The sequence below is a fragment of the Micromonospora sp. DT46 genome (assembly GCF_049841735.1).
Classification (GTDB): domain Bacteria; phylum Actinomycetota; class Actinomycetes; order Mycobacteriales; family Micromonosporaceae; genus Micromonospora; species Micromonospora reichwaldensis.
In genome coordinates this window covers 230687-286055 of sequence record NZ_JBNCKW010000003.1, presented here as the reverse complement: position 1 = coordinate 286055, position 55369 = coordinate 230687, and the positions used below count along the sequence as shown (strand labels likewise).

The 55369-nt window shown below is 72.8% G+C and carries 56 protein-coding genes and 1 pseudogene (2 of these 57 cut by a window edge); 21 read left to right on the top strand and 36 right to left on the bottom strand.

Features of this window, described 5'->3' with window-relative positions; genetic code table 11:
• Together ACLQ20_RS09195 and ACLQ20_RS09190 are read right to left on the bottom strand one after the other, a co-directional pair.
• A protein-coding gene (locus ACLQ20_RS09195; RefSeq protein WP_425855013.1) for a helix-turn-helix domain-containing protein crosses the window boundary here: on the bottom strand, positions 1-474 show its beginning. Its footprint begins 669 nt before the window's first position; the window shows 474 of its 1143 coding nt (coding positions 1-474); the start codon lies at positions 472-474; the stop codon falls past the left edge of the window.
• Positions 461-628 carry a hypothetical protein gene (locus ACLQ20_RS09190; RefSeq protein ID WP_425855011.1) on the bottom strand — a complete coding sequence of 56 codons (168 nt, stop codon included), beginning with the start codon at positions 626-628 and terminating at the stop codon, positions 461-463. The genes ACLQ20_RS09195 and ACLQ20_RS09190 overlap by 14 nt, the downstream gene beginning before the upstream one ends.
• 230 nt (positions 629-858) lie before the next feature.
• Here ACLQ20_RS09190 and ACLQ20_RS09185 point away from each other — a divergent pair, with 230 nt between their 5' ends.
• From ACLQ20_RS09185 to ACLQ20_RS09170, 4 genes are all read left to right on the top strand, one after another.
• A complete protein-coding gene (locus ACLQ20_RS09185) occupies positions 859-1002 on the top strand; it encodes a hypothetical protein (RefSeq protein ID WP_425855010.1) in 144 nt (47 codons plus the stop codon).
• A 46-nt stretch (positions 1003-1048) separates the two neighbouring features.
• Positions 1049-2218, top strand: a complete 1170-nt coding sequence (locus ACLQ20_RS09180; RefSeq protein WP_425855008.1) for a hypothetical protein — start codon at positions 1049-1051, stop codon at positions 2216-2218.
• 40 nt (positions 2219-2258) lie between these two features.
• Positions 2259-2744, top strand: coding sequence for an NUDIX domain-containing protein (locus tag ACLQ20_RS09175; protein WP_425855007.1), 486 nt, complete (start codon positions 2259-2261; stop codon positions 2742-2744).
• 385 nt (positions 2745-3129) lie between these two features.
• The gene (locus ACLQ20_RS09170; protein WP_425855005.1) at positions 3130-3546 is read left to right on the top strand and encodes a hypothetical protein; all 417 of its coding nucleotides are present in this window, start codon (positions 3130-3132) and stop codon (positions 3544-3546) included.
• A 286-nt stretch (positions 3547-3832) separates the two neighbouring features.
• On the opposite strand, the gene ACLQ20_RS09165 is transcribed toward ACLQ20_RS09170, so the two are convergent.
• The 4 genes from ACLQ20_RS09165 to ACLQ20_RS09150 form a co-directional block, all read right to left on the bottom strand.
• Positions 3833-4180, bottom strand: coding sequence for a hypothetical protein (locus ACLQ20_RS09165; RefSeq protein WP_425855004.1), 348 nt, complete (start codon positions 4178-4180; stop codon positions 3833-3835).
• Between the two features lie 45 nt (positions 4181-4225).
• A complete protein-coding gene (locus ACLQ20_RS09160; protein WP_425855002.1) occupies positions 4226-4435 on the bottom strand; it encodes a hypothetical protein in 210 nt (69 codons plus the stop codon).
• Between the two features lie 227 nt (positions 4436-4662).
• Entirely contained in the window at positions 4663-5874 is a 1212-nt protein-coding gene (locus tag ACLQ20_RS09155) for a pectate lyase (protein ID WP_425855000.1), read from the bottom strand.
• Positions 5871-6680 carry a hypothetical protein gene (locus ACLQ20_RS09150; protein ID WP_425854998.1) on the bottom strand — a complete coding sequence of 270 codons (810 nt, stop codon included), beginning with the start codon at positions 6678-6680 and terminating at the stop codon, positions 5871-5873. The genes ACLQ20_RS09155 and ACLQ20_RS09150 overlap by 4 nt, the downstream gene beginning before the upstream one ends.
• 37 nt (positions 6681-6717) lie before the next feature.
• On the opposite strand from ACLQ20_RS09150, the pseudogene ACLQ20_RS09145 reads away from it, so the two are divergent.
• Positions 6718-7327: pseudogene (locus ACLQ20_RS09145) on the top strand (transposase family protein).
• 49 nt (positions 7328-7376) lie between these two features.
• Here the strand turns inward: ACLQ20_RS09145 and ACLQ20_RS09140 are convergent.
• From ACLQ20_RS09140 to ACLQ20_RS09120, 5 genes are all read right to left on the bottom strand, one after another.
• Positions 7377-7730, bottom strand: coding sequence for a nuclear transport factor 2 family protein (locus ACLQ20_RS09140; RefSeq protein ID WP_121398058.1), 354 nt, complete (start codon positions 7728-7730; stop codon positions 7377-7379).
• A 369-nt stretch (positions 7731-8099) separates the two neighbouring features.
• On the bottom strand, positions 8100-8762 hold the full coding sequence (locus ACLQ20_RS09135; RefSeq protein ID WP_425854996.1) for an ElyC/SanA/YdcF family protein: 663 nt from the start codon (positions 8760-8762) through the stop codon (positions 8100-8102).
• Positions 8755-10812 carry a hypothetical protein gene (locus ACLQ20_RS09130; RefSeq protein ID WP_425854995.1) on the bottom strand — a complete coding sequence of 686 codons (2058 nt, stop codon included), beginning with the start codon at positions 10810-10812 and terminating at the stop codon, positions 8755-8757. The genes ACLQ20_RS09135 and ACLQ20_RS09130 overlap by 8 nt, the downstream gene beginning before the upstream one ends.
• Before the next feature lie 20 nt (positions 10813-10832).
• Positions 10833-11195, bottom strand: a complete 363-nt coding sequence (locus tag ACLQ20_RS09125) for a hypothetical protein (protein WP_425854993.1) — start codon at positions 11193-11195, stop codon at positions 10833-10835.
• 212 nt (positions 11196-11407) lie between these two features.
• A complete protein-coding gene (locus ACLQ20_RS09120) occupies positions 11408-11959 on the bottom strand; it encodes a YciI family protein (RefSeq protein ID WP_425854991.1) in 552 nt (183 codons plus the stop codon).
• Between the two features lie 101 nt (positions 11960-12060).
• Between ACLQ20_RS09120 and ACLQ20_RS09115 the strand changes: the two genes are divergently transcribed.
• Positions 12061-12936, top strand: a complete 876-nt coding sequence (locus ACLQ20_RS09115; protein ID WP_327028114.1) for an alpha/beta fold hydrolase — start codon at positions 12061-12063, stop codon at positions 12934-12936.
• A gap of 79 nt (positions 12937-13015) precedes the next feature.
• Here the strand turns inward: ACLQ20_RS09115 and treZ are convergent, their stop codons facing one another.
• Genes treZ through glgX form a run of 3 tightly spaced genes read right to left on the bottom strand, consistent with a single transcriptional unit; the run spans position 13016 to position 19186 of the window.
• Positions 13016-14749: a malto-oligosyltrehalose trehalohydrolase gene (gene treZ / locus ACLQ20_RS09110; RefSeq protein ID WP_311410231.1), complete on the bottom strand. Its 1734-nt coding sequence runs from the start codon at positions 14747-14749 to the stop codon at positions 13016-13018.
• A complete protein-coding gene (gene treY, locus ACLQ20_RS09105; RefSeq protein ID WP_425854988.1) occupies positions 14746-17067 on the bottom strand; it encodes a malto-oligosyltrehalose synthase in 2322 nt (773 codons plus the stop codon). The genes treZ and treY overlap by 4 nt, the downstream gene beginning before the upstream one ends.
• A 1-nt stretch (position 17068) precedes the next feature.
• On the bottom strand, positions 17069-19186 hold the full coding sequence (gene glgX, locus ACLQ20_RS09100) for a glycogen debranching protein GlgX (protein WP_327031212.1): 2118 nt from the start codon (positions 19184-19186) through the stop codon (positions 17069-17071).
• Between the two features lie 306 nt (positions 19187-19492).
• On the opposite strand from glgX, the gene ACLQ20_RS09095 reads away from it, so the two are divergent.
• The 4 genes from ACLQ20_RS09095 (at position 19493) to ACLQ20_RS09080 (ending at position 24909) form a co-directional block, all read left to right on the top strand.
• Complete coding sequence (locus ACLQ20_RS09095; RefSeq protein ID WP_327028111.1) at positions 19493-20158, top strand: response regulator transcription factor; 666 nt, start codon at positions 19493-19495, stop codon at positions 20156-20158.
• Between the two features lie 178 nt (positions 20159-20336).
• A complete protein-coding gene (locus tag ACLQ20_RS09090) occupies positions 20337-22430 on the top strand; it encodes a M14 family zinc carboxypeptidase (RefSeq protein WP_425854985.1) in 2094 nt (697 codons plus the stop codon).
• An 87-nt stretch (positions 22431-22517) separates the two neighbouring features.
• Positions 22518-23192 (top strand): fasciclin domain-containing protein, encoded by a 675-nt coding sequence (locus ACLQ20_RS09085; protein WP_425854983.1) that lies wholly within the window; start codon positions 22518-22520, stop codon positions 23190-23192.
• A 322-nt stretch (positions 23193-23514) separates the two neighbouring features.
• On the top strand, positions 23515-24909 hold the full coding sequence (locus ACLQ20_RS09080) for a glycosyltransferase family 4 protein (RefSeq protein ID WP_425854981.1): 1395 nt from the start codon (positions 23515-23517) through the stop codon (positions 24907-24909).
• Positions 24910-25057: 148 nt separating this feature from the next.
• Here the strand turns inward: ACLQ20_RS09080 and ACLQ20_RS09075 are convergent, their stop codons facing one another.
• The 4 genes from ACLQ20_RS09075 to ACLQ20_RS09060 all read right to left on the bottom strand — a co-directional run bounded on the left by ACLQ20_RS09075 (position 25058) and on the right by ACLQ20_RS09060 (position 30599).
• On the bottom strand, positions 25058-26341 hold the full coding sequence (locus ACLQ20_RS09075; protein WP_151457762.1) for a citrate synthase: 1284 nt from the start codon (positions 26339-26341) through the stop codon (positions 25058-25060).
• Positions 26342-26830: 489 nt separating this feature from the next.
• Positions 26831-28903, bottom strand: coding sequence for a sulfatase-like hydrolase/transferase (locus tag ACLQ20_RS09070; RefSeq protein ID WP_425855358.1), 2073 nt, complete (start codon positions 28901-28903; stop codon positions 26831-26833).
• Between the two features lie 112 nt (positions 28904-29015).
• Positions 29016-30440, bottom strand: coding sequence for a class I SAM-dependent methyltransferase (locus ACLQ20_RS09065; protein WP_425854978.1), 1425 nt, complete (start codon positions 30438-30440; stop codon positions 29016-29018).
• Positions 30441-30449: 9 nt separating this feature from the next.
• Positions 30450-30599, bottom strand: a complete 150-nt coding sequence (locus ACLQ20_RS09060; protein WP_165947858.1) for a hypothetical protein — start codon at positions 30597-30599, stop codon at positions 30450-30452.
• 189 nt (positions 30600-30788) lie between these two features.
• On the opposite strand from ACLQ20_RS09060, the gene ACLQ20_RS09055 reads away from it, so the two are divergent.
• Positions 30789-31184: a VOC family protein gene (locus ACLQ20_RS09055; protein WP_151456520.1), complete on the top strand. Its 396-nt coding sequence runs from the start codon at positions 30789-30791 to the stop codon at positions 31182-31184.
• A gap of 134 nt (positions 31185-31318) precedes the next feature.
• Here the strand turns inward: ACLQ20_RS09055 and ACLQ20_RS09050 are convergent, their stop codons facing one another.
• Positions 31319-32002 carry a helix-turn-helix transcriptional regulator gene (locus tag ACLQ20_RS09050; RefSeq protein WP_358122568.1) on the bottom strand — a complete coding sequence of 228 codons (684 nt, stop codon included), beginning with the start codon at positions 32000-32002 and terminating at the stop codon, positions 31319-31321.
• Between the two features lie 37 nt (positions 32003-32039).
• Here ACLQ20_RS09050 and ACLQ20_RS09045 point away from each other — a divergent pair, with 37 nt between their 5' ends.
• A complete protein-coding gene (locus ACLQ20_RS09045) occupies positions 32040-32894 on the top strand; it encodes an arginase family protein (protein WP_151456522.1) in 855 nt (284 codons plus the stop codon).
• Positions 32895-32998: 104 nt separating this feature from the next.
• Here the strand turns inward: ACLQ20_RS09045 and ACLQ20_RS09040 are convergent, their stop codons facing one another.
• From ACLQ20_RS09040 to ACLQ20_RS09030, 3 genes are all read right to left on the bottom strand, one after another.
• Positions 32999-34435: a sensor histidine kinase gene (locus ACLQ20_RS09040; RefSeq protein ID WP_225852400.1), complete on the bottom strand. Its 1437-nt coding sequence runs from the start codon at positions 34433-34435 to the stop codon at positions 32999-33001.
• A 28-nt stretch (positions 34436-34463) separates the two neighbouring features.
• Positions 34464-35210, bottom strand: coding sequence for a response regulator transcription factor (locus ACLQ20_RS09035; RefSeq protein WP_425854975.1), 747 nt, complete (start codon positions 35208-35210; stop codon positions 34464-34466).
• A 180-nt stretch (positions 35211-35390) separates the two neighbouring features.
• The gene (locus ACLQ20_RS09030) at positions 35391-35624 is read right to left on the bottom strand and encodes a hypothetical protein (protein WP_151456525.1); all 234 of its coding nucleotides are present in this window, start codon (positions 35622-35624) and stop codon (positions 35391-35393) included.
• Positions 35625-35796: 172 nt separating this feature from the next.
• Between ACLQ20_RS09030 and ACLQ20_RS09025 the strand changes: the two genes are divergently transcribed.
• From ACLQ20_RS09025 to ACLQ20_RS09015, 3 genes are all read left to right on the top strand, one after another.
• The gene (locus ACLQ20_RS09025; protein ID WP_358122573.1) at positions 35797-36750 is read left to right on the top strand and encodes a serine/threonine-protein kinase; all 954 of its coding nucleotides are present in this window, start codon (positions 35797-35799) and stop codon (positions 36748-36750) included.
• 137 nt (positions 36751-36887) lie between these two features.
• Positions 36888-37316 carry an OsmC family protein gene (locus tag ACLQ20_RS09020; RefSeq protein WP_089000686.1) on the top strand — a complete coding sequence of 143 codons (429 nt, stop codon included), beginning with the start codon at positions 36888-36890 and terminating at the stop codon, positions 37314-37316.
• Positions 37317-37681: 365 nt separating this feature from the next.
• Positions 37682-38530: a hypothetical protein gene (locus ACLQ20_RS09015; protein WP_327028103.1), complete on the top strand. Its 849-nt coding sequence runs from the start codon at positions 37682-37684 to the stop codon at positions 38528-38530.
• 40 nt (positions 38531-38570) lie between these two features.
• Here the strand turns inward: ACLQ20_RS09015 and ACLQ20_RS09010 are convergent, their stop codons facing one another.
• From ACLQ20_RS09010 to ACLQ20_RS08990, 5 genes are all read right to left on the bottom strand, one after another.
• Positions 38571-39119 carry an ATPase gene (locus tag ACLQ20_RS09010; protein ID WP_151454809.1) on the bottom strand — a complete coding sequence of 183 codons (549 nt, stop codon included), beginning with the start codon at positions 39117-39119 and terminating at the stop codon, positions 38571-38573.
• 160 nt (positions 39120-39279) lie between these two features.
• The gene (locus tag ACLQ20_RS09005) at positions 39280-39726 is read right to left on the bottom strand and encodes a response regulator (RefSeq protein WP_151454808.1); all 447 of its coding nucleotides are present in this window, start codon (positions 39724-39726) and stop codon (positions 39280-39282) included.
• 70 nt (positions 39727-39796) lie between these two features.
• The gene (locus ACLQ20_RS09000; protein ID WP_151454807.1) at positions 39797-40144 is read right to left on the bottom strand and encodes an STAS domain-containing protein; all 348 of its coding nucleotides are present in this window, start codon (positions 40142-40144) and stop codon (positions 39797-39799) included.
• 85 nt (positions 40145-40229) lie between these two features.
• Positions 40230-41282 (bottom strand): cobalamin B12-binding domain-containing protein, encoded by a 1053-nt coding sequence (locus tag ACLQ20_RS08995; RefSeq protein WP_151454806.1) that lies wholly within the window; start codon positions 41280-41282, stop codon positions 40230-40232.
• Positions 41279-43039 (bottom strand): PP2C family protein-serine/threonine phosphatase, encoded by a 1761-nt coding sequence (locus ACLQ20_RS08990; protein ID WP_151454805.1) that lies wholly within the window; start codon positions 43037-43039, stop codon positions 41279-41281. Before ACLQ20_RS08990 ends, ACLQ20_RS08995 begins: the two co-directional genes overlap by 4 nt.
• Positions 43040-43287: 248 nt before the next feature.
• Between ACLQ20_RS08990 and ACLQ20_RS08985 the strand changes: the two genes are divergently transcribed.
• The gene (locus tag ACLQ20_RS08985; RefSeq protein WP_425855356.1) at positions 43288-43629 is read left to right on the top strand and encodes an STAS domain-containing protein; all 342 of its coding nucleotides are present in this window, start codon (positions 43288-43290) and stop codon (positions 43627-43629) included.
• A 57-nt stretch (positions 43630-43686) separates the two neighbouring features.
• Positions 43687-44031: an STAS domain-containing protein gene (locus ACLQ20_RS08980; protein ID WP_151454804.1), complete on the top strand. Its 345-nt coding sequence runs from the start codon at positions 43687-43689 to the stop codon at positions 44029-44031.
• A gap of 74 nt (positions 44032-44105) precedes the next feature.
• Here the strand turns inward: ACLQ20_RS08980 and ACLQ20_RS08975 are convergent, their stop codons facing one another.
• The gene (locus tag ACLQ20_RS08975; protein WP_151454803.1) at positions 44106-44420 is read right to left on the bottom strand and encodes a hypothetical protein; all 315 of its coding nucleotides are present in this window, start codon (positions 44418-44420) and stop codon (positions 44106-44108) included.
• Between the two features lie 213 nt (positions 44421-44633).
• Here ACLQ20_RS08975 and ACLQ20_RS08970 point away from each other — a divergent pair, with 213 nt between their 5' ends.
• Positions 44634-45614 carry a DUF2267 domain-containing protein gene (locus ACLQ20_RS08970; RefSeq protein WP_425854970.1) on the top strand — a complete coding sequence of 327 codons (981 nt, stop codon included), beginning with the start codon at positions 44634-44636 and terminating at the stop codon, positions 45612-45614.
• Between the two features lie 62 nt (positions 45615-45676).
• On the top strand, positions 45677-46471 hold the full coding sequence (locus tag ACLQ20_RS08965) for a spermidine synthase (RefSeq protein ID WP_425854968.1): 795 nt from the start codon (positions 45677-45679) through the stop codon (positions 46469-46471).
• Between the two features lie 59 nt (positions 46472-46530).
• On the opposite strand, the gene ACLQ20_RS08960 is transcribed toward ACLQ20_RS08965, so the two are convergent.
• A complete protein-coding gene (locus tag ACLQ20_RS08960) occupies positions 46531-47832 on the bottom strand; it encodes an NAD(P)/FAD-dependent oxidoreductase (RefSeq protein WP_151454800.1) in 1302 nt (433 codons plus the stop codon).
• A gap of 51 nt (positions 47833-47883) precedes the next feature.
• Positions 47884-50037 (bottom strand): glycogen debranching N-terminal domain-containing protein, encoded by a 2154-nt coding sequence (locus ACLQ20_RS08955; protein ID WP_425854966.1) that lies wholly within the window; start codon positions 50035-50037, stop codon positions 47884-47886.
• Positions 50038-50269: 232 nt separating this feature from the next.
• On the opposite strand from ACLQ20_RS08955, the gene ACLQ20_RS08950 reads away from it, so the two are divergent.
• Together ACLQ20_RS08950 and ACLQ20_RS08945 are read left to right on the top strand one after the other, a co-directional pair.
• The gene (locus tag ACLQ20_RS08950) at positions 50270-51355 is read left to right on the top strand and encodes a hypothetical protein (RefSeq protein WP_425854964.1); all 1086 of its coding nucleotides are present in this window, start codon (positions 50270-50272) and stop codon (positions 51353-51355) included.
• A 170-nt stretch (positions 51356-51525) separates the two neighbouring features.
• Positions 51526-51687 carry a hypothetical protein gene (locus tag ACLQ20_RS08945; RefSeq protein ID WP_165947859.1) on the top strand — a complete coding sequence of 54 codons (162 nt, stop codon included), beginning with the start codon at positions 51526-51528 and terminating at the stop codon, positions 51685-51687.
• A gap of 39 nt (positions 51688-51726) precedes the next feature.
• Here ACLQ20_RS08945 and ACLQ20_RS08940 read toward each other — a convergent pair whose 3' ends face one another.
• From ACLQ20_RS08940 to ACLQ20_RS08915, 6 genes are all read right to left on the bottom strand, one after another.
• On the bottom strand, positions 51727-52260 hold the full coding sequence (locus ACLQ20_RS08940; protein ID WP_151454797.1) for a GNAT family N-acetyltransferase: 534 nt from the start codon (positions 52258-52260) through the stop codon (positions 51727-51729).
• A gap of 60 nt (positions 52261-52320) precedes the next feature.
• Entirely contained in the window at positions 52321-52713 is a 393-nt protein-coding gene (locus ACLQ20_RS08935) for a hypothetical protein (protein WP_425854962.1), read from the bottom strand.
• Between the two features lie 53 nt (positions 52714-52766).
• Positions 52767-53060 (bottom strand): DUF6510 family protein, encoded by a 294-nt coding sequence (locus ACLQ20_RS08930; protein ID WP_311410201.1) that lies wholly within the window; start codon positions 53058-53060, stop codon positions 52767-52769.
• Positions 53061-53080: 20 nt separating this feature from the next.
• Positions 53081-53815 (bottom strand): ferredoxin reductase, encoded by a 735-nt coding sequence (locus ACLQ20_RS08925; RefSeq protein WP_425854960.1) that lies wholly within the window; start codon positions 53813-53815, stop codon positions 53081-53083.
• Positions 53812-54402 carry a sulfite oxidase-like oxidoreductase gene (locus ACLQ20_RS08920; RefSeq protein ID WP_225852209.1) on the bottom strand — a complete coding sequence of 197 codons (591 nt, stop codon included), beginning with the start codon at positions 54400-54402 and terminating at the stop codon, positions 53812-53814. The genes ACLQ20_RS08925 and ACLQ20_RS08920 overlap by 4 nt, the downstream gene beginning before the upstream one ends.
• A 79-nt stretch (positions 54403-54481) precedes the next feature.
• Positions 54482-55369, bottom strand: partial view of a TerC/Alx family metal homeostasis membrane protein gene (locus tag ACLQ20_RS08915; protein ID WP_425854958.1) — the 3' portion only. 132 nt of this gene lie beyond the right edge of the window; only the last 888 of its 1020 coding nucleotides appear in the window; the start codon falls outside the window, past its right edge; its stop codon occupies positions 54482-54484.

Genomic DNA, 55369 nt, shown 5'->3' with positions numbered 1-55369 from the left:
GAGCACCGCCGAGGTGATCCGGTACGCCTGCACCAGCAGCACCGGCTCCTGCGCCCGCACGCCCTGCGCGGCGTGCAGCAGCCTCGGCAGCAGCCGCACCACCTGCGCGTAGTGCCCGTGCTGGTAGGTCAGCCAGGCGTGCGCGACGTGCCGGCCCGTCTCCGCCACGGACGTCGTCGCCCCGTGATCGTCGTAGCGGGCGAGGGCGGCCCGGATGCCGTCGACCCCGGCCACCGGGCTGCTTCCGGTCGGCGTCGGGCGGTGCTCGCCGAGCAGCACCATCGGGTCGACCCGCAACACCCGGGCGATCTCCTGGATCACCGGGTAGCGGTCCAACGGCCGTACGCCCCGCTCGGTCTTGTCCACCCAGCTCTTCGACCTGCCGAGCCGGTCGGCGAACATCTGCTGCGTCATCCGCCGTCGCGCCCGCCAGCGGGCGACGCGGCGACCGATCGGCTCGTCAGCGCTGGTCACGCCGCCACCGCCGGTCCGGCACCGCCCGGGTGGTCTCCTCCACCGGTACGCGCTCCGCCTCGGCCTGATCCAGGAGGCGTCGCTTGGCCGCCTTCCGCTCGGCGGCCTCGGCCTGCTCGCCCCGACTCGCTGACTCGTCGCCCTGCAATCCCATCTCCCTCGATCAAGAAGCGCGGCGATAGGTGGAAGCACCCTGTCACGCGCTCGCAGGTTCCTGAGGCCAGCGAAGTCGACTGTTGGGCGCCGGACCAGATGGCGAGCGATGCGCCTGGTTGCGTCACCCTCGGTGCGATGTTGCGCCGGGTTGCGTGGGGTACCACGGTGCCGCAGTAGCCACATAGGCTCGTCACCGTTGGTAGTCGCTCGATACCTGGAGGCTCATTCATGGCGCGGCCGGTCACGAATACGGCGTTCGAGGCTCTGCTTCGCGCCGCCGGCTATGGCAACGCCCACGCCGCCTTCGCGCGTCAGCTCAACCACGCGGGTCGCGTCCACGGCACCTGGCGCTACGACGCCGCCAGCGTGTGACTGGTGGCTCCGAGGGCGTCGCCCGGCCGAGCACGTCCAAGACGCCATGGCCAAGACGTTCGCCCGGAAGCTCGGCCGTTCCGTTGCCGCAGCAGAACTCGGCTTCACGGCCACAGATGTCGACACAAACGCCAGCTACCCTCCTTCTCCCAGTCACGCAGTCAACGCCGCCGAGCAACTCTGGGCGATGCTCGCCAAGCAACTCAACCCGCAGTCCAACGGGGCGTTCCAGAACGACGCGGCCCTGCAGGCTGCGCTCGCCTGGCGGTACGACCTCCCGGACGAAACGGTCACGCACAGCGGCCGGCAGTCGGTCACGACTGCTGACATCGATTCCCTGTATGCCCTCGCCGACCATTTCACGGAGCTCGATCGACGCCACGGGGGCGGTTCGCCGCGCACCCGGGCGATCATGATCGATTTACTGACGCGCCAGGTCTCCCCCATGCTGCGTGGCAACTACACGGACGCCACTGGGCGCAATCTCATGCGCCCAGTCGCAACGCTCTCCGGCCAGCTCGCCTTCATGTCCTACGACGCAGGCAACCACCCCGCCGCCCAAAGGCTTCTGACGGTCGCCCTACGGCTCGCCAAGGCTGCCGACGACCGCCTGTACGGTGCCCATTTGCTCGCCAACCTCGCCACTCAGGCCGTCTATCTCGGGCACGCTCAAGATGCTGCACGACTCGCCGAGGCCGCCATCGACGGAGCAGGCCGCGCCCCCGCCGCAGTCCGCGCCCGGCTGTACACGACCGCCGCCAGCGCATACGGCGGCTCGGGTGAACGGCGCGCACGTCAAAGCGCCCTGGCAAAGGCCGAGCGTGCGTTGGACAGGATGGACGCGGGCAGCTGCCCTCGGTGGGCTTCCTACTTCAGCGCGGCTCACTTCGCTGGCGCGGCGCTACGGTGTCTGAGCGACCTACGCCTATGTCGACAGGCCCTGCGACACGCGCCCAGCGCCGTCATGCTCGCCGATCAGAACGCCCGAACACGTGCCCTACACACCGCGCTCATTGCCACGATCCATGCTCGTGCCGGGGACATCGACGCCGCCTGCGACTGGGGGCGCGAGCTGGCGGGGTACGCGCCGGGCGTCCACTCCGCTCGCGTGGCCCACCGTGTCCGCGAACTCATCACCGCGCTCACCCCCCACAGAGCAATGCCCCAGGTCAACGGCCTCCTTGTGCATCTTCCGGCTGGTAGAACGCACAACTGACAGCGAGACAACACGGAGACACGGCGGCTAGCGTCGCAAGGTGACCTGGACGGATCCCGCCACCTGGTATGCCAACCTGCCCGCCTTCCATGCTGCCGCAGGAGCGCTTATCACTAACCCGGTAGGAAGAGTTCTACTCGTGAAACCCACGTACCGCGATCACTGGGCCTTCCCAGGCGGGTACGTCGAAAAGGACGAGTATCCGCATGAAGCATGCACCCGCGAGGTCCGCGAGGAACTGGGGCTGGCTGTCGATGCGGGTGATCTTCTCGTCGTGGACTGGGCGCCTGCCGCAGGGCAGCGGCCCCGCGCCCTGATCCACTTCACCTTCGACTGCGGAACGCTCGACGGCCTTGAGGGCATCGACCTGCCTGGGCAGGAACTCGAAAATGTCGCCTTCTTTCCGCTCCGGGAGGTTGAGCAACGGCTTCCAGTCAACGTTGTGCCCCGGGTCGATGCGGCGATACGAGCCCGAACCCAACATGTTCCGGTGTATCTCGCCGGAGGCACCGTCCCTCGACGTTGAAGCGCGATAACTGCTTGTGGAACTCGCACATCTCACGGTGCTCCGGTCGTTCAGGTCCGCCCAGGCCAGCGGGTACAAGGGGTCCACAGATCTTGCGGCTGCGGCTCCTTTGAGGTCATGACGGTCGTCCGCCGAACGCCCAAGAGTGGACCTCGATCTCGGCGTACCGGTCAGAGGTCGGCACGGCACGCCTCGCGATCATCGCAGCGGTGTAGCGGTCCATGTAGGACCGATGCTCGTCCGCCACAGGTACAACGACGGCAGTAGGCGTCCACTGTGCCTGCACCGCGTTGGGATTAGCGAAAGGCCAACTCGTCGGTTGACGCGCCCACCGCGGAACGTTGCGAAAGTATTCCGGACATACCGATTCAGATGGAGGTACGCCATGAGGATGCGCCGGTTCGTCGCCACCCTGACCGCAGCGACAGTCACGACGTTCGGTGCGGTGGCTATTGCCCCGGCACCCGCCCAGGCGGCAACCGGCTGGGACCTGACCGGCACGCCCGGTGACGTCGCCGGCGCCTGGGCGTACGGCACCTGGTGGTGGTCCGGCGGGCGCCTGTACGTGGAGGTGAAGGTCAAGGACACCAAATCCGACGGCTACGCGGCCGTCGTAAGCCTTACTGCCAGTTACAACGACGGCGGCACGCGGACCGAGGGCGTGGGGAACTCCAGCGGGGCCGGCAAGACCGTCACCAAAGAGTTCAATTTCGCCGGAAACGTCACGAGGATCACAGGGCAGGAGTGCCTCGTGAACAACAACACAGCTTGCATCAACCTTTCTAGCGGCCGAATCTACTGACGCGAACCGTCCGACGACAACGGCAGGCAATGTGTGGGGTCGTCGTCTGCTGGCGGCGCCCCACACGCCAATCGGCGTCAACCAAGAACTGACACTCCAGCAGGTGATCCATTCTGGTCTGCGGTAACGGTGGTTCTGTCCATGGACGGCAAGCAGTCACCGTCGAGAGGTCGTGCGGAACAAACAGGATGCGGCCGTCGCTGCCGCGTTCGGAAACGCGGCCCTTCGCAACGCGGGCCGCCGCCTTCCCGGTGGCCGCCCGCGAACGACCACAGGGAAGCACTGGTCAACTGGCCTTGTAGGTGAGGTAATAGCCCTTCGGCCAACTGTGGAAGTTGTTGAGCTCAGAGGCCTGACCGCTGCAGTCGGGGGTCCGGTAGCCGGGGACGCTCTGGAAGCCACCGCTCCAGGCCAGCAGCCAGGTCGCGTCGGCCGGGACCTGACGGCAGACGCCGTCAGGCGTGGCCTGCCTGCCGACCACCTCGGTCGGGTAGCTCGAGTAGAAGACCAGGCCCGTGTCGGGGCTCTGAAACGGCTCGCCAGCAGCGGCCGGCGACGCCGACAGCGTCGCGGTCAGCATGGTGAGCAGGGCGGCGGCGAGACCTGAGGCGATTCGGTAGGCGGACCTTCGCATGAGTGTCCTTCCGGGATGGTGCTCGGGGGGAGACCAAAGCTCGGCTCAACCCAGGAACAAACTTATCAGCGTCGATGCCACGATCCACCCAGAAAGTTTTCGTGTCAACCAAACAGAAACCGGATCCGAGCCTTCCTCATCACGATCACGCCTGTAGGCATCCGTGCCCTCGAAAGCGTCCACGCCGCGCGCCGGCAGCTCCTTCAACAGGCTCTCGAAGCCATCAACCCCGCGCACCTGGCCCAGGCCGTTCACGTCCTCGAGCGCATCGCACGCCACGCGGAGTGTGGACCGTAGAGTTGCGATCCTCGCCCAGCCCGAAGGCCGTGCCCTCCCTTGACAGGGAGAATCTATGGCTTCGAAGACATCAGAATGCCGCCGAAGTGGAGCACGGGTTCAGTGAACTCGCCCCCACACGACGGACACCGAAGGGGCGCCCACCTGGCGGCGGGTGCCCCTTCGCGAACAAGCGTGTCTAGTGACTACCGGAAGGTGACGTCACTTCTGTTGACCTTGCAGTTGGCGTCGTTCCAGCCCTCACCGAGGTAGCTGGGTTCGCTGCCCTTGGGCACACCCTTGTACTTGCCGCAGATGGTGGCCGAGCCGATTACGACCACGCGAGTGATCGTCGCGGTGTCGTTCCAGTTGCTGTTGATGCCGGCGAGCATGTCGATGTCGTCGACGAGGACGTTGTCGATACGCACGTGACGGGTGTGCGAGGTGGAGCAGTTGCCACAGCCCCGGTACAGCTTGCCGGACCCCTTGAGGTAGAAGCCGGAGATGTTGACCGTGCCGTTGCCGTTGTGCTGGAAGGTCTTGTCGCTGCCGTTGCGCGCGCCGCCACCGACGATGTAGGAGGTACCGCCGTTGGTCTGCTTGAAGGTGGCGGCGTCCTCACCGATGTCGTTCCACCACACGTTGCGCAGTGTGCAGGTGCCCTCGCAGTGCACGCCGTCACCGGCGGGTGAACCGAGGATGACGTTCTGCAGCGTGCCACCGTTGGCGATCTTGAACATCGGGTCCTGCGACTCGCCCTGTCCACCGTCACCGATGCAGCAGTACGTCTTCATCCCGCCGTCGAAGGTGCCGGAGACGCTGACCGTGCCCGAGATGCTCACCGAGCCGGCCGACGACGGCCACGCACCAGTCGGCGCGCCTGGGTTACTGGTCGGGTTGGCCGTAGGACTGCTGGTGGGGCCACTGGTCGGACTGGTGGTCGGGGTCGACCCGCCGCTGGAGTACGTCTCGAACTCGGCGATCCGTGGGGTGCCGGACGCGCTGGTGATGACAAAGGAGATCTTTTTCAGCGACGTCGAGGAGAAGTTGATGGTGCTGGGGGCGCTGCTGCCGCTGGCCAGGACGGAGCCCGTGTCGTGGTTCTTGAGCTGCCAGCCGCTGATCGAGCCGCCGCCCGAGGCCTGCACGATGGCGGCCGAGGACACCGTCGTGGCGCTGCCCCACTTGACCGAGACCGTGCCGGTCGAGCCGCTCGGCGACCAGTAGGTGCTGGGGTTGCCGTCGATGACGTTGCCATAGCTGGTACCACTGGCCTTGCTGGAGCCGTCAGCGCCGGCGCCGAGGCTCAGGTTCGTGGCGGCCGAGGCGTTGGGAACCTGCAGCGCCAGGGCGACGACGGCACCTGCGACCGCGGTGGCACCACCGGCCAGCCACCGCGTGGCGACTTTGCGTCTCATCTGAGTTCACCTTTCAGGCATGAGCACGGGGACGGGAAAGCGCTTTCCGACAACGATAGAGACTGACCAATGAAGAGGCAAGGATCACTTCTTGTTGACGATCGCTTCCTGTGCGTAGTGCCATCGGTGGCGACCCCGACGGCGGATCCGGCGGCGAGGTGGGTGTAGGTGCCACCGTTGCGCAGGTGGGCCGGGGCGCATCGCCTGACCTGCAAGGTCAGGGCGATAAGGCTCAATGGATGGGCATGGGGTCGCACAGCAGGCAACCAGGCGCACGCGTGTCGGCAGTCGCCCAAGCCCTCGGGCAGCGCAGCCTCAAGCCGAACTTTTAGCTTCAGGCGGTTCAGGATGGTCCGGGCCAACGCGGCGAGCCGGGTTTGCAGGTCGTCGTCGGCCCGCCCGCCGAGGTCGTCTTCGAGATGTGCGGCCAGGGCGGCGACCATCGGTAGCAGGTCGTTCAGCGGTCTGCCCTCGTGTCCCACCACGTAGAGGCGGTGGGTTCCCACCTCGGCGGGGATGCTGTGGTCGAGGATCCGCTCGCAGGTGTCGGCCGCGATCAGCGCCACCGCCGTCGGTAGCTCCGGCTCCGGGAGCCCGAGTTCGGCGGTGACCGCCGCCAGGCGTCGATTCGCGTCATGCGCTGGCAGCGTCCGATCTGACTCTGCCGCGAGCGCCACCACGGCGTCGCCGTCGACGCCGGCCACCAGCAGGTCGCAGGCCAGCATCACCGCGTGGCGCGGGTCGGCGTCGTAGAGCAGCGCCCGGGCCCGTTCGGCCCTGAGCCGGCAAAGAAGTTCGTCATCCACGCGCCGAGGCTAAGGGCCGCCGTGTAACCCCGGGCGTCTGTCTGGTCAGGATGGTCGAGCAGGACCACTGGTCCGGCTGGTCGCCGAGCGTGGCGGCGACGGCATCGCCGACGGCCGGCCGGGCCGGCAGTTGGCCTTGGCCTCGCCGACCGGGTGCTGCTGGTGGCCACCTACTGGCGAGCAGATCGCGATCGTCGACGGCACCCTGATCCCCACACGCGACCACCGCTTGGCCACCCACAGCAAGAACTACCGGTACTCGACGAACCTGCAGGTCGCCATCGACGCCAGCACCCGCCTGGTCATCGCCGTCGGGGACCCGCAGCCCGGCAACCGCAACGACACGGTCGTCTACCGCGCCTCGGGCATCGACCAGAAGCTGACCGGGCGGCCAGTGATGGCCGAAGGCGGCTACCGGGGCAACCCGCAGGTGATCATGCCGTACCGCAAGCCCGCCGACGGCACCGACCTACCAGCCTGGAAGCAAGCCCTCGACGTCGAACACAGAACCGTCCGAGCAGGCACCGAACACGCCATGGCCAGGATGAAGCTTCAAGATCCTGCGTGACTACCGTCGCGCCGCCCACACATTGAGCGACGCCGCTTCCGGCATCGCCAACCTCCACAACATCATCCTCGCCGGCTGACCACCGGTCCGGTGCCGGGCAACGCCTTCACCCAGTTACGAGGCGTCCCTTAGACCGGGACGAAGGTGGCGGCCAACACCCGCCAGTTGCCGTCCTCACGCACCCAGAGTCGGGTGTAGCGCAACCGCGCGGACATGGCGGCACCGCCCTGAACGGCATCCACCGCAGCGACCATGCGAGTCACCCCAGTCTGACCGTCTTCCTGGACGTCGAGCGACTCCTCCACCAGGCTGGTGATTCGCAGTGCACCGGAGCGGTAGCTCTCCAAGTCGTCTTCCTTCGTGAAGACCGTGCCGTCCGGTCCGGCACCCACGACCTGCGGGTGCAGTAGCGCGTCGAGGGACTCGACGTCGGCGGCGCGCTGGGCGGCTTGGAGTTGCCGTTCCGCGGTGAGGAGATCCATTCCACCGATCCTCCGCAGCGCGCCGCAACAAGACAAGCGGGTTCGCTCGCGGCAGAACGGCGACGTCAGCCCGGTAGGGCGTAGACGGCACAACCGAACCTCGGCACGACCCTGGACGGCCCAACGGAGAGGTTCTTCTGCCCTGCTCCGCAGCGCGGAATCATCGGTCCTGTCGAACCTGGACACATGTCGGTGCCACGGAAGCGAGGCCCGGGTTGGACAACGGCCGATCAAGATCCCATGGCCCGGCCGGAAGCCAGGCTGTATTGATGCCACACCGCACCACCACAATAGGGCAGACCATCGCCGTCCTATACCACGACGAACCCAGCCGCAACAAAGGATGATGAAGGGCTCGCTGGAAAAAGCTTAGTGGTATTCGCGCATGCCCAACGCGCGGACAGTGCGCCATACGCCGCTGGCGCGCCTCGTGGCGACCGCCACCGCCCGACTCGCATCGTTCGGAAGTGCCGTCACGATCGCCCTGCTGGCCAGGCCGACCAGCCCACCCTCGCGCTTCGCCTCTGTTCCGGGCGCGACCACGCCCAGGTACGGACGGCGCAGCGTCCGGGGCGCGATGACAGACAGCATCCGGTGCAAATGGTCGACCTGGGCCACGATCGCCACTGGCCGGTCGTCACCAAAGTGCCCTTCCGTCTCGGAACGAAGAAAGTTCGTGACCGTGTCGATGGAGTGCCGCTCGACGCGGATCACGTCCTCGGGTACGTCCCGGGCCAGCAGCTCGGCCTTCATGATGTCCGCCTCGGGCATGCCGCAGAACCGCTCTCCGGGCGAGTCCGGTGGTGTCCACGGCAGGCCCTTCAAGTCGACGGGCGACTTGTACCCGGAGCACACGATCCGGCCCTGCCGCGGCCTGGTCACCTGCTCGTACAGCTCGCGCGCCACCTGCACGCGCAACAGGCCGTCCGGGCTGAGCCCGATCCCGTCGACGCTGCGGCCCCGTCCGGGGATCAGGATGTGGGCGATGTCCTCGATGGTCAGCCCGGTGGTGCCCGGCGCGATGTCAAACACGGTGGCCGGACGCGTTTCGCCGAGTGCGACCGTGGCCGGGGTACGACTCCGCCAAGCAGTCCTGCAGACGTTGGTGACGGAATTCGAAGTGGTTCCCGTTCTTGCGGAGGATTCCGCCGTCATGGCAGGTCTGCAGGAACTGCTCGAAGCGCCAGGGCAGCAGGTGGTGTGACAGAAGCCAAAGGTGAGCGACCTTGTAGCAAGCCCACTCGTTCCAGAAGAACACGGCGACGCTCGCCCCCATGGGCACCAGGTATATCCCGTTGGGGAAACCGAGTGGCATGACTGCAACGTAGTAGACCAGGTATCCGACGGCCAGGATGACACACGCGAGAAGGAAGAGGCCGATCCCGGATCGCCGGTCGTTGCGGATGACCACGAGCGGGTCGGCCGTCCGGGCCCCCGTCTTCGCGTCCAGCCACGGCGCGGCCCGCAGCACGGCGGCGGCGATCCGGCCGCCGAGGATGCCGACGCCGACAGCCACCGGGGTCGCCAGGACTGCACCCAGCCGGGCCTGGCCAGGTGACAGGCCCAGCAGCCAGCCGGCCGGCTCAGCGAGCCCGAGCATGGTGATCCGGCAAACCGCGTAGCTGAGCGTGATCAACAATAGACCCTGCGCCAGCCGAAGCGTGTGGGAACGCATGTCGCCGTCCTTGTTTACGCCTCCCCGGGCATATCCGGCCCGGGCAGGATCCGCCGGTCCACGGGCTCGCCCAGCCGCGTATCCCCGGGCCCATCCAAAGCCGAAGCACAGGCCAGCGAGCGACAGCAGAGTCGCGGTGCCGGCGAACACGGGGACAGAGCGGTTGAGGACACCGACCGTGACGCCCGCGAGCGCCGCCGCGGCAAGGGCCAGCCGGTACAGCGGCGCGTAGTACCTGATCTCCCAGAAGGCGATGATGCGTCTGACCGCGTGCTCGCTCAGAAAACTCAGCCATCGCTTTGCGTCCTGCGGCGGGAATTCGTTGACCGGGGCGAGGTCCCCGTCGGGACTTGCAACGCGGAGGCCGAAGACGGCGGTGACGAGGCTGCCGAGGAGGTGGTTCTCGATGGCGGCCTGAGTCGGGAACCTGTCCTCGTCCAGCAGTTCGGTCGCGTCGCGTGCCGTGGCGAGGGCAGCCGGCTCGGGGCCGGTCGCGTAGACGCTCTTGGTCAGCCAGGCAATCAGCGGTGATGACAGCGCGGCGGCTACGGTCGACCTGGGCTCGGCCTCGACCAGCGCCGAGATGGCGCGCCACCGTGCCCGCTCGGGCTTGGGCACGTTCAGGAGGTAACGCGCCACTTCGCTCGCTTCGACAGGAGCCAGTTCGATGACCTCGGCTCCGGGCAGGGCGGCGTAGAGCGCCCGGGAATGCGACGGCCGAGGAATGCCGGTGAGCACTGCGGGTCGGTCGTCGACGAAGAGGTTGATCGCTTGGGACGCCTTGCCGCAGAACGCCTCGTCGATTTCGTCGAAGCCATCGAACACCGGGATGATCTCGCCTGCGTCCAGCGCCGCCGCGAGGGCGGCGACCTGGCTGGTGCCGTTCTGTCGAGAAGTCGAGCGGAGCACGTCGAGCATCCAGGCCTTCAGGCGGGTGGTGCGCGGATTCCAGGTGGCAAGCGTGAAGACGACGGGCTGTTTGTCCGTGCGGTCCGCGATGAGCTTGACCATCCGGGTAGCAAGGGTGGTCTTGCCGGACTGAGAATCCCCGACCACGATCAACTGACCGCCACCCGCCACCAAGTCACCGAGGTCGTCGTCGCATGTGGGTGAGATGCCAGCAGCCGGTTCGGGCCCGTCCGTCCCGCTCGTCTGCAGCGACCACGGCACGACGAGGAGGCCACGGTTCGTGAGCAGCCTGACCTGCTCGGAGACGACCTTGTTGACGCTCGCGCGCAACACCTCGAGCGCCCCTGGAGAGGAAGGGATCGACGGATGGGCGGTTACCGACCTCTCCGGCGGCGCGCTGAAGAGGTTGACCTGGATGTTGTGGTCACCGGCCACTCCCCCGCGGGCCTTAGGGATGTTGAACCGGCGGGAGTCCTGCTGATCGCGCTGTTCTGCCACCACGCATCCGTGCCGGTCGGCTAGTGGAAGGTGTTGGTCTGGACGTTGTCGTTCCCTACCTGCACCCCGCGGCTGTGCCGTAGGTCGATTCGGGGCCCTTGTCGATCGATCAGCTCGAGGATCCGTCGGGCCAGTGCGATCGCCTGTTCGTCATCGGCGGCGCCGGCAGCGCGCAGGTCCGCGCCGAGTACGGCCTCCCACGCCGTCGGCTCGGTCAGTTCCTGGTCCAGTGCGTCCCGAGCCTGCCGGCGGTTCTGCAGCCGGCCGACCAGCACCGCCTTCAGTTGGGTGTACGAATCCTGGATGGCAGCACTGGCGGTGTTGCTGACTCCCGCACCCGCTCCCGCAGCCAACGCGGCCACAATCAGTTCGACCCCGGACACGAGCACCACCGTCCTTCGCAGACCGGAACGGCCTTCATTATGACAGCAGGTCGCGCTCCGGTCACACTGAGAGATCGTTTTCCCAAGCCTTGAGCGTGGCGATGCCATTCGCGAGCTCACGGATTGTCGCGCGCGCCCGAATGGCCGCCCTCCATCGGCGTGGGAGCGACACGAGCGAATGAAAGGAATTGGTCGTTCTTCGGGCTACGGGGTCATGACGGTCGTCCGCCGAATGCCCACACGTGGACCTCGATCTCGGCGTACCGGTCCGGGGTCAGCACGGCACGCGCCTCGTCCGGGTCCTCCGCCCGGACCAGCGCCGCCGTGCCCAGCCACATGACACCGTCGTCCGACAGCAGCGGCCCGTACGCGATCAGCTCGTCCCGGTCCGCGCTCACGTCCAGGTCGGCGGCCTCCCCCGCCCCGAGGCCGAGCACCAGGTACCGGTCACCACCCGTCCGGCCGCCCGGGAAGTCCCACATGGTGCGCCCCAGCGTGTTGTGCCACCGGCGCAGCAGCACGTCCCGGTACGCGCCGGCCTGGTAGTTGGGCTCGTCGAGGGCGAATGCCCGGGCGGCGGCGGGATCGGGCAGGTCGACGATGTGCACGCTGCCGGTCGGCGTCTTCCCGTCGGCGGCGAACGTCGGCCCACGGGCGATCATCCGCTCCGCGTACCGGTCCATGTAGGACCAGTGCTCCTCGCGCAGCTCCTTGCGCAGAGCCAGAGAGCCGGACCGGTCGCGGTGGTAGCAGAAGAACTCCATACCGCAGATCCTGACGCCGGCGCCGAAACCCCGGGGCGGGTGGGTGCCGCTTCCCGCGTGTGGCACCGGATCTGTCACCCGTCGGTCGTACGCTCGCCGGCATGACGACGATGGAGACCCACACCCTCGCCGCGCCCGGCGTCGACCTGGTCTACGACGTGCGCAGTCCACTGTCGGCCTCCGGCGGGCACCGCACGCTGCTCATGATCGGTCAACCGATGGCGGCGGAGGGCTTCAACGCGCTCGCGACCCACTTCACCGACCGGACGGTCGTCACCTACGACCCGCGCGGCCTGGGCCGCAGCGTCCGCAGCGACGGGCGGTCGGACCACACGCCGCAGCAGCAGGCAGCCGACCTGCACCTGCTGATCGAGGCGCTCGGCGCGGCTCCGGTCGACGTGTTCGCCAGCAGCGGCGGGGCGGTGACCGCGCTGGAGCTGGTCTCGGTCCACCCCGGCGACGTGGCGACGCTGGTGGCGCACGAGCCGCCGATCACCACCGTGCTGCCCGACGCCGCCGCGGCCGAGCGCGCCCAGGCCGCCGTCCACGAGGCGTACCAGGCGAAGGGCATGGGCGCGGGCATGGCCGCCTTCATGGCGTTGGTCTCCTGGCAGGGCGAGTTCACCGACGCCTACTTCGCCCAGCCCGCGCCCGACCCGGCGGCGTTCGGCCTGCCGACCGAGGACGACGGCTCCCGCGACGACCCGCTGCTGTCGAAGGCCTCCGGGACGGTCACCGACTACCGCCCCGACGCGGCGGCGCTCACGGCGGCGCCGACCCGGATCGTGATCGCGGTCGGCGAGGAGACGGAAGGGACCTACACGGCGCGTACGGCCGTCGCCACCGCGGCGCTGCTCGGCCAGGAGGCCGTGGTGTTCCCGAGCCACCACGGCGGCTTCCTCGACGGCGAGTTCGGCTACGCCGGCAAGCCCGCCGAGTTCGCGGCCAGGCTGCGCGAGGTGCTGGACGCCGGCTGACCGCCGACGGCGGGGGCGGGCCGGTCGCCGCCGGCGGCCGCCACCGCGCTGCCGGCGGCAAAGCGACGACGGGCGCCGCTCAGAGCGCCACGATCGCCGCCGTCTCCGCCGGCAGCTCGATGCGGTCGCGCATCACCGTGACCCCCTCCCCCGTCGCGAGCAGCACCCGGCGTGCCACCCCCGGCAGCGTGATCCGCTGCGGCTTGGCGGCCAGGTTCGCCGCCACGAGGGTCCCGCCCCGGCGCATCACCAGGAACTGGTCGCCGGGGCGTACGTCCACGGCGTGCAGCCTCGGGTCGGACAGGTCGGGGCGGCTCTTGCGCAGCGCGATGAGCCGCTTGTGGAACTCGTACATCTCGCGGTGTTCGGGTTTGTCCAGCTCGGCCCAGTCGAGCCGGGAGCGGACGAAGGTCTGCGGGTCCTGCGGGTCCGGCACGTCGCCCTCCGGCCAGCCGTGCGCGGCGAACTCACGCTTGCGCCCGGTGGCGACGGCGGTCGCCAGCTCCGGCTCGGGGTGGCTGGTGAAGAACTGCCACGGGGTGCTGGCGGCCCACTCCTCGCCCATGAACAGCATCGGGGTGAACGGGGCGGTGAACAGCAGCGTAGCGCCGACGCGCAGCAGCCCCGGGGAGAGGGTGGCGGAGATCCGGTCGCCGGTGGCCCGGTTGCCGATCTGGTCGTGGTTCTGCAGGTACGCGACGAACCGGTGGCCGGGGGTGCGCTGCCGGTCCACCGGCCGGCCGTGCTGGCGGTTGCGGAAGCTGGACCAGGTGCCGGCGTGGAAGAACCCGCCGGTGAGCACGTCGGTGAGGCATTCCAGCGAGCCGAAGTCGCCGTAGTAGCCCTGCCGCTCGCCGGTGAGCAGGGTGTGCAGGGCGTGGTGGGCGTCGTCGTTCCACTGGGCGTGCAGGCCGAAGCCGCCGGCCTCCCGGGGCGTGATCAGCCGGGGGTCGTTGAGGTCGGACTCGGCGATCAGCGACAGCGGCCGGCCGAGGTGGGTGGCGAGGGCCTCGACCTCGATCGCCACCTCCTCGAGCCAGGGTGTGGCGCGGGAGTCGGGCATGGCGTGCACGGCGTCGAGCCGCAGGCCGTCGACGTGGTAGTCGCGCAGCCACATCAGGATGCTGTCGACGATGTAGCGACGCACGCCGTCGGAGTGCGGTCCGTCGAGGTTGACGGTGCGGCCCCAGGTGTTGCTCTGCTCGGTGAGGTACGGCGCGAACATCGGCGCGTAGGCCCCGGAGGGCCCGAAATGGTTGTAGACGACGTCGAGGATCACCCCCAGGCCCTTGGCGTGGGCGGCGTCGACCAGCCGTTTCAGGCCGTCCGGCCCGCCGTAGGGCTGGTGCGGGGCATACCAGCAGACCCCGTCGTAGCCCCAGTTGTGCTCGCCGTTGAAGGCGTTGACGGGCAGCAGCTCGATCATGTCGACGCCGAGGTCGACGAGGTGGTCGAGGCGGCCGATGGCGGCGTCGAAGGTGCCCTCGGGGGTGAAGGTGCCGACGTGCAGCTCGTAGAGGACGGCGCCGGGCAGCTGCCGGCCGGTCCAGGCCTGGTCGGTCCACTCGAACGCCGCGTGGTCGTAGCGCCGGCTCGGCCCGTGCACGCCCTCCGGCTGCCAGGGCGAGCGGGGGTCGGGCAGCGCCCGCTCGTCGTCGTCGAGCAGGAAGGCGTAGTCGGTGCCGGGGCCGGCGGCGGGCACCTCGACCCGCCACCAGCCGTCCGGGCCGGAGCGCATCTCGTGGTCGGCGACGCCCGGCAGGCGCAGCCGGACGCGGGCGGCCTGCGGCGCCCACACCGTGAACTCGGTCATGAAGCCTCCACGGACTCGGTGGTGGGAGCCAGCAGCGCGACGGGGTAGGTGGCCAGCAGGTCGGCCAGCGGGGTCTGCCCGCCACTGTAGGACCGGCCCGTGAACAGGTCGGTCACCTCGTGAACGGAAAGTGACAGAGTCGTGTCGCCCCAGCCGCCGGCGCGTGCCAGCCCGAGCGGCAGGCGGGTGGCGACCGCGACCGCGCCGCCCCGGTCGAAGGCGAGCGCGTGCCGCCCGGCGCGCCCGTGGGCCGGCACCGGCCGGTAGCCGGTGAACAGCTCCGGGCGGTCGCGGCGCAGCCGCAGGGTCCGCGACACCACGAGCAGCTTCGCCGCGCCGCCGGCGTCCACCGGCGGGAGCGGGCCGGCGTCGAGGCGGGCCAGCAGCTCCCGGCGTACGGCGAAGTCGACGGGACGGCGGTTGTCGGGGTCGACCAGCGAGTTGTCCCACAGCTCGGTGCCCTGGTAGGTGTCGGGCACCCCGGGCATGGCGAGCTGCACCAGCTTCTGCCCGAGCGAGTTGGACCAGCCGACGGGGGCGATCTCGTCGGCGAAGGCGGTCAGCTCGGCGTGCAGCTGCGCGTCGTCGTACATCGCGTCGACCACGTCGTGCATGGCCCGCTCGAAGACCGGGTCGGGGTCGGCCCAGCTCGTCGACGCCGACGCCTCCCGGGCGGCCTTCTCGACGTACGCGTGCAGCCGCTCCCGCTCGATCGGCCAGGCGCCGACGGCGGTCTGCCACAGCAGGTGCGCGAAGGCCGGGTCGGGCAGCGGCGCGCGGGCCGTCCACCGGGCGACCAGGTCGGCCCACCGCCCCGGCAGCTCGCTGAGCACGGCGAGGCGGGCCCGGACGTCCTCGGAGCGCTTGGTGTCGTGGGTGGAGAGGGTGGTCATGCTCGCCGGCCAGCGCACCTGCCGGGCGGCGGCGAAGCGGTGGAACTCGGCCGGCGGCACGCCGAAGTGCGCGGGGCTGCCGCCGACCTCGTTGAGCGCGACGAAGCGGCTCCACCGGTAGAAGGCGGTGTCCTCCACGCCCTTGGCCATGACCGCGCCGGTGAGCTGCGGGAAGCGCTTCGCCAGCTCGTCGTCGGGGTCGCGCAGCCGGCGCGTGAGCGCGTCCAGCACGGCGGTCAGGTCGGGGCGGCGGCGGCCGGCCTCGGCGCGGGCGGCGGCCAGGTGCCGGGCGCCGTGCGGCGGGTAGCCCCGGTAGACCGGGAACGCGGCGGCCAGCTCGGCCAGCGCCGCGCGGGCGACGTCGTGCTCGACGTCGTCGGCGAGCGCGGCGAGGCGGGTCAGCTCGGCCGACAGCAGGCGGGTGGCCGCGGCGAGCTTGGTGTCGTGGGTGAGGTCCTGCCAGGAGGTGTGCCGGCCGACGAGGTGGGTGTCCAGGGCGGTGAAGTCGCCCTCCGCGTCGGGGTCGACGAAGAGCCCGCAGACGGCGGCGAGGGCGTCGTAGCCGGTGGTGCCCTCCACGGGCCAGTCCGGCAGCTCCTCGCCGTACTCCAGGATCTTCTCCACCACCAGCCACGCGTCGGGCGCGGCGGCGCGCAGCCGGGCCAGGTAGGCCGAGGGGTCGCGCAGCCCGTCCGGGTGGTCGACGCGGATGCCGTCGACCTCGCCGGCCGCCGCCCACCGCAGCACCAGCTCGTGGGTGGCGGCGAAGACCTCCGGGTCCTCCACCCGCAGCCCGGCCAGGTCCGAGACGGCGAAGAACCGGCGGTACGTCAGCTCGGTGTCGCCGCGCCGCCAGGAGACCAGCTCGTAGTGCTGCCGGTCGTGCACCTCGCGGGGGCTGCCGTCTCCCGTGTCGTCGGCGATCGGGAAGCGGTGCTCGTGGTAGCGCAGTTCCCCGTCGGCGAGCTTGAGGTCGTCGAGGGCGTCCGGGGTGTCGGCGAGCACCGGCAGCAGCAGCCGCCCCCGGTCCCAGTCGACGTCGAACCAACCGGCGTACGCCGAGTCGCGGCCCCGGCGCAGCACGTCCCACCAGGCGGGGTTCGCGGCGGGCACGGCCACGCCGGCGTGGTTGGGCACGATGTCGACGACCATCCCGAGCCCGGCGGCGCGCAGTGCCCGCAGCAGCCGCTGCCGGGCCGCCTCGCCGCCCAGCTCGGGGTTGACGGCACGGTGGTCGACCACGTCGTAGCCGTGCGCGGAGCCGGGGGTGGCGGTGAGCAGGGGCGCGCTGTAGAGGTGCGTGACGCCGAGGCCGGCCAGGTAGTCGGCCAGCTCGGCGGTGGCGTCCAGGTCGAAGCCGGGGCGGACCTGCACCCGGTAGGTGGTGCCCACCCGGGGCGCGTCGGGTCGAGGGGTGCTCGACATGTCAGGCCTTCCTCTCCAGCACCACCACGCACCGGTCGGGCACGCAGAGGGTGCCGCCCGCCTCGACGACCGTGGTCTTCTCCGGTTCCGGTTCCGCGGTGCTGATCACCACCTCCCAGCGCGGCCCGAACTCGGGGCCGGGCACGGTGAAGTCCAGCGGGGCGTCGTGGGCGTTGAAGCAGAGCAGGAAGGAGGCGTCCAGGTGGCGCTGGCCGTACTGGCCGCGTTCGCGGATGCCCTCGCCGTTGACGAAGAGCGCCACCGAGCGGCCGAAGTCGTTGCCCCAGTCCTCGCCGGTCATCTCCCGCCCGTCGGGGGTGTACCAGGCCAGGTCCGGCAGGGGCTCGTCGACGAGCCGGGAACGCACCGGCAGGCCGGTGAAGAAGCGCCGCCGGCGGAACACCTGGTGGCGGCGGCGGAAGTCGACCAGCTTGCGGGTGAACTCCAGCAGGTCGGCGTCGGCGGCGTCCCAGTCGACCCAGGCCAGCTCGCTGTCCTGGCAGTAGGCGTTGTTGTTGCCGCGCTGGGTGCGGCCCAGCTCGTCGCCGTGGCCGATCATCGGCACGCCCTGGGAGAGCACGAGGGTGGCCAGGAAGTTGCGCCGCTGCCGGGCCCGCAGGGCGCGTACCGTCTCGTCGTCGGTGTCGCCCTCGACGCCGCAGTTCCAGGACCGGTTGTGGCCCTCCCCGTCGCGGTTCTCCTCGCCGTTGGCCTCGTTGTGCTTGTCGTTGTACGACACCAGGTCACGCAGCGTGAACCCGTCGTGGCAGGTGACGAAGTTGATGCTGTGGAACGGGCGGCGCCCGTCGTCCTGGTAGAGGTCGGCGGAGCCGGAGATGCGGGAGGCGAACTCGGCGAGGGTGGCCGGCTCGCCGCGCCAGAAGTCGCGCACGGTGTCGCGGTACTTGCCGTTCCACTCGGTCCACACCGGCGGGAAGTTGCCGACCTGGTAGCCGCCCGGCCCGACGTCCCACGGCTCGGCGATGAGCTTGACCTGGCTGACCACCGGGTCCTGCTGCACCACCTCGAAGAAGGTGGAGAGGCGGTCGACCTCGTAGAACTCGCGGGCGAGGGTGGCGGCGAGGTCGAAGCGGAACCCGTCGACGTGCATCTCGGTCACCCAGTACCGCAGCGAGTCCATGATCAGCTGGAGCGAGTGCGGGCTGCGTACGTTGAGGCTGTTGCCGGTGCCGGTGTAGTCGACGTAGTAGCGGCGGTCCTCCTCGCTGAGCCGGTAGTAGCTGGGGTTGTCGACGCCCTTGAAGCTCAGCGTCGGGCCGAGGTGGTTGCCCTCGGCGGTGTGGTTGTAGACCACGTCGAGGATGACCTCGATGCCGGCGGCGTGCAGCGCCTTGACCATGCCCCGGAACTCCTGCACCTGCTGGCCGAGGTGCCCGAGCGCCGAGTAGCCGTGGTGCGGGGCGAAGAAGCCGATGGTGTTGTAGCCCCAGTAGTTGCGCAGCCCCAGGTCGGCCAGCCGGTGGTCGTGCACGAACTGGTGCACCGGCATCAGCTCGACGGCGGTCACGCCGAGCTTCGTCAGGTGCTCGATCATCGGCGGGGAGGCCAGGCCGGCGTACGTGCCGCGCAGCTCGTCGGGGATGTCCGGGTGGCGCATCGTCAGGCCGCGCACGTGCGCCTCGTAGATCACCGAGTGGTGGTACGGGATGCGGGGCGGGGAGTCGTTGCCCCAGTCGAAGTACGGGTTCACCACCACCGACTTCGGCATGAACGGCGCTGAGTCGGTGGTGTTCATCCGCTCCGGGTCGCCGTGCTCGTAGTCGTAGACGGCCGGGTCCCACCGCACGTCGCCGTCGATCGCCTTGGCGTACGGGTCGAGCAGCAGCTTGGCCGGGTTGCAGCGCAGCCCGTTCGCCGGATCGTACTGGCCGTGCACGCGGTAGCCGTAGCGCTGCCCCGGCTCGATGCCGGGGATGTACGCGTGCCAGACGTACGCGTCGACCTCGCGCAGCTCGATCCGCCGCTCGGCCCCGGTGTCCCACTCGTCGAACAGGCACAGCTCGACCCGCTCGGCCACCTCGGAGAAGATGGCGAAGTTGGTGCCCATCCCGTCGTAGGTGGCCCCCAGGGGGTACCGCTCACCCGGCCAGACCTGCATGTCGCTCCCTTTGCGCAAGATCATGAGCGCGCACCGCACCATGAGCGCACCACACGACGGGGCCGGGTGGCGCGCGTGCGGGTATTGCCCCACGCGCTCCGCCGCCAATCCACCCGATCGGAGGATGACCGTAATGCACCCGGCTGATAGCGGGTGAACGTTTCGACGCCCCCGGTCACCGTGGCCCCGCAGTCGGTCCGGAACGAATCATGCTTGCGGTCACCATCTTGCGTCCGCACTGGTCAAGTCGATGATCATCGGACAGACTCGCAGGATCCGGCGGGGGACGAGGTCCGGGGGGTGTGCGTGCGGGTGCTCCTGGTCGAAGACGACCTACGCGTGGCGTCTGCCCTCGCCAAGGCGCTGCGCCGTCGGGGACACGAGGTGGTGTCGGCGCTGACGGCCGCCGAGGCGATCCGGGCCGACGCCGTCGACCTCGTCCTGCTGGACCTCAACCTGCCCGACCGGGACGGCCTGGAGGTCTGCCGGCGGCTGCGGCAGGTCGACGAGGACGTCGCGATCATCGCGGTCAGCGCCCGCGCCGAGGAGTACGACCGGGTGGCCGGCCTGCGGGCCGGCGCCGACGACTACGTCGTCAAGCCGTTCTCGATGGTGGAGTTGCAGGCCCGCATCGAGGCGGTGATGCGCCGCACCGCCCGCAGCACCCGGGGCACCCGCAGCACGGGCGAGCTGCGGGCCGGCAGGCTGCGCATCGACGTGCACGCCCGGCAGGTCTGGGTGGGCGACCGGGAGGTCAACCTCGCCCGCAAGGAGTTCGACCTGCTGGTGGCGCTCGCCCGGCAGGCCGGCACGGTGGTGCCCCGGGACCGCTTGCAGCTGGACGTCTGGCAGACCACCTGGGGCACCCGACACAACCTCGACGTGCACGTCGCGGCCCTGCGGGGCAAGCTCGACGACGCCGGCCTGGTCGAGACGGTGCGCGGCGTCGGCTACCGGTTGCGTACCGGGTGAGGACCCTTGGTGACCTGAACCGCGACCCGCGTCCCGGTTACCGCGTCGGGAATCTCAGGTGATCCTCAAGAATCGCAGGCTGCCCGCCACCGGTGGGCCGAGTACGGGTGTGCTGGGCGCACCCAGCCATCCCTCCTGTTTGGAGATCCTTTTGAGATACAGACGGACAACGGCCGGTGTGTTCTCCGCGCTGCTCGCCGCCGCCCTCGTGGCGACGGCGGTGCCCGCGCAGGCGCAGGGGCAGCCGAGCGCGGCCCTGCAGCAGGCGGAGCCGAACCAGGTGCAGGGCCTCACGGTCGTGCAGGGTGACGGGTACGCCACGCTGGCGTGGACCCGGGTGGAAGGGGCCACCGACTACCAGATCGAGCGGACCCCGCTCGCCGCGGACGGCACGCCCGGCACGCCGGTCATCGCCGGTGTGTGGCGCCCGAACCGGCAGGTCAACAACGACGAGCCGACCTTCGCCGACGCCGGCTTCGCCCCCGGCAACGGCTTCCAGTGGCGGGTACGGGCCCGCTTCGGCACCGAGGTCCAGCCCTACTCGGCGCCGGTCAGCGGCACCACCCGCGGCCACTGGGGCGACCCGGGCACCCCGGGTGAGAACCTGCGCACCCAGTGGGAGGAGACGCTGGGCGCGCAGTACACCAGCGACGTCAACGAGTACGCGTACACCGCCACGCTCGACGGGGCCAGCGACCGGGTCCGCGTCGTCGAGATCGGCCGTACCGTCCTGAACCGGCCGATCAACATGCTGGTCATCGGCTACCCCCGGCCGGCGGCGACGCCGGAGGCGGTGGCCGCGACCAACCCGCTGATGGTCAACTGCAACGTGCACGGCAACGAGCCCGGTGACCGCGAGGCCTGCCTGATCATGGCCCGGCAGCTCGCCTTCACCAAGGACGCCAAGACCCTCGACCTGCTGTCGAAGACCACCATGCTCATCGTGCCGACGCTCAACGGCGACGGGCGGGCGGCCAACTCCCGGGGCAACTCCACCGGCCAGGACCTCAACCGGGACCACTCGCTGATCCGCCAGCCGGAGACCCGCGCCCTCGCCGAGATGGTGCGCGACTACCGGCCGATCGCCGGTTACGACGGCCACGAGTACGGCAACACCAACACCGGTGACCTGCCGATGCTGCCGCCGCGGCACCAGAACGTGGCGCAGGGCATCTTCGACGAGTCGCAGAAGATGATCGAGGGCCACATGTACACCGAGGGCGCCCGGGACGGCTGGTGGGCCTGTCCGTACGGGTGCACCACCGGGGCCAACGTGGGGCTGAGCGAGGAAACCATCCTGCGCAACACCCTCGGCCTGAAGAACGTGGTCAACTCCCTGCTGGAGCTGCGCAGCTCCGGTGGCCCGACGCGGCCCGACGAGTCCAACACCGCGAACAACCGCCGGCGCAAGACCTACTCCGCGCTGTGGACGTTCAACCAGTTCCTCACGTACCACGGCGCCAGCGTCAAGGGCATCACCAAGGCCCGTGCCGAGGGGATCCTGTCGCAGTCCGCCAACGAGGGACGCATCGTCTTCCGGGGCTCCCGCAAGATCGAGGCGTACCCCGCCCCGCACCCGGGTGAGGCCCCGCCGCCCGCGGACGCCCCCACCCCGGAGCGGATCCTCGAGCAGGCGCCGTGCGCGTACCGGCTGACCGAGGAGCAGTACCACGGCGAGCGCACCGACGGCCCGACCGGCCAGCGCACCACCGTGGCCCAGCGGCTCGCCGCCCACGGCTGGAAGGTGATCAAGGTCGGCGACAGCTACCTGGTTCCGCTGTCCCAGCCGCAGCGGGGCCTGATCCCGCTGCTGCTCGACGAGCAGGCCGTGGAGGGCCTGGTCGCTGGCGAGCGGGTCGCCCCCACCCTGACCGGTACCCGCAACGGCCCGCTGGTCGTCTCCGGCGTCGCCTGCCTGGACGGGGCCACCGTCCGGGGTCCGATCCGGGTTCAGCCCGGCGCCGTGCTGATCGTCAACGGCAGCTCGATCAACGGTCCCGTCGATGCCACCGGCGCCGCCGGGTTCGTCGTGACCGACAGCAAGGTCAACGGCCCGGTGCGCGCCACCGGCACCCAGGGCCCGGTCGTGGTGGTCGGCAACACGCTGACCGGCCCGGTCGGCGTGGTCAACGGCAAGGACGTGGCCCCGCTGGTGGCCGGCAACACCGTCAACGGCCCGCTGGACTGCACCGGCAACTCCCCGGCACCGACGAACCTGGAGGTCGCCAACTCCGTGAGTGGTCCGAAGTTCGGCCAGTGCGCCCAGCTGTGACCTGCTGAGTCCCCGCCGAGGTGCCGGCAGGTCGGCCCACCGCCGACCTGCCGGCACCTGCCGTACCGGTACTGGAGTGGAGAGACCGTGTCCCAGACCCTCATCCCCGGCCCCCCGCCCCGGGCCGCCCGCCGTCGGCGGGCGGCGGCCGGAGCCGCCCTGGCCCTCCTGGTCGCGGTGACCGGATGCACCGGCTCGCAGGCGTCCCCCGCCGCGGCCGACCGCACCGGCGACAGCACGCCGGTCGCGGTCACCGGACCGCTGTGCGACGCGTTGCCCTCGGGTACCGAGCCGGGTAGTCCGGGCTCGCTGGTGGACCGGTCCCCCGCCCAGGCCCTGACGTGGATTCCCGTGCTCACCATGTTCGAGGCGGCGGTGCGGGCCACCGGCATGACCGAGGAGCTGTCCGCCGCAGGCGGGCTCACCATCCTCGCCCCCACCGACGACGCCTTCCGGGCCAGGTTCTCCACCGCCAACCTGGACCAACTGCTGCTCAAGGACACCGCGACGCTGCGCGGGCTGCTGAGGGAGCACCTGGTCGCCGGGGCTCGCCCGGTGGCCGACCTGGCGTCCGCCGGCACCGTCACCACCCTGGCGGGCACCACCCTCGCCGTCGCCCCGGCCGGGTCGGGCGTCCGGCTGGCCGACCGGGCCGAGACGATCTGCGCCGACTTCCGGGCCGGCGGCGCCCGAATCCACGTGATCGACAAGGTGCTCGGCAACCTGCCGGAGACCGCCCACGAGGAGGACCACGCCCACTGAGCGGTGCCGCCCGACGAACGGCCGCCGACCCCGCACAAGAGGGTCGGCGGCCATTCCCGTCCTCGGGGCGGTCGCCGCAGGTCCCGCCGTCTTCTCACCCGGCCGGCCGACGACCGGAATCCACCCGACTGACACGAACCGGCACTTTCAGGTGTCCTCCGTCACCTTGGCCCCTTTCGAGATGCGGGATCGGTCGGGATGCCCTTTGCTTGTTCCCAGGGGCGCGCCCGCGCGCCCCTGCCCGGCCATTCGGCCATCCCTCAGCACCGTTCCGCCGCCACCGCTGCCGGCGCGTCCCACCATGCACGGACGGAGATCGATTGTGACGACCCTGCGGGTCGACGAGCAGCCCACCAGCACCCCGGGCCGGGTCCACCGGCCCACCCTCACCTCCCGGCCCCAGGTCCCGGCGCAGTCCGGAACGACGGGCACGCCCCCGCAGACCCGCCGCATCCTCATGCTCTCCTGGGAGTACCCGCCGGTCCTCGTCGGCGGCCTCGGCCGGCACGTGCACGCCCTCTCCGTCGCCCTCGCCGCCGCCGGCCACGAAGTCACCGTCGTCACCCGCCACACCGACGGCGCACCCCTCGAGGAGTACGCCGACGGCGTCCGCATCGTCCGCGCCGCCGAAGACCCCGTCACCTTCCCCCTGGCCACCTCCTCCCTGCTCGCCTGGACCATGGCCTTCAACCACACCCTCACCCGCGCCGCACTACGCGCCACCGAAGCCGGCACCTACGACGTCATCCACGCCCACGACTGGCTCGTCGCCCACACCGCCATGACCCTGCGCGAACACCTCGACATCCCCCTCGTCAGCACCATCCACGCCACCGAGGCCGGCCGACACCAGGGCTGGCTGCCCGAGGAGATGAACCGCACCATCCACGGCGTCGAACACTGGCTGGCCGGCGAATCGGGCCGGGTGATCGTCTGCTCCGGTTACATGCGTGACGAGGTGACGGGGCTGTTCGGCGTGCCGACGGGCCGGGTCGACGTGGTGCCCAACGGCGTGGAGCCGCACCGCTGGCGCGTCCCGGCCGCCGCGGTGGCGCAGGCCCGCGCCCGCTTCGCCGGGGACGGGCCGCTGGTCACCTTCGCCGGCCGGCTGGTCTACGAGAAGGGCGTGCAGCACCTGATCGCCGGGCTGCCCCGGCTGCGCGAGCGGCACCCCGGGCTGCGCGCCGTCATCGTCGGCGACGGGCCGTACCGCGGCGAGTTGGAGGCCGAGGTGCACCGCCTGGGTCTCGGCGGCACGGTCAGCCTGCCGGGCTTCCTCGGCGGCACCGACCTGCCCGCCGTGATGGCCGCGTCGGACTGCTTCGCCGTGCCGAGCATCTACGAGCCGTTCGGCATGGTGGCGCTGGAGGGTGCCGCCGCCGGCGCGCCCCTGGCCGTCGCCGCGACCGGCGGGCTCGCCGAGATCGTCGAGCCCGGGGTGACCGGGATGACCTTCCGGCCGCACGACCCGGACGGGCTGACCGACGCGATCGACGCGCTGCTGTCGGACCGGGAGCGGGCCCGTCAGCTCGCCCGCCGGGCCCGCGTCATGGTGCACGAGCGCTACGGCTGGTCGGCCATCGCGCAGCGTACGGCGACCGCCTACGCGACCGCGATCGCCACCGCCGGGTCGTTCGCCGCCGAGCGGGTGACCCGGGGCCGCGCCGTGCCGTCGATCGCCGAGGGCAACCTGCTGGCCGCCGCCGGCCTCCGCTGACGGGGCAAGGAAGGGCACCTTCCTATCGCTTTGCGTTGGAAGGTGCCCTTCCTTGCACCCCGTCGGGCGCGACGGCGGTGGGTACGAGACGACGGAGGCCGCCGACCCGGTGCGGGTCGGCGGCCTCCGTCGTCGGTACGGCCGGAACTCAGCGCTCCGAGAACGGGGCGTACGCCCGCTCGGGGGCACCGGTGTAGATCTGCCGCGGGCGGCCGATCTTGGTCTCCGGGTCGTTGATCATCTCGCGCCACTGCGCGATCCAGCCGGGAAGCCGGCCCAGCGCGAAGAGCACCGTGAACATCTTGGTCGGGAAGCCCATGGCCTTGTAGATCAGGCCGGTGTAGAAGTCCACGTTCGGGTAGAGCTTGCGGGAGACGAAGAACTCGTCGGCGAGGGCGATCTCCTCCAGCTGCATGGCGATGTCCAGCAGCGGGTCGGGCTTGGCCATCCGGCCGAGCACGTCCTGGGCCGCCTTCTTCACGATCGCCGCGCGCGGGTCGTAGTTCTTGTAGACCCGGTGGCCGAAGCCCATCAGCTTCACGCCGTCCTGCTTGTCCTTCACCTTGCGGACGAAGGACCCGACGTCGCCGCCGTCGGCCTGGATCTTCTCCAGCATCTCCAGCACGGCCTGGTTGGCGCCGCCGTGCAGCGGGCCGAAGAGCGCGTTCACGCCGGCGGAGACCGAGGCGAAGAGGTTGGCGTTGCTGGAGCCGACCAGCCGCACGGTCGAGGTGGAGCAGTTCTGCTCGTGGTCGGCGTGCAGGATGAACAGCATGTCCAGCACCTTGGCCATCACCGGGTCGACCTCGTACGGCTCCGCCGGCACGCCGAAGGTCATCCGCAGGAAGTTCTCCACGTAGCCCAGCGAGTTGTCCGGGTACAGCAGCGGCTGCCCGATCGACTTCTTGTACGCGTACGAGGCGATGGTGGGGACCTTCGCCATCAGCCGCACCGTGGACATCTCGACGTGCGAGGAGTCGAACGGGTCCAGGCTGTCCTGGTAGAAGGTGGAGATGGCGCTGACGGCCGACGAGAGCACGGCCATCGGGTGCGCGTCGCGCGGGAAGCCGTCGAAGAAGCGGCGCATCTCCTCGTGCAGCAGCGAGTGCCGGCGGACCCGCTCGGTGAACTCGGTCAACTGCTGCTGGGTCGGCAGCTCACCGTAGATCAGCAGGTAGGAGACCTCCAGGAAGGAGGACTTCTCCGCGAGCTGCTCGATCGGGTACCCACGGTAACGCAGGATCCCCGCGTCGCCGTCGATGTAGGTGATGTCGGACGAGCAGGCGGCGGTGTTGACGAAACCGGGGTCGTACGTCGTCATCCCGGTTTCCTTCAGCAGCTTGCCCACCCCGATGCCGGCGGGGCCCTCGACCGCGGATTGCACCGGCATCGAAAGCTGCCCACCGGGGTGATCGAGCTTGACTTCCGTCATGGTTCCCTCGCTTCGCCGGCAGATCTGCGTTGAATTGCCTTCGCTTTTACCGTAATCACGGTCGAGGAGATACCGCCCGTCGTGGTTCGACGGTGAGGCATGCGTCACCCGTTTCCCGACCAGCGACCCGGGAAACCCGTGCAATCCGGACGCCCACCCACCACCAAGCCCCACACCACCCCACACCACCCACCGCCCCGCCCCACGCCACCCACTCCGCCCCGGCCCCGCGCTGCCCGCCCGCACTGCCCCACCCCACCCCGCGCCGCGCCACCCCGCGCCGCGCCACCCCGCGCCGCGCCGCGCACGTTGATCATGAAGTTATTGCCTCCGGAAAGCGCATTCCAGGACAATAACTTCATGATCAACGCCGGGGAAGGGTGCGGGGAGCGCGGGCAGGACAAGGCGGGGGCCGGGGCCCAGGGCCCCAGGCCGGGTCTGCGCGGGGCCGGGACCGGGCGGGGGCGGGGCCGGGGCGGGGCGGATGGGTCAGGTGAGGGTGAGGGTGCGGAGGGTGTTGTCGGGGGCTACGCGGTAGACGGTGAGGCGGTTGGCGCCGGCGTGGAAGAGGCGGTCGTCGGCGAGCAGGGCGGCAAAGCGGCGGCCGCCGGCGTCGCGGGGTACCACGGGGACGACCGCGCCGATCCGGCCGTTGACGGCGATGGCCAGCTGTGTGCCGTCGGGTACGTCGTCGGGCACGTCGCCCCAGACGGCGGCCGGCAGCCGTCCGGTGTCCGGGTCCACGGCGTCGAACGCGGCCAGGTCGGCGACCCGGGCGGTGCCGCCCGTCGGGCGGTCGCCGACGGCGGCGCCCACCAGCGGGTGGGGCGCGGGCGGCGCGATCGGGGCCGGCAGGCCGCCCGCGACGGGGGTCGGCTGGCCGGGGCGGTCGTAGAAGACCTTGCCCGCCTCGGCGCGCGGGGTCTGCCGGGCGGACCGGCCGTCGATGGGCCACGGGAGCCGGATGGCCGCCTCGTCGGCGATGGTGGGGAGCAGGTCGACGTGCTGCCAGTTCCGGTCGTCGATCCGGCCGGCGCGCTGGCCCGGTGCCTTGACGAACGTCGGCACCCAGGCGACCTCGCCGGGGGCGGCCCGGATGGCGCCCATGCCCCGGCCCTGGGCGCCGGGGGTGAAGCTGACGCCGTGGTCGGCGGTGACCACCAGCAGGGCCTGGTCGTAGAGGCCGGTGGAGCGCAGGGTACGCAGGGTCTCCCCGATCAGCCGGTCGGTGTAGCCGAGCTGCGCGAGGTGCCGCCGGCGGGCCAGCTCGGCCCAGCCGTCGCCGTCGTTCGGCAGGTCCGGCGGGGCGTCGTAGCGCGCCCCCGAGGGCAGGTACGCCCACGGCGAGTGGGGCATCAGCAGGTGCAGGAAGTGCAGGGTGGGCCGGGGCGCCGGCCGGAGCCCGGCGAGGAAGCTGGCGAAGCGGGCGGGCTGGTTGTCGTCGAGGCTGTCCCAGCGGAACTTCGGGTCCGCCGGCACCGGCTCGGCGGCGTCGACGCCCGCCTCCGCGCGGGTCTGCTCGCGGTACGAGTCCTCCGGGTCGACGCGGCTGTCGACCGGGGCGGTGACCTGCCGCAGCAGCCCGCCGGCCTGCCGGATCAGCACGCCCATCCCCTGCTCCGGGCTGACCGGCTGCTCGCAGCGGCTGGGCGGGCAGAGCCGGGTGATGCTCTCCTCGGCGCGGACGTCGTACAGGCCGCCGAGGGCGGTGAAGAGGTTGTCCGGGTACTGCGAGTAGTGCGGCGCGGCCGCCCGCTGCGGGTAGCGGCCGGTGAGCATGGCCGGCAGCGCGTAGGGCGTCCAGCCGCTGACGCCGGTGGCGTTGCGGTACCAGGTGGAGCCGCCGGCCAGCTCCGCGAAGTGCGGGAACCGGGCGGCGTCGATCCGCCCGTCCGCGCCGAGCAGGGAGACCAGGGGCAGCTCGTCGAGGACCAGCACGACCACCGGCGGGTGGTTGCCGGGCCCGGCCACCCCGGCGGCGCCGCCCTCGCCCCGGGGCAGCACCACCGTGGAGGTGGGCGAGGCGAACACGAACAGCCCCACGAACAGCAGCGGCCCGGCCGCGGCGAGCCGCAGCATCCGCCCGGGCGCGCGCCAGCGCCGGTGCGCGGCGGCCCCGGCGGCTCCGGCCACCGCCGCGAGCAGCAGCAGCGGTACGCCCCGCAGCGGCGTACCGTGCCGGCCGATCTGCACGGCCAGCGCGGCGAGCAGCAGGCCGACCAGCAGGGTGTGCGTGGCCGAGCGGGCGGTGCGTCCGGCCAGGCGGGACAGCGCGCCGGGCAGCGCGACGGCGGCGGTGGGCACCAGCGCGACCAACGCCACCAGCAGCATGATCTCCCCCCGGTCGGCCCGGTGGAACAGGAAGAAGTCGGGGCTGCGCCCGAGGACGTCCAGCAGCGGCTGGGTGACCACGAGCCCGACGAGCCCCGCCACCTCGGCCAGCCGACCCAACTCGGTACGCCAGCCACCCGGCTGACCACCGGCAACCTGGCCTACGGAAACCCGCTCGCCCGACGACGGCTCGCCCGACGGCCAGTCACCCGACGGCGGGCCGTCCGACAGCCGGTCACCCGACGGCGGGTCGCCCGACGGCCGGTCACCCGACGGCCGCTCGCCCGACCGCCCGTCGCCCGGCGGCGGGTCGCCGCACGTGCGGTCCGGCGGGGGCGCCGGCTCAGCCACCCACGACCGCCGCGTAGAGCGTCCGGGTGCCCGAGGGCAGGTCGAGTCGCCGCGCGATCCGGCAGCGCGCGGAGAGCAGCCGCTCGAACTCGGCCGGCCGGTAGTCGGGGAAGAGTCCCTCGGGCTTGTTGGCCAGCAGCCGCCGGGCCATCGGGTCCTCGGGGTGGACGAACTCCACCACCACCCGGGCGCCCGGGGCGGCGAGCCCGACGAGCCAGTCCAGCACCTCGGGCAGCGGCACGTTGCGCCCGATCGCCAGGTGGTGCACCACGGCCAGGGCGAGGATCGCGTCCGCCTCCACCCGGTCCGCGAACGAGGCCCGCTCGACGCCGCGCCAGCCGCCGCCGGGCGACGGGTCGGCGAGATCCATCACCAGGGGCAGGATCCGCCGCTCCCCCGCCGCGCGCAGGTCCCGGTAGAGCCCGTCCACCACGCCCGGGTCCTGCTCGACCGCGACGACGTAGTCGGCGTGCCGGGCGGCGAGGCGGGCGTACCGGCCGTCGTTGGCGCCGAGGTCCAGCGCCAGGCGGGGCCGTGGTCCGTCGGCCAGCGCCTCGGCGACGAAGCGTTCCTTCGCGGCCCGGTCGTCGGCGGTGTACGCGCAGGTGCGCTGGTAGTCGACCCAGTGGCTGGCCGTGCGGCGGGGCTCCAGCCGCCGGACGAGCTTCTCGATGCCGCGTACGGTGGCCAGCGCCAGCTCCCGCGAGTAGCCGGCGGCCCGCAGCTGGGACCGGACGTCGGCGGTGCTGGCCCGGGCGTTGCGCCGCTGCATGGCGTCGTGCAGGTGCACGTGGGTGGGCACGCCGGGCAGCAGCCGCCGGACGCCGCCGAACAGCCGGCGCATCTGCTCGGGCTCGATGCCGTCGACCCGGGCGCGCAGCCAGGGTTGGAAGTCCAGCCCGAGGTGGGCGTCGAGCAGCAGCGGGTAGAGCAGCGTCTGGCAGAACTGCCGGTAGCCGGCCCAGGGCTCGCCGTCGCGGGCCGGGGTGAACGAGCCGACGTCGATGAACACGGGTTCGGCGCCCCGCCACTGGAGGTTGTAGGCCGACCCGTCCTTCGTGGTGAACCCGGCCGGCAGGGCCGCGCGCAGGATCTCCAGGTGCAGCAGCGCCGCGTCGCGCAGCATGGTGAAGGACCACTCGTACGGGTGGGAGACGAACGGGATGCGCTCGTGGCGCAGGACGGCGGCCCACCGGTCGGCCGACGGCACGGCCGGCGAGTCGACCGCCTCGGTGCCGCACACCTTGCCGGCGGCGAGCAGCGGCGGGAAGAACTCGCTGGCGGTCAGCGCGCGCCACTCCCCGGCGGCCTGCTCGTCCAGCCCACGCAGCACGTCGCCGTCGAGGTGGAAGACCCGGTTGGCGGGGTCGCGGAAGGAGCCTGGCTCGGCGCGCAGGCCGGTGCGGGAGTTCGCCATCGGCCAGGGTCAGCGCTGGTCGGTGGGCTGGCGGCGGAACCGGTCGACCAGTCGCCGCCAGTAGAGCTTGGCCGCCACCGCGGCGCCGGCCACCCCGCCGACCACCGCCTGCACGATCAGGCTGCCGGACCCCGCGTCCAGGTAGGCCAGGTGTTCCACCGACCGCTCCTTTCCTCGCGTCTCGATGTTCGGCGTACGCGGGCAGGATCCTTGAGGGATTTGCCCGTAAAGCCGGACTTGTCTGACACGCTACGCCGATCGTCCCGGTCGTGAGGGGCACACCCGACACTCCGCCCGTTGTCCGTTTCGTTCAAGACGGGCGCCGGGAGCCTCCCTACGGTGGGAGCCATGGCACCCAGACTCGATCTCATCGGCATGGTCAGCAGCGACCTGTCCCGCTCCCTCGCCTTCTACCGGCGGCTCGGCCTCGACATTCCCGCCGACGCCGACACCGCGCCGCACGTGGAGGTCACCCTGCCGGGCGGCATCCGGCTGGCCTGGGACACCGCCGACACCGTCCGCGCGTTCGACCCCGGCTGGAAGCCCGGGGGCGGCGGCGGGGCCAGCCTCGCCTTCCTGTGCGCCGACCCGGCGGAGGTGGACCGGCTCTACGCGGAGCTGGTGGCCGAGGGCCACGAGGGTCACCTGCCCCCGTGGGACGCCTACTGGGGCCAGCGGTACGCGGTGGTGCTCGACCCCGACGGCAACGGCGTGGACCTGTTCGCCCCGCTCGCCGCGAGCTGAACGCGGACCGGCCCCGCCGGACACCGGAAACCCGACCCGTCGGGCCTCGTGGTCGATGGTGAGGATCCACGCGGAACCGCACCGGGAACGCGCGGAGCGTCAGCGGTCACCCGGCCGGGAAGATCGCCGAGCGTTCAGCTCAGCAGGGCGGTGGGCGGCACGCCGGCCAGGTCCCGCACGTCGCGGGTCAGGTGGGCCTGGTCGGCGTAGCCGCAGCGGGCCGCCACCTCTGCCAGCGGGGTGCCGGCGCGGGCCAGCGCCAGCGCGCGCCCCATCCGCAGGATCCGGGCCAGGGTCTTCGGGCCGTACCCGAACAGGTGCTGGCACCGGCGGTGCAGGGCGCGCGGATCGAGGCCGATCCCGGCGGCGGTCGCGGTCACGCTGGCGCCGGCGGCCAACGCGGCGGCGACCCGGGCGCCGATCGGATCGGGCCCGCCGGCCGCCCGCAGCCGCCGGACGGCGATCTCCGTCAGCACGTCGGCTGGGGCCGCCTCCGCCCGCTCGGCCAGCCGGGCGACGTCCCGGTCGCCCCACAGCTCCGCCAGGGGGACACGCCGGTCGCGCAGTTCGACGGCCGGTACGCCGAGCACCGCCGGTCCGGTGCCCGGCGGCAGCCGCAGCCCCACCCAGCGCTCCGGCGGCCCGCCGCCGCTCAGGTGCGCGGTGCGGTCCGGCCCGGCCACCGTCAGCCCGCAGCGGCTCGACCAGAGCAGGTCGAGGCAGCCGTCGGGGAGCACCCTGGCCGGTGCGGCGCCCGCCGTCGTGGCGCTGGTCCAGAGCACCGCGCCGGCAAACCCGGCCGGACGTTCCCGGTACATGCCGCCCAGCCTGCCACGGCCGGGCTAGCCTCCGGATGTGCGATGGTCGGTGCTGGACGCTCCCCTCGACTCCTCCGGACGCGGCCGGGGCGAGCACCGGGCGCCCGCCGCGCTGCGGACCGCCGGGCTGCTGGGCCGGCTGGGCGCGGCCGACGCAGGCGCCGTCGACGCCCTGATCACCGACCCGGTCCGGGACCCGGAGACCGGGGTGATCGGCGTCGACCAGGTGCGCCGCGCCGGCCGGGCGATCGCCGCCCGCACGACGACGCTGATCGGCTCGGGACGGCATCCGCTGGTGCTCGGCGGCGACTGCGCGATCCTGCCCGGCATCCTGGCGGGGCTGCCCGCCGGCTTCGACCTGTGGTTCCTCGACGCCCACCTCGACTTCGAGGACGGCCGCACCTCGCCCACCGGTGAGGCGGCGGACATGGACCTGTCGATCGTCACCGACCACGGCCCGGCGGGAGTGCTCGACCGGGAGGGGCCGCTGGTCGACCCCGACCAGGTGCACCTGCTCGGCCACCGGCCGCTCGACCGGGCCGCGACGGACGGGAAGGAGGCCTACCGGATCGACCCCGCCGTCCACCTGGTGCCGGCCACCCGGCTGCGGGGCGCCGACGCCGCGGCGGTGGGCCGGGATCTCGCCGCCGGTACGACGCCGGCCTGGCTGCACCTCGACCTCGACGTGCTCGACCCGCTGGTACTCCCGGCGGTCAGCTATCCCGAGCCGGACGGGCTGGACTGGGCCGACCTCGTCGCGCTGGCCCGACCGCTGGTCCGCTCGGGTCGGCTGATCGGGATGAGCGTCACCGACTTCAACGCAGACGAGGACCCCGACGGGCGGCACGCGGAGCGTGTCGGGCAGGCCCTCGCCGAACTGCTGGCCGACTGACCGTCGCCCGTCCGGCCCGCCCGACGGTCACCGCGGCGCCGGCCCGTGGCCCGGTCCGCCCGACGGTCGCCGCGGCGCCGGCCCGTGGCCCGGTCCGGCACGGGTCACCCGCCGGAGCTGGCTCCCGGCAGCCGGACGGTGAACACCGTCCGGCCGGGCCGACCGTCCAGCTCGACCGTGCCGTGGTGGGCCTCCACCACGGCGGCCACGATCGCCAGGCCCAGGCCGGTGCTGCCGTGCGCCCGGGACCGGGAGCTGTCGCCCCGGGAGAAGCGTTCGAACACCTCGGCCCGCAGCGCCGGCGGCACGCCCGGCCCGTCGTCGGCGACGCCGAGCACGGCGACGTCGCCGTCGACCCGCAGGGTGGTGGTGACCGTGGTGCCGGGCGGGGTGTGCACCCGGGCGTTGGCCAGCAGGTTCGCCAGCACCTGGTGCAGCCGGGCCGGGTCGCCGGGGACGCGGACCACGGTGTCCGGCAGGTCGAGCCGCCACCGGTGCTCCGGCCCCGCCACGTGCGCGTCGCCGACCGCGTCCACCACCAGCGCGGACAGGTCGACCGGCTCGACCACGAGCGGCCGGCCCGAATCCAGCCGGGCGAGCAGCAGCAGGTCGTCGACGAGGCGGGTCATCCGGGTGCTCTCGGACTCGACCCGGCGCAACGCGTGGGCCACGTCGGGCGGCACCTCGTCCCGGCCGCGCCGGGCGACCTCGGCGTACCCCCGGATGGCCGCCAGCGGGGTCCGCAGCTCGTGGCTGGCGTCGGCGACGAACTGGCGTACCCGGGTCTCGCTGGCCTGGCGGGCGGCGAGCGCGGCGCCGACGTGCCCCAGCATCCGGTTCAGCGCCGCGCCCACCTGCCCCACCTCGGTGCGCGGGTCGGTGTCGGCGGCCGGCACCCGCACCGACAGCGCGACCTCGCCGCGGTCCAGGGGCAGCTCGCTGACCCGGCCAGCGGTGGTGGCGACCCGGCGCAGCGGGCGCAGGGTCGCCCGCACGATCAGGGCTCCGGCCCCGCCGGCGACGAGCAGCCCCGCGGTCGCCACACCGGCCTGCGCGGCGACCAGCCACCAGACGGTCTCCGACACGCCCGACAGCGGCAGGCCGAGCACCCGCACGGTCCCGCCCGGAAGCTGGCGCGCCACCACCCGGTAGGCACCGCGCTCGCCCAGCTCACGGGTGCGGGGGCGGCCGTCCGTGGGCAGGTCCGCGAGGCCGGCCAGGTCCCCGGCGGGGACGGCGCGTTCCTCCCGGTCGGCGAGGGTCCAGGCCCGGACCACCCGGCCGTCGGCCACCTCGGCGGCGACGGTCCCCGGCGGAAGCCCCCGGGGAATCCGGGCGTCCGGCCCGAAGGGTGGCGCCTCGAAGGGCGACGGCACGCCCCGACCGGGACCGGTCCGCATCGGCGTCAACTGGTCGTCGACCCGGTCGATCAGGAACTGCCGCAGCGCGACCGTGGTGATCCCGCCAATGGCCACGCTGACCAGGGCCAGCAGGGCGACCAGGGTGACCACCAGGCGGGTCCGCAGCGACACCCCGGCCAGCCGGTGGCGCAGCCGGCCGGCGGCCCGCTCACTCCGCCGGCCGGAGGACATACCCCGCGCCGCGCAACGTGTGGATCATCGGCTTCCGGCCCGCGTCGATCTTCTTCCGCAGGTACGAGATGTACAGCTCCACCACGTTGGCCTGGCCGCCGAAGTCGTAGTTCCAGACCCGGTCGAGGATCTGCGCCTTGCTGAGCACCCGGCGCGGGTTGCGCATCAGGTAGCGCAGCAGCTCGAACTCGGTGGCGGTGAGCGTGACGGGGCAGCCGTCGCGGCGCACCTCGTGGCTGTCCTCGTCGAGGCTGAGGTCGCCGACGGTGAGCACCGCGTCCGGGCGGGCGGCGACGGCGAAGCCCGAGCGGCGCAGCAGCGCCCGCAGCCGGGCGATCACCTCCTCCAGGCTGAACGGCTTGGTGACGTAGTCGTCGCCGCCGACGGTCAGCCCGGCGATCCGGTCCTCCACCGCGTCCCGCGCCGTCAGGAAGAGCACCGGCACCGTCGGGGCCTGCTCACGCAGCCGGCGCAGCACCTGGAAGCCGTCCAGGTCGGGCAGCATCACGTCGAGCACCACGGCGTCCGGCCGGAACTGCCGCGCCGCGTTCAGCGCCGACGTGCCGTCGCCCGCCGTACGCACCTGCCAGCCCTCGTAGCGCAACGCCATCGACAGCAGGTCGGCCAGGGTCGGCTCGTCGTCGACCACCAGCACCCGCACCGGCTCCCCGTCGGGGCGGCGCAGCTCGACCCGGCCCGCCCCGACCTGCCCGTCCTTCACCATGGCCCCCATCGTGCGCCGGGCCGCTGTGCCCGGCTTGTGCGCCACCTGTGCCCCCGCTGTGTGCCGGCCGACCCGTCCACCGCCGGGCCGCCGGGCGCCCGGGACGTGGCGGTGGTCGTCGTCGCCGTGGTGGCCCGGCCACGCCCGCTGGCCGCCCCGCCCGACGGGCGACGGGCGAGCTCACTCGGTCATGCCCACCGGGTAGGTGTGCACGAAGCGCATCGTCCAGGTGCCGCCGCCGGTGGGCTGCTCGCGCTGGTAGAGGTGGTCCGGTCCGCCGGCCGTGGCCGGCCCGGCGCCGTCGGGGTGCCGAAGGATCCAGTGCGCCGGCGGGGAGCCGTCCGGCTCGGCGGGCACCGACCGGACCAGGTCGTGGGCCGGGCCGCCGACGAAGCGTACGGTCACCTCGCTCATCCGCGCGCCCGCCTTCCCGCAGTGCCGCCCCGACAGCGGCCCTGGCTCGCAAGCTACCGCAGCAGTGGGCGGCCCCGCCCGGATCCGGCAGCGGTTTGCCCTGATCGGAGCTCGGGTACCGCTGCCCTGGGGACCTGTCGAGGGACGGGCCAGGAAGAGCAGGGAGCGGTCGATGAGAACGCTGGACGGGCGATACCGGCTCGAACAGCGCATCGGCATCGGCGGCATGTCGGAGGTCTGGCGGGCCCACGACGCGGTGCTGGACCGGCCGGTCGCGGTAAAGGTGATGTCCCCGGGGCAGGAGGGCCAGGACACCTCTGTGGAGCGCATCCGCGCGGAGGCCCGCTCCGCCGCCCGGCTGGTGCACCCGAACGTGGCCTCCGTGCACGACTTCGGCACCTGCGGGACTGGCCCCGAGGGTCAGGTGCCCTACATCGTCATGGAATTGGCCGAGGGCGAGACGCTGGCCGCGCACCTGCGGGCCGGACCGCTGGACTGGCGCATCGCCGTACGGGTCTGCGCCGAGGTGAGCGCCGCGCTGGCCGCGGCGCACGCGCACGGCATCGTGCACCGCGACGTCAAGCCGGCGAACGTGATCCTGACCCCGGCCGGCGTGAAGGTGCTCGACTTCGGCATCGCCACCCCGTCCGGCACCCCGGACCGGTCACCGGAGGGGATGGTGGTCGGCACGCCCGCCTACCTCGCGCCGGAGCAGCTGGAACGGGCACCCGTCACACCCGCCGCCGACATGTACGCCCTCGGCGTCCTGCTCTACTACTGCCTGACCGGGCGGCTGCCGTACCAGGCGGGCACCACGACCCCGACCCAGCTGCTCGGCGCGCGCCTGCGGCAACCGCCGCTGCCGCTGCCGGAGATCGAGGGGCTGCCGCCGGAGGTGGCCGACCTGTGCGCGAGCTGCCTGGCCGACGACCCGGCCGACCGGCCGTCCAGCCTGATGGCGGCCCTGCTGCTGGCGGAGGCGGTGGACGCCCGCGTGTACGTGCCGCTGGGGCAGCCCACGGCGCCGCGACAGCGCGTCGGGTCGATGTCGCCGTGGACCGAGCGGGCGGCGGCCGAGGCGACCGAGGCGGCTCCCGTACCCGACTGGTCCACCCAGGCCGGCTGAGCCTCCTTCCGCGGCCCGACCAGGCCGGCGTCGTGGGGGCCGCTTCCGTCCGGCGTCCTTCGGGTCGCCCACCGGTCGCCCGCGTTTCACCGTCCGGGGGCCGGGTAGCCGGGCGGGTGAGCGACGGGAGGAACGCGATGCCGGAATCGAGCTCCTGGCTGAACGAGACGGCCACCGCGACCGCCGAGGGCGGCCACGTACGCACCGACGACGGGAGCCTGTCCACGGCCCTGGCGTCCCCACTGGCGCCGCACTGCTCGGGGCTGACCCCGGAGCAACTGCTCGCCGCCGCCTTCGCGTCCTGCCTGCACCACGCGGCGGTGGAGGCGGCGGGCGAGATCACCGACGAGGCGCACACCGTGCAGGTACGCGCGGAGGCGAAGCTCGGGCGCGACGACGACGGCCGGTACCGGGCCGACGTGCACGCCTCCATCTCGTCGGCGGGGCTGAGCCGGCAACAGCTGGCCGAGCTGGTGGAGCACGCGGACCGGTTGTGGCCCTTCTCCAGCGGCGACGGCAGCCGGCACCGGCTCACCGTCACCCCGGCGGAGAACGGCCGGCACTGACCGACCCGTCGGCGGGCCCTGCGGCGCGGGACAGCTCCGACACCACCGCCGCCGGTCCGACCTGCACCACCGCCGCCGGCACGGCCTGCGCCGTCACCTCGGGGGCCGACGGGCGGTCGGTCGGGTGACCCACGGCGGCCTCCACCGTTCGGTGGAGGCCCGACGCCAGCCCGGCGCCGGAGCCCGCGATCGATTCTCCACCCGATTATCAACCCCTAATCGGATATATGCGAAAGAGTCGACAAGAGCGATTGGCGGCTTTGATGAGCCGTCGGGGGTAATCGGCCCGCAGATCGGCGCAAATTGTGGCGCATGCCACCAACCAGGCCGATGGCAAGACGCGCTCGCCTTTCTAGCCTCGGCGGGTGCACCCCGACGACCCTCTCGACCAGAAGCTGACCCAGGATCGACCGGCCACCCGCTCGGACGACCCCGCCTCGACCGAACGGACGACCGGCCGTCATCGCGCTGCGGAACGGCAGCGTCGCCGCGGCCGGGCCCTGCTCGCCTCGACCCCCGTCCGGGTCGCGCTCGCCACCGGCGTGACCTGCTGCCTCGGCGTGGCCGCGTTCGCCGGCACGCGCGAGGACGCCGACGCCGCGCGGGAACCCGTGGCCGAGGCGCTGGCCGAGCGGGCCGTCGACGACGACCGCGCTTCGCGGTCCCTGGACCGGGCCGTCTCGCCTTCGCCCTCGCCCTCGCTCAGCCCCAGCCCGACGCCGAAGCCGACCCCCTCGGCCACCCGCAAGGCCCCGCGTAAGCCGGCCCCGCCACCCCGCCCGCGCCCGGTCGCCGGACTCACCCAGGCGCAGATGGACAACGCCAAGATCATCGTCGACGTGGGCGCCGAGCTGAAGATGCCCCGCCGCGCCATGGTGGTGGCCGTGGCGACCGCGATGCAGGAGAGCCGGCTCTACAACCTCGCCAGCGACGTGCTTCCGGAGTCCAGCCGGTACCCGCACCAGGGCAGCGGCTCCGACCACGACTCCGTGGGCCTGTTCCAGCAGCGCCCGAGCAGCGGCTGGGGCACCGTACGCGAACTGATGCGCCCGTCGTACGCCGCGCGGGCCTTCTACGAGGCGCTGCGGGAGGTTCCGGGCTGGCAGCAGATGAGCGTGGCCGGCGCCGCCCAGGCCGTGCAGGTCTCGGCCTTCCCCGACGCGTACGCCCAGCACGAGGGCCTGGCCACCACGGTCGTCGCCGCGCTGACCTGACGGCGGCCGGCTGGCCACGCCGGTCCCTGGCCGGCGAGGGTCAGCGGATCCCGGCGCGGCCGCCCGGCGGCTCGCTGGACGCGTCCGCGCCGCCCCGGGCGGCGATCCTGGTCGCCGGCACCCCGCTGCCGGGCATCCCGGCCGCGGCGGTCGGAGTGTCCGCCGGGACCGGTTCGACGGTCAGCCCGTCGAGGATCCGGTCCACGCGGGCCTCGCGCCTGCGCCGGGCGTACAGCGCCTCCTCGAAGTCCCGGCGGGCCTGCACGGCCTCGGCGTAGACGCGCTCGCGCACCTGCCGGGCCTCCTCCCGGGCCGCGTCGAGCTCGACCCGCGCCCGGGTCAGCAGGTCGACCGCCTCGCGATCGGCGTCGTCGGCGCCGCGCCGGGCCGGGTCCGCGTCGCCGAGGTCCAGCCGTTCGAGCAGGCCGCGCAGCGCCGTCGCCTCGTCACGGATCTCGTCCCACTCGCGACCGGCCCTCGCGGCGCCCTCCGCCCGGGCGGCGAGCCGGGCCAGCCGGACGCCGATCTCGTCCAGGCAGGAATCGACCTGCCGCTGGTCGTAGCCGGTCTCCACGACGCAGAACCTCATACTGTCGCCCCCCAGGCAGCCGGTGGTTTCCTTCCCCACCCTGGATCCTCGGCGCTGGGGGCGGCAGCGGAGGGGCTTCGGGAAAAATGTTCACCATGCGGACGCCCGCAAGGCCGGGCGCGTCGCCGCGACCCGGCGGGGCCGACCGCCCGGGGGCGCCTCAGGAGCGCTTCGGGAGCACGACCACCCGGCCGAAGAACTCGTCGATCCGGCGCACCACGTCGTTGAAGTCGTCCAGGTCGATCGGCTTGGTGACGTAGGCGTTGGCCTGGAGCGTGTAGCTGCCCACGATGTCCGTGTCGGCGTTGGAGGTGGTCAGCACGACGATCGGGATCGTACGCAGGTCCTCGTCGCCCTTGACCTCGCCGAGCACCTGACGCCCGTCCATCCGGGGCATGTTCAGGTCGAGCAGGATGACGTCCGGCCGCCGGGCGTCGGTGTGCCGCCCCTCGCGGCGCAGGAACTCCATCGCCTCCTGGCCGTCGCTGACGACGTCGATGACCTTCTCGACGTCGGAGTCCGCGAGGGCCTCCTCGATCATCAACACGTCGCCCGGGTCGTCGTCCACCACCAGGATGCGAACCGGACTCGGGGTGTCTGCACCCATCACTACCTGCTTCGGGTCGGTGGAACGGAGAATCGCGAGGCGCTCTGTGCCGGCGGGGAAATCTAGCCCATCAGCCGGCGGACCGCGCGGTCGGGTCGGCCCTGCCGGACTCGTGTCTCAGCACCTCGGCCAGCCCTGTCACCTGGAGCACGCGGTCGACCCGGCCGGTGGCGCCGGTGACCCGCAGCCACCCGCCGTCGGCGGCGACCCGGTTGTCGCCCCGGACGAAGGCGGCGATCCCCGTGGAGTCGCAGAAGGTGAGCTCCGTCAGGTCCACCAGCAGGCGGCGCTCGCCAGCCTCGACCAGCCGGTCGATGGCCGCGTTGAGCTCGGGCGCGGTGCTCAGGTCGAGTTCGCCGGCCAACCGCAGGCGTGCCGCCCCGCCGTCGCGGTCGGCGTACGTGACCGTGAACGTCACCCCTGGACCCCCTCGCTTGACCGCAGGCGGATGCTTGCAGTGTGGCAAGTATAAGCAGGGGCACCCGACACGGCCGCACCGGCGCTCATCGCGCCCCGGAGTCACCCGCCCTGGCCAGGGACGACCGCGCCGCCCCGAGGAACCGCGCGGCCCGGGGAAAGTCGCGCAGGACCCGCCCGTAGTGTTCCAGAGTCGACCCCAGGGCGGGGGCCGGCACACCCCGACTGGTGAGGATCTCGACCAGCCAGTCGACGAACTCGGTGAACAGCGAGCCGTCGTCGACGTAGAGCGCGGCGGCCAGGAAGTCCACGATGTAGCCCAGGTCGCTGACGGTGGAGTCCAGCTGGCTGGGCGTGTAGTCACGCGTCCCCGGGTCGTGTTCCCGCAGGTCCGCCAGCGCGCCGTCGATCAGCTCGCCGCGCCGCTTGAGCAGGCTGGTGTACTCGTCGTCGGCCAGGTGGCTCAACTCCGCCGGCGGGACGCGACGCAGCGCGCGCTCGTCGGCGACCAGGTTCGCGGCGGTCGGGGCGTCCGGCGCCCAGGCGACGCCGAGCCGCCGGGCCCAGCGGCCGTCCGCGCCGAACCCCCGGCCCCCCACCACCACGGGGACGTCCACGCGCCGGCACGCCTCGATCATGCGGTGCGCGTGCGGCAGGCGCATCGGCAGCGCACAGGCCAACGCGACCGCGTGGGCGTCGTGCCGGTGCAGGTACGACACCAGGTGCGGGGCGGGGACGCTCGCGCCGAGGAAGGTGACCTGCCAGCCCCGCAGCCGCAGCACCTCGGCGACCAGCCGGGGCGGCAGGGCGTGCCACTCGCCGTCCATGCAGGCCACCACCACCCGGCCCCGCGTCGGGCGCGGGTTCGCGTACGCGGCCACCGCCGCCACCACCCGCTCGCTGATGTGTGTCGCGGCGTGCTCCTGGGCGACGCTCCACTCGTTGCGCGCCCACCGCTCCCCCACCTCGGCCTGCGCCGGGGCGACCAGGTCGAGCAGGACGCGCTCGGCGGGCACGCCGGCCTCGAGCAGGCCGGTGGCCACCTCGATGGCCGCGTACTCGTCCGCCTCCTGGAGGCAGTCCAGGTATCCGGGCCAGACGCCTGCCGGGGTGGCGTCGGCGGTCGGGGCGGCGGTCACGGTCGGGTCCCCCTCGTCTCGGCGGTGCCGCTCGCGTCGGGCACCGCGTGCAGGTGCCTGGGCGTACGCCCGCCCGGACCGGTCGCGCGCAGCGCGAGCACGGCGATGTCGTCGTGGTCGCCGTGGGCCAACCAGTCGCAGGTCACCTGCTCGACGCGCTCGGCCAGCGCGGGCGCGGGCATCCGCTGGCAGCCGGTGACCGCGTGCACCAGCCGCTCCGTGCCGAACTGCTCGTTGCCGCGGCGGCCCCCGCGCGCCTCGGTCACCCCGTCGCTGTAGAGCAGGCAGGTCTCGCCCGGCTCCAGCCGGACGGTCACCTCCCCGATCCGGGGATCGGGCACCACGCCGACCAGCATGCCCGACAGCGGGACCGGCTCGACCTCGCCGGAGCCGCGCAGCACCAGCGGCGGCAGATGACCACCGCCGGCCAGGGTCAGGGTCAGGCCGCCCTCGCGGTGCGCGCGGACCACTCCCAGCACCATCGTCGCGAAACGCCCCTGCCCCTGCGCCTGGCTGGTCTCCAGCAGCGCGTCGTTGAGCAGCTTCAGCAGGCGCCCCGGCTGCGACTCGACCCGGTGCAGCGCCTGGAGGCACTGACGCAGCTGGCCGGTGAAGACCGCCGCCTCGACACCCTTGCCGGAGACGTCGCCCAGGAAGAACACGGAGCCACCGTCGGCCAGCCGGTGCGAGCCGTAGAAGTCGCCACCGATGCGCAGCCCGGCCTGGGCCGGCCGGTAGGCGGTGCCCCACTGCACCCCGGTCGCCTCGGCCGGCTCCACCGGCACCAGGCTCGCCTGGAGCGTGTCGGCGACCTCGGCCTGGTCGCGGTAGAGCAGCGCCGTGGTCAGCGCGGCCCCCGCCCGGGCCGCGAAGGCGCGGGCCAGGTCCACGTCGGCCTCGTCGTACCAGCGCTCGACGCGCCGCGCGACCAGCAGCACGCCGGCCGGGGCGTCGCGACCAGGCAGCGGCACCACCCGGACGCAGGCCTCCGCCGCGGTGAGCCCGGGCAGCCAGCCGGCCTCCGCGGCCTGCTCCGCCAGCCAGTCGAGGGTGTGCGGTTCCCCGCCGTCCAGCCCCTCGGTGATCGCCGCGGGCAGGTCGACGGCGGGCAGGATGCCGCTGTCCACCACCGGGGCGTCGTCGTCGCTGCGGGCGGCCCGCCACCAGCGCGCCCGACCGGAACGGGGTGCCAGCACCAGCACCGCCACCTCGGCCAGCGTCGGCACGGCGAGGCGGACCACCGCCGCGGCGGCCCGGTCCGGGTGCAGGGGATTGCCGAGCTTCTCGCCGACGACCGCCAGGAACGCCGAGCGGGCCCGCTCGGCGAGCAGGGCGTCGGCGCGGGTGACGCTCTCGGTGACGTCCTCGACGTACCAGCAGCAGCGGGCGGCCGACAGCGGCACCCGGCGCGCGCGCAGCCGGCGGCCGTGGTGGGTGAACTCGCCGTCGGCGGTCAGCCCGGCAAGGTTGGCCGCCGCGAGCAGCTCGCCCGGGGTGACCTCGGGCAGCAGCCGCTCGGCCACCGGGCTGACGTGCCGGACGACGCCTCGCGCGTCGCAGACGACGAGACCCTCGCGGAAGTGCTCGACGACCTCGGACCAGTCGGGTGCCGCGTGCTCCCGGTCGGCCGCCAGGGCGGGGAGCGCGGAGGCCGGGCGTGCCGGGGCGCCGGCGGACCACGCCGTGGCCCGTGCGGCACTCGGTGTGGGGACCCGCCCGTCGCCGGGATCTGAGTCCCGGACGTCCGCAGCAGTCACCGGCTGAGCCCCACTCCTTGTCGAAACCCGCACCACCGGGAGGCAGCACAGGTGGTCAGATCTCTCGCACCCACCCTACGCCCGTGTGCCGCGAACGCCACCCGACGCCCGTCGTGCGGCCGGCGCTCGGTGCCCGGCGGGACCTGCGACGCGTTGTTACGATCCCTGCATCCCCGCCCCTCGGCGGCCTGCGAAAGGGCGTGATCGTGCTGTCCCGTCGGAGCCAACCCGAGGCGACTCCGTTGAGCATGACCGTCGACCGGTCCGATCCCGCCGCACCGCTCATCCGGGTCGGGGGCGACCTCGCCTACACCACCGCCGGGCCGCTGCGCGCCGAGGTCGACCGGATCCTCGCCGGCGCTCCGCCGGCCCTCGTCCTCGACTTCACCGACCTGCTCTTCATCGACAGCACCGGCCTGGGGGTGATCGTGCACGCGTGGCGCGAGGGGCAGCAGCGCGGCACCGCCCTCCGGCTGCGCGCCGTGCCCCGGTTCCTGGCGACGATCCTCGACCTGACCGGCGTCGCGGGCCTGCTCGCCCGGCCGCTCGGCGAGAGCCTGGCGGCGGCGGAGGACGCCGGCACCGCCTGACGCGCTCCGCCCGGCCCCCCGCTTTGCACCCGGGCCCGCGACTGGGAACATGGGCGCATGGCCGCTCAGCTGTTGACCATCGAGGTGACCCGGCTCGACGCCGGGCGCGCCCGGCTCCGGCTGTCCGGTGAGCTGGACTTCGACACCGCCCCGGAGCTCGTCGCCGCCACCGCCGAGCTGCGCCGGGACGGCTACCAGGAGCTCCTGTTCGACCTGAGCGCGGTCAGCCTGTGCGACTCGTCCGGGCTCAGCGCGTTCCTGACCGCCCATCACGACGGCACGGGCGCGGTCCGGCTCACCGGGGTCGGTTCCCAGCTCCAGCAGTTGCTCGACCGCACCGGCCTGACCGAGCTGCTCGCGGTGGAACACGGCACCGACGGCGCCACCCGCCGGGCGGGCTGAGGCCGGCCGGGCTCCGCGCGGGGCGAGGGGTGGCCCCCGACCCTGGGACCAGGGGCCGGGGGCCGGAGTGAGGCTCAGGGTGCGGTGAGTGGTTGCAGCCGGGGTCCGGTGGTCCGCCGCTGGCCCGTCGTCGGCGGCTCGGCGTCCTCCGGCGGCCCGGAATCGGGAGTCTGGAAGAGATAGCGGACGAACACCCCACCCGCCTCGTTGTCGTCCGCCCCGGGCCACTGCCCGATGCAGTCCACCCCGACCACCTCACGCCCCGAGCCGTCGCCCTCCTCCAGCAGCGCCCACAGGCTCACGGGGTAGCAGCGGGTGTCCTCGGGCGAGAGGCGCCAGCGGGCGTACCAGCCGGGTCGGGCGGGAACGATCTCGACGATCCTCTTCATCACGACCTGTCCTTCCGCGTTCTCGGAAGTTCTCCGGTCCGCTGCGATCGTCGGCTCCCGCCGGGTGACCGCCCCTCACCCCCGCCGGATGAAGCTGTCCCGCCGCCCATCCGGGCATCGCCGGCCCGGCCGTCGGCGTCCGTTTCGGTGCCGGCGCCGGCGGGAAGGCGACCGGCGGAAGCGAGGAAACACCAGCGGAAGCGAGGTGTCACCATGCGCAAGCAGATGGAGGGCGACAACCAACGTCGCCGCGCGCTGGCCCGCCAGGCCCGGGAGCGCGGCATGCAGGCCAGCGAGACGGGGGCCAGCCTGAGCGCCTCCAAGCAGCTCACCCACCTGGAGCAGGGCAAGCGCGCCGGTCCGCCGCCGGCCGGCAGCCGCCACAAGCCGGACAGCACGCGGGGCGGGCCGGCGCCGCCAGCGGCGGGCGTCCCGGAGTCCCCCCGCCCTCTGCCCGACCGGGGCTCGGGTGCGCCGGAGGGGACCCCGCTGGGCTACCACGCGCTGGTCGACGACGTCGTCCGCCGTACCGGTACCGACTTCCGGACCGCCAAGGTGGGCGTCGAGTCGACCGTGCTGGTCCTGGCCTTCGCCCTCGGCGAGGCGGAACGCCGGCGGCTGCTGGCAGCGGTGCCGACGAAGCTGCACGACGTCCTTCCCGTGGACGGCATCAGGCGACGCCCGGACCTGCCCGGCTTCCTGGCCGAGGTGGGCCGGATCAGCGGCCGTACCCCGGAGCAGGCCCGTTACCAGGCGGAGGCGACCGTGGCGGCGCTGGCCGACCACGACGGCGACCTGGTCGAGTCGCTGCACGTGCCGGACGGCCTGCGTGACCTGCTGGAGCCGCCGTCCGTCGGTGGCGGGGTGGTCGGCGCGGTCAGCGCGACGCCCCCGCTGAGCGACACCGACCTGCGGGAGGCACTCGGCGCGCTGCCCTACTGGTCCGGCGACGGCGAGGCGCTGTCCCGCACGCTGGAGCTGCCGGCGGACAACCTGGACCGGGTGCTGGACCGGATCGACCGGCTGCGCCAGGAGACCGGTCGCGGCCCGCGCATCGGTCGCCCCGACCCGGGCACCGCCGTACTGACCGTACGGTCCCGGCAGGCCGGCGCGGTGACCGCGATGGACGTGGACCTCGCCCACGCCGTCGACGACGCGATCGACGAGGCGGGCGCCGGGATGGCGACCGGCTGACCGGCGTACGGGCCGGCGGACGTCCACCCGCCGGCCCGCCCCGGCTCGGCTAGCCTGCCGGGGTGGACCCCTCCGAGGCGCCCCGGCTGGAGCTGGTCGTCGACCCGGCCCGCCCCACCGGGCGTACGCTCCTCGCCGCCGGCGTGGAGCAGTCCTACGTGGACGTGGCCGATCCCCGGCACCTGCACTTCGAGTACGTACGGCGGATGGCCGCCGTGGCCGACCTGGCGGCGCCGCCCGGCCGGCCGCTGGCCGTGCTGCACCTGGGCGGCGGCGCGCTGACCCTGCCCCGCTACGTGGCCGCCACCCGGCCCGGCTCGCCGCAACTGGTCGTGGAACGCGATCCGGCCGTGGTCGACCTGGTGGCGCGGGAACTGCCCGCGCCACCCGTCGGCGTCGACGTGCGGGTGGCCGACGCCCGGGACGCGGTGACCCGGGCGCCCGCGGCCGGCTACGACCTGGTGCTCGCTGACATCTACCGGGCGGCGCGGATGCCCGCCCACGTGCGCAGCGTCGAGTTCGTCACCGAGGTGGCCCGGACGCTGCGCCCCGACGGCGTACTCCTGGTCAACGTGACCGACCTGCCGCCGCTGGTCTTCGCCCGGGTCCAGGCGGCCACCCTGCGGGCGGTCTTCGCCGACGTCTGCCTGGTCGCCGACCGCCGGATGCTGCGCGGGCGGCGGTACGGCAACCTGGTGTTCGCCGCCGCGCTGCGCCCCGGGCGGCTGCCGGTGGCCCGGCTGTCCGCCCGGGCCGCACGGGATCCGGTGCCCGGCGGGGTGCTGCACGGGGCGACCCTGGACGCGTTCGTCGCCGGCGCCCGTCCCGCCACGGACGCCGCCCTCGCCCCGCGCTGAGGCGACCGCCCAGGGAGCGGAACCTGTCGGCGGTCGGCCGCGAGCGCACCGGGCGGCGGTCAGCGCGCCCGGACGGCCACCTCAGGCGAGGAGCTCTCCAGCGGCACGGCGTTGGCCGGGACCAGGCCGAGCTGCACGGCCGGGCGCGGCAGCGCGGCGTCGAGCATCCAGTCGGCGCCCACCCGGATCCGGTTGCCCGGCATCGCCAGCAGGTGGTAGCCGCGGGTGACCGCCTTGGCGGGCAGCCCGGACAGCGACACCTTCAACGGGTTCGCCGCCGCGTCCTTGCCGCCCAGGTCGACCACCCAGCCCAGGTCGTGGTGCTTGTACGGCCTGCGTCGCCCCTGCCCGTAGGAGGCGGCGATGTTGTGCGCGGCCAGCTTGCCCTGCCGCTGCGCGTGCTGCGCCGTCATGGTGCAGATCTGCCCCGGGCGGGCCAGGTCCGGCACGGCGGCCGCGTCGCCGCAGGCGTACACCTCCGGGAAGCCGGGGACGCTGAGGTACTCGTCGACGACCAGCCGGCCCCGCTCGGTGCGCAGTCCCAGCTCGGCGACGAACGGGTCGGGACGCACGCCGACGCACCAGACCAGGGTGCAGGTGGGCACGTAGTCGCCGTCGGTGAGCGTCACCCCGTCGGCGGTCGCCACGGCCACCGACGTGCCCATCCGCACGTCCACGCCCCGACGGCGCAGCACGCGGTCGGCGGTCTCCGACATCCGCTGGTCCAGCTCCGGCAGCACCCGGGGCGCGACGTCGAGCAGCATCCACTTCGGGCGGATCTTGAGTCGGGGGCGCTGGGAGACCAACTCGTCGGTGAAGAGTTGGCCGTGCGCGGCCACCTCGGTCCCGGTGTAGCCGGCGCCGACGACCACGAACGTGGCGCGCGCCTGCTGCTCGGCCGGGTCGTCGGTCTGCTCGGCCAGCTCGATCTGCCGGATCACGTGGTCGTGCAGGTAGAGGGCCTCGGGCAGGCCACGGAAGCCGTGGGCGTACTCGGTCACACCGGGGATCGGCAGCAGCTTGTTGACGCTGCCGACGGCCAGCACCAGCCGGTCGTACGCGATCCGGTTGCGGTCCCCCTCCGGCTGGGTGAAGCCGACCCAGCGGTTCTGGAGGTCCACGTGGTCGGCCTCGCCGATGAGCACCCGCACCCCGTCGAGCGTCCCTGTCAGCGGCACGGAGATCCGTCGGGGCTCGACCACGCCGGCGGCCACCTCGGGCAGCAGCGGCAGGTAGAGGAAGTAGTCGGTGGAGTTCAGCACCACGATCTCGGCCCGGCCCCGGGCCAGCCGGCTCAACGTCTTCGCCGCGTGGTAACCGGCGAACCCGGCCCCCACGATCACCACACGAGGTTTCGTCATTGCCGCCCCGTTCCCACCCCGGGGCGGGGCAAACGTGGCGGGTCGGACGACTCAGCACTCCGCCAGCCGGACGTGCCCGGTCTGCCCGACCGCCTCCACCTCCCAGCAGCGTCCGAACGCCCGCACCCGCTCGGCGGCGATCCGCCCGATCTCGTGCGGGATGTCGGGGTCGAGGACCAGCCGGCCATCCACCGGGTTCAGGTTGAGCATCGCCCGGACGAAGGCCAGCGGCGCGCCGGCCGCCCACGCCTGCGGGCTGCACGCGGTCGGGTACGGGATCGCGAAGAGCAGCCGCTCCCGGGGGAACCCGCTCATCGCCTCCGGCAGCCGGTGACCGAACTGCTCGGCCGCCTCGAGCAGGGCGAGGCTCACCCGGTTCGCCTCCGCCCGGTAGCCGTAGCGGGCCATGCCGAGCGCCGCCAGCGAGTTGTCGTGCGGCCAGACGGTGCCCAGGTGGTAGCCGAGGGCGTTGTAGAGCCGGTCGTCCCAGGAGAGCGTGCGGATCCCCCAACCGGAGAACATGTCCTCGCCCATCAGCTGCCGCACCACCGCGCCGGCCCGCTCCGGCGGCACGATCCCGCTCCACAGCAGGTGCCCCATGTTGGAGGTCTTCGAGTCGATCGGGTTCTTGTCGCCGTCCAACCCGACCGCGTAGAAGCCGCCCCGGGCGTCGATCCAGAAGTCGCGGTTGAAGCGCTCGTACAGCGCCTCGGCGTCGGCGCGCAGCCGGCGGGCCAGGTCGGGGTCGGCGAGCGGCCCGTCGGCCAGCTCGGCCAGGCGCAGCTTCGCGTCGTAGGTGTAGCCCTGCAGGTCGCTGGTGGCGATCGGCAGCACCGGGATGCGGCCGTCGGCGAAGCAGACGCCGTCCGGGGAGTCGCGCCAGCACTGGTTGCCCAGCCCTTCCGGGGAGCGCGTCGCGTACTCGACGTATCCGTCGTCGTCGCGGTCGCCGTACCGGTCGATCCAGTGCAGCGCGGCGAGCGCGTTGTCACGCAGGAAGCGCACGGTCTCGTCGTCGCCGGTCCACCGCCAGTACTCCGACAGCAGGACCAGCCAGAGCTGGGTGGCGTCGGCAGAGCCGTAGTACGGCCCGTACGGCTTCACTCCCGTCCTGGTCAGCTCGCCGCTGCGCACCTCGTGCAGGATCTTGCCGGGCTCCTCGTCGGTGAAGTCGTCGCACTTCTCGCCCTGCAACCGGGCCAGCGCGAGCAGCGCGCCCTTCGCCAGGGCCGGGCCCGCGACCAGCGTCTGGTACGCGGTGATGAGGGTGTCGCGGCCGAAGACGGAGAGGAACCAGGGCAGGCCGGCGCCGGGGAGCATGATGCGCTGCCCCTTGACCTCCAGGTCGAGGCGCAACGCCGCCAGGTCGTCGCGGGTCTGCGCAAGCGTCCGCGCCAGCGCCTGGTTGTCGCTGCGCAGCACCGCCCGCCCGAGGGCCCAGCGGCGCACCGGGTCGTCGGCGCGGCGGTGGAACACGTCGGCGATGTCGCCCCGGACCGGCTCCACCACCCCCATTCCCGGTGGCAGCGGCACGTGCAGGTCGACGTACCACTCCTCCCGTCTGTGCAGGGTGATGTCCCAGACGAGGTCGTCGCCCTCGACGCGGTCCGCCGGCCGGGAGCAGCAGACCCGGGTCTCGGCGGCAAAATCTCCCCGGGCGTACGTGAAGCACAGTTCCGAGCCGTCCTGCGCGTGGCTGCGGGTGATCTCCGCGGAGCGGTCCCGAACCCCCGACTTGACCTCGAACAGGTCGGCGAAGTCGACGCCCACGGCCAGCCGCAGCTCCAACCGGACCGGTTCCGGCCGGAAGGACACCATCTCCACCCGCTCGTGGAAGCCGTCGCCGACGTACCGCAGCCGCCGCATGCCCAGGCTGTCCGGTGGCAGGCCGGACTGGGCCGGGTTGGTCAGCACGTACTGGGCCGAGTAGTGGTCGACGGTCTCGGCGCGCAGCACCAGCAGCTGCTCGCCGTTGACGGTGAGCACCCAGCCGCTGAGCAGCCGGGTGTCCAGGTGCACCAAACCGCCGATGCTGCCCGGCGGCACGTCCCCGCAGGGGTCGGAGTACATGAAGGTCGGGCCGCTGAGCACCGCGATGGAGTCCGGGCCCAGCTCGGGCGGCATGGCCCGCTGGTCGCCGCTCTGCCCGGCGGCGGCCCGCAGGCCGGGTGTGGGGTCGGCGGGGGTCGGACGAACGACAGCCATGCCTCCACCGTAGGAAGACCGCCACTGTCCGTCATCACCCGCTCCGGATGAACCGGCGCGGAACCGTTCACGGGGGGACGCCGTGCGGAACCACGGCCCTCGGCCGACGGGCCCCAGGCCGGGTGCCGACAGCGGCGGACTTACGACACGCGACTGTGCGGTTGCCGACAGTGACGGCCCCGGTCTCGGCGCACGCTGCTTGCCGACCCGACCGTCGTCATCAGGAGGAAAGATGCGACTCCGTTCGCTCGCCGCCGCCGCGCTGGCCGCCGTGCTGGCCGCCGGCGCACTCGCGCCGGCCGGCCCGGCCGTGGCGGCCACCGCCGACCTGTGGGGCTTCGCCTACGTCAAGGACCCGACCGTGTCGGCCTGGACGGTGCTCGACACCACCCGGCAGTGGGGCAGTTGGAAGACCGCCTTCCCCGCCGCCTGGGCGCAGGGGGGCAAGCTCGCCCCGGGCCGGTTCCAGGTGCGCTTCCCGCAGATCGGCGCCGGCGCCCGGGGGGTGCCGCACGTGACCCCGGTCAACCGCACCGGCCACTACTGCGAGGTCGTCCGCTGGTTCTCCTCCGGCCCCGACCAGATCGTCGACGTGCAGTGCCACAAGCCGGGCGGGGACCGCGACGACACCCCGTTCACCGTCCTGTGGACCACCAGCAGCGGCGTGCTGCCGCCGGGCACCGCCCACGCGTACGTCCAACAGGCCGGCGGCGCGCTCGTCCAGTCGTACAACTCGACGGGGGCGGCGAACGGCATCGGACCACTGGGCGTCGGCCAGTGGGCGGTGAAGCTGCCGGGCGTCGGGCTCGCCGGCGCGCTGGCCGGCGACGTGCAGGTCACCGCGGTCCAGCCGAACGCGGCACCGCGCCGCTGCAAGATCGGCAGCTGGTCCTTCTCAGGCGTCGACGTGGCCGCGAACGTGTCCTGCTTCGACCAGGCGGGCGCGCCGGCGGCCACCGACTTCGCCCTGTCCTACCACCGTCGGCGGCCGGTGATCGGCTCGCTCGCCCCGCCGTCGCGCTTCGGCTACCTGGGCACCGCGGTGGGCGGGCCGACCAACGACAACTCGGTGCTCGGCGTCGGCGCCAACACCGTCGCGGCGATCGCCCCGGCCGGCCGCTACCTGGCGAAGTTCCCGCAGCTCGGAGTCGCGGAGACGCACGCCCAGGTGGTGGCGCAGGGGGTCGGTTCGAACTACTGCCACCTGACCCAGCCCTGGTCGACCGCGCTCGACGTCGAGGTGGACGTGATCTGCTTCGACAACGCCGGGGTGGTCACCCCGCACCGGTTCCTGGCGACCTTCACCTCCCGCGTCTGACGCGACACGGCCGTCTGCCGCGCCCGACGCGACCACGGCCGCCTCCCGCGCCCGAAGCGACCGCAGTCGATTCGGCCGCGCCGGATCACCCGGGGCGGGTGGGTTCACCTCACCCGCCCCGGCGGCACGGTGGTGCTCCACCGCCACCCGAGCGACGGGAGGACAGCGCCATGAGCACACCGATGTCGAACGACCGGCGGCAGCCGATCTACCTGCGGCAGAGCGGTCGCCCGCAGCTCACGGCCCGGCAGCGCCGGCGCGTCGAGCACAAGCAGGGGCGGTTCGTGCGCCTCGACGGCCAGCGGCCCGAGGCACGCCGGCCCGGGCGCTGACCCGGCGGCCGGTGGCGGTCGTGACGTGCCGCCACCGGCCTATTCGCCGGCGGGACACGGGGCGGTGATCGCCCACCGTTCGTGATCGCGCCACGCCCCGTCGATGAACAGGTAGTCCGGCGAGTAACCCTCCAGCCGGAAACCGAGCTTGCGGGCCACCCGGCGGGACGGCTCGTTGCCCGGCTGGATGTTCGCCTCCAATCGGTGCAGGCCGAGCGTGTCGAAGGCGTGCCGGACCACCAGGCCGATGCCGGCGGAGGCGTGTCCGGTTCCGCTGTGGGGCAGGAAGGCGGCGTAGCCGAGGTAGCCGCCGCGCAACGCGCCCATGAGGATCCCGCTGATGTTGACGTAGCCGGCGATCGCCCCGCTGTCCCGGTCGCAGATCAGGTACCCGGCGTGGTCCCGACGGCGGATCTTGCGCAGGTACGCGGCGTACCGCGCCGGGTCGTCGGGGGCGGCGAGCCAGGGATGGTGCAGGTCACGGCTGCGGCGGGCCGCCGCGACGAACTCGGCCTCGTCGGCCGGCCGGGGCCGACGGATGGCGGCCGGACCTGATGTACGCAGATACCTCACGGCAGACCACTGTCGCCGTGCGCGCCGCCCTTGTCCAGCGGGTCGCGGGCGCCCCGGCCCTCACGGACCGGCCTGCTGGTCCGCCCCGTCGTCGACCCGCTCCAGCGTGTAGTGGATGGTCTGGGCGACGATCCAGCCCTCTTCGATGAGGAACGAGTCCGCCCCGTCGCAGACCCGTACGCCCTCGATCCGCGCCGTCCACTCCAGGAACGCCACCCGGCCCTCGACCATCCGGTTCGTGTACACGTAGCGGGCGCCGGGCAGCTCCTCCTCCAGCAGGCGCGCCAGCTCCCCGACACCCGCGTGCCCCCGGAACACGCCGCGCCGTTCCAGGACCACGCACGACGGCGACACGTTGCGCGCCAGGTCCTCGGCGAACCGGTGCTCGGCGGCCAGCCGCAGGTGGTCGTCGAACACCTCCGACGCCGACCGCGACCGCAGGTCCTCGCCCACCGCCGGACCCCCGTCCGATCCGGCCGCCGCTGCCGCGCCGCCCTCCCCCGCCCTCACAGCGGACCCGGGTACGGCTGCTCCGGCGGCATCGGCACCCGCAGGAAGGTGGCCCCGCGCAGGTCCAGCCAGGCGTGCCCGGGCGAGCGGACCAGCCGCAGCATCACCTCGGCGCAGTTCGGGCAGCGGCCGACGAGGCCGGGGGCGTGCGGGTAGACCCGCAGGCCGGCCAGCGGGCCCAGCATGCGGCAGTGCTCGCACCGCCCGGCGGCGGTGCTCAGGTCGACGGCGAACAGCTCCCGCAGCGGGCCGTCGAGCATGTTGCCGTCCAGGTACGACGTGTCGGTCATCGGGCGTTCCTCCTCGACGCTCAGCCGGTGGGGCCGAACCGTTCGGTCTTGACCCGCCGGCTCTGGTGGCCGAGCCCGACGAGCAGGTCCGCCACCGTCTCCACGAAACCGGTCGGCCCGCAGACGTAGCAGAGCGGCTCCAGCTCGGGCGGCCAGCCGTGGCTGTTCACGTCGGCCAGCCCGATCCGGTGCGGCTCGCCCCGCCAGTCCTGCGGCGCCTCGCGGGTGTACACGTACGCGACGTCCAGGCCCAGGTCGTCCCGGACCCGGCGGCGCAGCTCGTCGGCGTAGAACACGTCGGCCGGGGTGCGCACCGAGTAGACCAGCCGGAACGGCACCCGGCTGCCGGCGGCGCGGCGGGCGCGCACCATCGCCATCAGCGGCACGACGCCCGATCCGCCGGCCACCAGCAGCACCGGGGCGGTCTCCTCCGGGCGCCAGACGAACCAGCCACCGACCGGGCCGCGCACCTCCACCGGGTCGCCCTCGGCGTAGACGTCGATCAGGTACGGCGACACCTCGCCGTCGGGCACCCGCTGCACGGTCAGCGTGATCCGGTCGGCCTCGGCCGGACCGGCCAGCGAGTACGACCGCGCCGCCTGGTAGCCGTCGGGGGCGGTCAGCCGCACGTCGACGTGCTGCCCGGGCAGGTGCCCCGGCCAGCCGGGCGCCTCCAGCACCAGTGTGTGCGCGGTGGGCGTCTCGACCCGGCGTTCGCACAGCCGGGCCACCCGCCAGCGCAGCGGGGCGGTCAATCGCCCTGGTACCGCTGCTCACGCCACGGGTCCCCGTAGTCGTGGTAGCCGGCGGTCTCCCAGAATCCGGGCTGGTCCTCCGTGGTGAGCCGGATGCCGCGCACCCACTTGGCGGACTTCCAGAAGTACAGGTGCGGCACGAGCAGCCGGGCCGGGCCACCGTGCTCGGCCGGCAGCGGGCCGCCGTCGTAGCGGTGCGCGATCCAGGCCCGCCCGCCGCGCAGGTCGGCCAGCGGCAGGTTCGTGGTGTAGCCGCCGTACGAGTGGGCCTGCGCGTAGCGGGCGTCGGTGTCGATGCCTTCCAGCAGGGTGTCGAGGGAGACCCCCTGCCAGTCGGTGTCCCGCTTCGACCAGCGGGTGACGCAGTGGATGTCGACCGCCGGGGTCTCCTGCGGCAGCGCCATCAGCTCGTCCCAGCTCCAGCGGAACTCGGCGCCGGACTCGGTGGAGATGACGAACTCCCAGGTCTCCAGCGGCACCCTCGGCGTCGGGCCGGCGGAGAGCACCGGGAAGTCCTGCGTCAGGTACTGCCCCGGCGGCAGGGCCGGCTCCGCGGAGCGGGGCCGGCCCTGGAAGCCCGGTGACACGATTCCCACCCGTCAGTCGTACCACCCGGGGTGGGTGGCGAGGCGCGGTCGGCGGATCCGCACCGCGACGGGTGACGCCTCAGTTCCGTTCGACCACGATTTCCTTCTCGCCCCGGCCGGCCTTGCTGGTGGCCCGCAGGCTGGTGAGGGTGACGATCACCAGGACGCCGATGATGACGCCCAGGGAGGCGAGGGTCGGGATCTCCGGCACACCCTTCCAGATGCCGTGCGCCCAGTGCAGGCCGAGCTTGACGCCGATGAACGCCAGGATGATCGCCAGGCCGTAGCTGAGGTGCACCAGCCGGCTGAGCGCGGCGTGCAGCACGAAGTAGAGCGCCCGCAGCCCCAGCAGGGCGAACGCGTTGGTCGCGAAGACCAGGTACGGGTCCTCGGTGATGCCGTAGACGGCGGGCACCGAGTCGACGGCGAAGACGATGTCCGTGGCGAGCAGCGCCGTCACCACGAGGGCGAACGGGGTGAGCGTACGCCGGCCGGAGAGGCGCACGACCATCTTCGGGCCGTGGTATTCCTCGGTGACCGGCATGAACTTGCGCAGCAGCCGCACCGAACGCATCTTGCTGATGTCGACTTCCTGCTCGTGCCCGGTGACGGCGTCGCGCAGCAGCTTCGCCGCCGTGAGCAGCAGGATGATCGCGAAGAGCAGGAAGGCGAAGTCCAGGGTCTGCAGAGCCGCCGCGCCGATGGCGATGAACACCGCGCGCAGCAGGAGCGCGCCGGTGATGCCGTAGAGCAGGGCCCGCTGGGCCAGCTCGGCCGGCACCGCGAACGCGGCCAGCAGCAGCATGAAGACGAACAGGTTGTCGACCGAGAGGGACTTCTCCACCAGGTAACCGGTGAGGTACTCCACGCCCTGGTTGGAGCCGAAGCGGGCCCAGATCCAGGCGCCGAAGGCCAGCGGCAGGGCGATGTAGAAGGCGGACCAGCCCAGCGCCTCCCGCATCGACAC

Coding starts and splice junctions, on each gene's coding strand:
- ACLQ20_RS09115 (WP_327028114.1), top strand. CDS start 12,061: ATGACGACGATGGAGACCCACACCCTCGCCGCGCCCGGCGTCGACCTG.
- ACLQ20_RS08955 (WP_425854966.1), bottom strand. CDS start 50,037: ATGGCTGTCGTTCGTCCGACCCCCGCCGACCCCACACCCGGCCTGCGG.
- ACLQ20_RS09005 (WP_151454808.1), bottom strand. CDS start 39,726: ATGGGTGCAGACACCCCGAGTCCGGTTCGCATCCTGGTGGTGGACGAC.
- ACLQ20_RS08970 (WP_425854970.1), top strand. CDS start 44,634: ATGCGCAAGCAGATGGAGGGCGACAACCAACGTCGCCGCGCGCTGGCC.
- ACLQ20_RS09025 (WP_358122573.1), top strand. CDS start 35,797: ATGAGAACGCTGGACGGGCGATACCGGCTCGAACAGCGCATCGGCATC.
- treY (WP_425854988.1), bottom strand. CDS start 17,067: ATGTCGAGCACCCCTCGACCCGACGCGCCCCGGGTGGGCACCACCTAC.
- ACLQ20_RS09075 (WP_151457762.1), bottom strand. CDS start 26,341: ATGACGGAAGTCAAGCTCGATCACCCCGGTGGGCAGCTTTCGATGCCG.
- ACLQ20_RS09190 (WP_425855011.1), bottom strand. CDS start 628: ATGGGATTGCAGGGCGACGAGTCAGCGAGTCGGGGCGAGCAGGCCGAG.
- treZ (WP_311410231.1), bottom strand. CDS start 14,749: ATGACCGAGTTCACGGTGTGGGCGCCGCAGGCCGCCCGCGTCCGGCTG.
- ACLQ20_RS08945 (WP_165947859.1), top strand. CDS start 51,526: ATGAGCACACCGATGTCGAACGACCGGCGGCAGCCGATCTACCTGCGG.
- ACLQ20_RS09055 (WP_151456520.1), top strand. CDS start 30,789: ATGGCACCCAGACTCGATCTCATCGGCATGGTCAGCAGCGACCTGTCC.
- ACLQ20_RS09065 (WP_425854978.1), bottom strand. CDS start 30,440: ATGGCGAACTCCCGCACCGGCCTGCGCGCCGAGCCAGGCTCCTTCCGC.
- ACLQ20_RS09120 (WP_425854991.1), bottom strand. CDS start 11,959: ATGGAGTTCTTCTGCTACCACCGCGACCGGTCCGGCTCTCTGGCTCTG.
- ACLQ20_RS09030 (WP_151456525.1), bottom strand. CDS start 35,624: ATGAGCGAGGTGACCGTACGCTTCGTCGGCGGCCCGGCCCACGACCTG.
- ACLQ20_RS09035 (WP_425854975.1), bottom strand. CDS start 35,210: ATGGTGAAGGACGGGCAGGTCGGGGCGGGCCGGGTCGAGCTGCGCCGC.
- ACLQ20_RS08960 (WP_151454800.1), bottom strand. CDS start 47,832: ATGACGAAACCTCGTGTGGTGATCGTGGGGGCCGGGTTCGCCGGTTAC.
- ACLQ20_RS08930 (WP_311410201.1), bottom strand. CDS start 53,060: ATGACCGACACGTCGTACCTGGACGGCAACATGCTCGACGGCCCGCTG.
- ACLQ20_RS08975 (WP_151454803.1), bottom strand. CDS start 44,420: ATGAAGAGGATCGTCGAGATCGTTCCCGCCCGACCCGGCTGGTACGCC.
- ACLQ20_RS09165 (WP_425855004.1), bottom strand. CDS start 4,180: ATGCGAAGGTCCGCCTACCGAATCGCCTCAGGTCTCGCCGCCGCCCTG.
- ACLQ20_RS09010 (WP_151454809.1), bottom strand. CDS start 39,119: ATGAGGTTCTGCGTCGTGGAGACCGGCTACGACCAGCGGCAGGTCGAT.
- ACLQ20_RS08980 (WP_151454804.1), top strand. CDS start 43,687: ATGGCCGCTCAGCTGTTGACCATCGAGGTGACCCGGCTCGACGCCGGG.
- ACLQ20_RS09140 (WP_121398058.1), bottom strand. CDS start 7,730: ATGGATCTCCTCACCGCGGAACGGCAACTCCAAGCCGCCCAGCGCGCC.
- ACLQ20_RS09050 (WP_358122568.1), bottom strand. CDS start 32,002: ATGTACCGGGAACGTCCGGCCGGGTTTGCCGGCGCGGTGCTCTGGACC.
- ACLQ20_RS09020 (WP_089000686.1), top strand. CDS start 36,888: ATGCCGGAATCGAGCTCCTGGCTGAACGAGACGGCCACCGCGACCGCC.
- ACLQ20_RS08950 (WP_425854964.1), top strand. CDS start 50,270: ATGCGACTCCGTTCGCTCGCCGCCGCCGCGCTGGCCGCCGTGCTGGCC.
- ACLQ20_RS09180 (WP_425855008.1), top strand. CDS start 1,049: ATGGCCAAGACGTTCGCCCGGAAGCTCGGCCGTTCCGTTGCCGCAGCA.
- ACLQ20_RS09185 (WP_425855010.1), top strand. CDS start 859: ATGGCGCGGCCGGTCACGAATACGGCGTTCGAGGCTCTGCTTCGCGCC.
- ACLQ20_RS09155 (WP_425855000.1), bottom strand. CDS start 5,874: ATGAGACGCAAAGTCGCCACGCGGTGGCTGGCCGGTGGTGCCACCGCG.
- ACLQ20_RS08985 (WP_425855356.1), top strand. CDS start 43,288: ATGACCGTCGACCGGTCCGATCCCGCCGCACCGCTCATCCGGGTCGGG.
- ACLQ20_RS09170 (WP_425855005.1), top strand. CDS start 3,130: ATGAGGATGCGCCGGTTCGTCGCCACCCTGACCGCAGCGACAGTCACG.
- glgX (WP_327031212.1), bottom strand. CDS start 19,186: ATGCAGGTCTGGCCGGGTGAGCGGTACCCCCTGGGGGCCACCTACGAC.